Source organism: Leuconostoc carnosum, assembly GCF_014207505.1.
Taxonomy (GTDB): Bacteria; Bacillota; Bacilli; order Lactobacillales; family Lactobacillaceae; genus Leuconostoc; species Leuconostoc carnosum.
The window spans coordinates 125066-182736 of sequence record NZ_JACHGL010000002.1; the positions used below are offsets into that span (position 1 = coordinate 125066).

General features: G+C 33.9%; 46 protein-coding genes and 1 pseudogene (1 of these 47 cut by a window edge). 42 read left to right on the top strand and 5 right to left on the bottom strand.

Translation table 11 applies throughout. The features are described from left to right. From HNQ98_RS02760 to HNQ98_RS02830, 15 genes are all read left to right on the top strand, one after another. Positions 1-4128, top strand: a 4128-nt coding sequence (locus HNQ98_RS02760; protein ID WP_184284926.1) for a glycoside hydrolase family 70 protein, incomplete at its 5' end; no start/stop codon positions are given. Positions 4129-4694: 566 nt separating this feature from the next. Beyond that, complete coding sequence (locus HNQ98_RS02765; protein WP_184284927.1) at positions 4695-5288, top strand: sugar transferase; 594 nt, start codon at positions 4695-4697, stop codon at positions 5286-5288. 53 nt (positions 5289-5341) lie between these two features. Beyond that, positions 5342-6457 (top strand): glycosyltransferase, encoded by a 1116-nt coding sequence (locus HNQ98_RS02770; protein WP_311770124.1) that lies wholly within the window; start codon positions 5342-5344, stop codon positions 6455-6457. Continuing rightward, positions 6426-7385, top strand: coding sequence for a stealth family protein (locus tag HNQ98_RS02775; protein WP_184284928.1), 960 nt, complete (start codon positions 6426-6428; stop codon positions 7383-7385). Before HNQ98_RS02770 ends, HNQ98_RS02775 begins: the two co-directional genes overlap by 32 nt. A 4-nt stretch (positions 7386-7389) precedes the next feature. Beyond that, positions 7390-8886 carry an ABC transporter ATP-binding protein gene (locus tag HNQ98_RS02780; RefSeq protein ID WP_184284929.1) on the top strand — a complete coding sequence of 499 codons (1497 nt, stop codon included), beginning with the start codon at positions 7390-7392 and terminating at the stop codon, positions 8884-8886. After that, positions 8883-9698 carry an ABC transporter permease gene (locus HNQ98_RS02785; RefSeq protein WP_184284930.1) on the top strand — a complete coding sequence of 272 codons (816 nt, stop codon included), beginning with the start codon at positions 8883-8885 and terminating at the stop codon, positions 9696-9698. The genes HNQ98_RS02780 and HNQ98_RS02785 overlap by 4 nt, the downstream gene beginning before the upstream one ends. Positions 9699-9721: 23 nt before the next feature. Continuing rightward, a complete protein-coding gene (locus tag HNQ98_RS09340) occupies positions 9722-12223 on the top strand; it encodes a glycosyltransferase (RefSeq protein ID WP_184284931.1) in 2502 nt (833 codons plus the stop codon). After that, positions 12220-14955, top strand: coding sequence for a CDP-glycerol glycerophosphotransferase family protein (locus HNQ98_RS02795; protein WP_184284932.1), 2736 nt, complete (start codon positions 12220-12222; stop codon positions 14953-14955). Before HNQ98_RS09340 ends, HNQ98_RS02795 begins: the two co-directional genes overlap by 4 nt. Positions 14956-14986: 31 nt before the next feature. Then, positions 14987-15877: a hypothetical protein gene (locus tag HNQ98_RS02800; RefSeq protein WP_184284933.1), complete on the top strand. Its 891-nt coding sequence runs from the start codon at positions 14987-14989 to the stop codon at positions 15875-15877. A gap of 90 nt (positions 15878-15967) precedes the next feature. Then, complete coding sequence (locus HNQ98_RS02805; RefSeq protein ID WP_184284934.1) at positions 15968-17815, top strand: DUF6270 domain-containing protein; 1848 nt, start codon at positions 15968-15970, stop codon at positions 17813-17815. A 28-nt stretch (positions 17816-17843) separates the two neighbouring features. Beyond that, a complete protein-coding gene (locus HNQ98_RS02810) occupies positions 17844-18230 on the top strand; it encodes a hypothetical protein (protein WP_019041637.1) in 387 nt (128 codons plus the stop codon). Between the two features lie 142 nt (positions 18231-18372). Next, entirely contained in the window at positions 18373-19518 is a 1146-nt protein-coding gene (locus HNQ98_RS02815; protein ID WP_376698389.1) for an SGNH/GDSL hydrolase family protein, read from the top strand. Positions 19519-19719: 201 nt separating this feature from the next. Then, positions 19720-20148, top strand: coding sequence for a glycerol-3-phosphate cytidylyltransferase (tagD, locus tag HNQ98_RS02820; RefSeq protein ID WP_014974067.1), 429 nt, complete (start codon positions 19720-19722; stop codon positions 20146-20148). A gap of 157 nt (positions 20149-20305) precedes the next feature. Next, on the top strand, positions 20306-23941 hold the full coding sequence (locus HNQ98_RS02825) for a CDP-glycerol glycerophosphotransferase family protein (RefSeq protein WP_184284935.1): 3636 nt from the start codon (positions 20306-20308) through the stop codon (positions 23939-23941). Positions 23942-23945: 4 nt separating this feature from the next. Continuing rightward, positions 23946-25718, top strand: coding sequence for a CDP-glycerol glycerophosphotransferase family protein (locus HNQ98_RS02830; RefSeq protein WP_184284936.1), 1773 nt, complete (start codon positions 23946-23948; stop codon positions 25716-25718). A 132-nt stretch (positions 25719-25850) separates the two neighbouring features. Here the strand turns inward: HNQ98_RS02830 and HNQ98_RS02835 are convergent. The 3 genes and pseudogenes from HNQ98_RS02835 to HNQ98_RS02845 form a co-directional block, all read right to left on the bottom strand. After that, positions 25851-26768, bottom strand: a pseudogene (locus HNQ98_RS02835) (IS30 family transposase). Between the two features lie 140 nt (positions 26769-26908). Then, positions 26909-27145: a helix-turn-helix domain-containing protein gene (locus HNQ98_RS09355; RefSeq protein WP_184284952.1), complete on the bottom strand. Its 237-nt coding sequence runs from the start codon at positions 27143-27145 to the stop codon at positions 26909-26911. Continuing rightward, positions 27124-27981, bottom strand: a complete 858-nt coding sequence (locus HNQ98_RS02845; RefSeq protein ID WP_184284937.1) for a hypothetical protein — start codon at positions 27979-27981, stop codon at positions 27124-27126. Before HNQ98_RS02845 ends, HNQ98_RS09355 begins: the two co-directional genes overlap by 22 nt. Positions 27982-28340: 359 nt before the next feature. On the opposite strand from HNQ98_RS02845, the gene HNQ98_RS02850 reads away from it, so the two are divergent. From HNQ98_RS02850 to HNQ98_RS02950, 21 genes are all read left to right on the top strand, one after another. Then, positions 28341-29108: a tyrosine-protein phosphatase gene (locus HNQ98_RS02850; protein ID WP_184284938.1), complete on the top strand. Its 768-nt coding sequence runs from the start codon at positions 28341-28343 to the stop codon at positions 29106-29108. Positions 29109-29132: 24 nt separating this feature from the next. Further along, entirely contained in the window at positions 29133-29909 is a 777-nt protein-coding gene (locus tag HNQ98_RS02855; protein WP_184284939.1) for a YveK family protein, read from the top strand. A gap of 14 nt (positions 29910-29923) precedes the next feature. Continuing rightward, positions 29924-30655 (top strand): CpsD/CapB family tyrosine-protein kinase, encoded by a 732-nt coding sequence (locus HNQ98_RS02860; RefSeq protein WP_184284940.1) that lies wholly within the window; start codon positions 29924-29926, stop codon positions 30653-30655. 30 nt (positions 30656-30685) lie between these two features. After that, positions 30686-31360: a sugar transferase gene (locus HNQ98_RS02865; RefSeq protein WP_184284941.1), complete on the top strand. Its 675-nt coding sequence runs from the start codon at positions 30686-30688 to the stop codon at positions 31358-31360. Positions 31361-31396: 36 nt separating this feature from the next. Next, entirely contained in the window at positions 31397-32836 is a 1440-nt protein-coding gene (locus HNQ98_RS02870) for a flippase (protein WP_184284942.1), read from the top strand. A 135-nt stretch (positions 32837-32971) separates the two neighbouring features. Beyond that, entirely contained in the window at positions 32972-34012 is a 1041-nt protein-coding gene (locus HNQ98_RS02875) for a glycosyltransferase (protein WP_184284943.1), read from the top strand. A gap of 23 nt (positions 34013-34035) precedes the next feature. Beyond that, a complete protein-coding gene (locus tag HNQ98_RS02880; RefSeq protein WP_150289079.1) occupies positions 34036-34959 on the top strand; it encodes a glycosyltransferase in 924 nt (307 codons plus the stop codon). A gap of 31 nt (positions 34960-34990) precedes the next feature. Then, positions 34991-36226: a hypothetical protein gene (locus HNQ98_RS02885; protein ID WP_184284944.1), complete on the top strand. Its 1236-nt coding sequence runs from the start codon at positions 34991-34993 to the stop codon at positions 36224-36226. 43 nt (positions 36227-36269) lie between these two features. Next, a complete protein-coding gene (locus tag HNQ98_RS02890) occupies positions 36270-37388 on the top strand; it encodes a glycosyltransferase (RefSeq protein ID WP_135198290.1) in 1119 nt (372 codons plus the stop codon). Further along, entirely contained in the window at positions 37385-38368 is a 984-nt protein-coding gene (locus HNQ98_RS02895) for a glycosyltransferase (protein ID WP_135198291.1), read from the top strand. The genes HNQ98_RS02890 and HNQ98_RS02895 overlap by 4 nt, the downstream gene beginning before the upstream one ends. Positions 38369-39073: 705 nt before the next feature. Next, complete coding sequence (gene rfbA, locus HNQ98_RS02900; protein WP_135198292.1) at positions 39074-39946, top strand: glucose-1-phosphate thymidylyltransferase RfbA; 873 nt, start codon at positions 39074-39076, stop codon at positions 39944-39946. Positions 39947-39959: 13 nt separating this feature from the next. After that, positions 39960-40556, top strand: a complete 597-nt coding sequence (locus HNQ98_RS02905) for a dTDP-4-dehydrorhamnose 3,5-epimerase family protein (protein ID WP_135198293.1) — start codon at positions 39960-39962, stop codon at positions 40554-40556. 10 nt (positions 40557-40566) lie between these two features. Beyond that, the gene (rfbB, locus tag HNQ98_RS02910; protein WP_135197269.1) at positions 40567-41604 is read left to right on the top strand and encodes a dTDP-glucose 4,6-dehydratase; all 1038 of its coding nucleotides are present in this window, start codon (positions 40567-40569) and stop codon (positions 41602-41604) included. Between the two features lie 38 nt (positions 41605-41642). Beyond that, positions 41643-42506: a dTDP-4-dehydrorhamnose reductase gene (gene rfbD, locus HNQ98_RS02915; RefSeq protein WP_135197270.1), complete on the top strand. Its 864-nt coding sequence runs from the start codon at positions 41643-41645 to the stop codon at positions 42504-42506. A 184-nt stretch (positions 42507-42690) separates the two neighbouring features. After that, positions 42691-43476, top strand: a complete 786-nt coding sequence (locus HNQ98_RS02920) for a hypothetical protein (protein ID WP_172601004.1) — start codon at positions 42691-42693, stop codon at positions 43474-43476. A gap of 174 nt (positions 43477-43650) precedes the next feature. Continuing rightward, the gene (locus HNQ98_RS02925) at positions 43651-44724 is read left to right on the top strand and encodes an AAA family ATPase (RefSeq protein ID WP_223822759.1); all 1074 of its coding nucleotides are present in this window, start codon (positions 43651-43653) and stop codon (positions 44722-44724) included. A 95-nt stretch (positions 44725-44819) separates the two neighbouring features. Next, positions 44820-45773, top strand: coding sequence for a 2-dehydropantoate 2-reductase (locus tag HNQ98_RS02930; RefSeq protein ID WP_041773144.1), 954 nt, complete (start codon positions 44820-44822; stop codon positions 45771-45773). 53 nt (positions 45774-45826) lie between these two features. Next, positions 45827-46354, top strand: a complete 528-nt coding sequence (gene msrA / locus HNQ98_RS02935; RefSeq protein WP_014974073.1) for a peptide-methionine (S)-S-oxide reductase MsrA — start codon at positions 45827-45829, stop codon at positions 46352-46354. Positions 46355-46526: 172 nt separating this feature from the next. Next, complete coding sequence (gene rnz, locus HNQ98_RS02940; RefSeq protein ID WP_014974074.1) at positions 46527-47492, top strand: ribonuclease Z; 966 nt, start codon at positions 46527-46529, stop codon at positions 47490-47492. 11 nt (positions 47493-47503) lie between these two features. After that, a complete protein-coding gene (recJ, locus tag HNQ98_RS02945) occupies positions 47504-49468 on the top strand; it encodes a single-stranded-DNA-specific exonuclease RecJ (protein ID WP_014974075.1) in 1965 nt (654 codons plus the stop codon). A 117-nt stretch (positions 49469-49585) separates the two neighbouring features. Next, on the top strand, positions 49586-50116 hold the full coding sequence (locus HNQ98_RS02950; protein WP_014974076.1) for an adenine phosphoribosyltransferase: 531 nt from the start codon (positions 49586-49588) through the stop codon (positions 50114-50116). Between the two features lie 99 nt (positions 50117-50215). Here HNQ98_RS02950 and HNQ98_RS02955 read toward each other — a convergent pair whose 3' ends face one another. Beyond that, positions 50216-50914 (bottom strand): class I SAM-dependent methyltransferase, encoded by a 699-nt coding sequence (locus tag HNQ98_RS02955; protein ID WP_014974077.1) that lies wholly within the window; start codon positions 50912-50914, stop codon positions 50216-50218. Further along, the gene (locus tag HNQ98_RS02960) at positions 50904-51476 is read right to left on the bottom strand and encodes a DsbA family protein (protein WP_014974078.1); all 573 of its coding nucleotides are present in this window, start codon (positions 51474-51476) and stop codon (positions 50904-50906) included. The genes HNQ98_RS02955 and HNQ98_RS02960 overlap by 11 nt, the downstream gene beginning before the upstream one ends. A 277-nt stretch (positions 51477-51753) precedes the next feature. Here HNQ98_RS02960 and HNQ98_RS02965 point away from each other — a divergent pair, with 277 nt between their 5' ends. From HNQ98_RS02965 to HNQ98_RS02990, 6 genes are all read left to right on the top strand, one after another. After that, complete coding sequence (locus HNQ98_RS02965) at positions 51754-52332, top strand: GTP pyrophosphokinase (protein WP_014974079.1); 579 nt, start codon at positions 51754-51756, stop codon at positions 52330-52332. Then, positions 52329-53126, top strand: coding sequence for an NAD kinase (locus HNQ98_RS02970; RefSeq protein ID WP_014974080.1), 798 nt, complete (start codon positions 52329-52331; stop codon positions 53124-53126). Before HNQ98_RS02965 ends, HNQ98_RS02970 begins: the two co-directional genes overlap by 4 nt. Positions 53127-53182: 56 nt before the next feature. Beyond that, on the top strand, positions 53183-54085 hold the full coding sequence (locus tag HNQ98_RS02975) for an RluA family pseudouridine synthase (protein WP_014974081.1): 903 nt from the start codon (positions 53183-53185) through the stop codon (positions 54083-54085). A 94-nt stretch (positions 54086-54179) separates the two neighbouring features. Beyond that, entirely contained in the window at positions 54180-55538 is a 1359-nt protein-coding gene (gene mgtE, locus HNQ98_RS02980; RefSeq protein ID WP_014974082.1) for a magnesium transporter, read from the top strand. Between the two features lie 38 nt (positions 55539-55576). Beyond that, positions 55577-56554 (top strand): LCP family protein, encoded by a 978-nt coding sequence (locus HNQ98_RS02985; protein WP_014974083.1) that lies wholly within the window; start codon positions 55577-55579, stop codon positions 56552-56554. A 150-nt stretch (positions 56555-56704) separates the two neighbouring features. Then, on the top strand, positions 56705-57671 hold the 5' portion of the coding sequence (locus tag HNQ98_RS02990) for an argininosuccinate synthase (protein WP_014974084.1). Its footprint extends 260 nt past the window's final position; the window shows 967 of its 1227 coding nt (coding positions 1-967); it begins with the start codon at positions 56705-56707; its stop codon lies off the right edge, out of view.

Here is a 57671-nt window from a genome sequence, read left to right on the forward strand (position 1 = left end):
ACAGTTGAAGCACCAGTAAAAGATACTACAACAGTACCAGCAACAGACAAAACAGTTGAAGCACCAGTAAAAGATACTACAACAGTACCAGCAACAGACAAAACAGTTGAAGCACCAGTAAAAGATACTACAACAGTACCAGCAACAGATAAAACAGTTGAAGCACCAGTAAAAGATACTACAATAGTACCAGCAACAGACAAAACAGTTGAAGCACCAGTAAAAGATACTACAACAGTACCAACAGCAACTAAAGCAGTTGACATGCAAGCAACAGCGACAGTTTACAAAACAACTGATACCATAACAACAGACAAAACAGTTGAAGCAACTTCAGAAACAGCAACAACGAATAAAAGTGATGCGCAAAAACTGAATCAAGTAGAAAGCATATCACCAAGTATCAAACAAATTGATGGAAAAACCTATTTTGTAGGTAATGATGGTCAAATTAAGAAGAATTTCACCGCTGTCATTGATGGCCAAGTACTTTATTTTGATAAGGCAACTGGTGAATTGATATCGAATGATCATCAATATGTTGAAGGTCTTACGAATATAGATAATAAGCATAACGCTGCATATTCATTATCATCTGATAGCTTCACAAATGTTGATGGTTACCTGACAGCTAGTAGTTGGTATCGACCTAAAGATATTCTAAAGTCAGGTACCACATGGACACCGTCAACAGTAACTGATTTTCGACCATTGTTAATGTCATGGTGGCCTGACAAAGATACACAAATTGCTTACCTCAAATATATGCAGTCACTTGGACTGCTAGAAGATGATGTGGTCATTTCAAATAATACGCCAACAAGTAATCTAACTAATAATGCGATGTCAGTCCAAAAAAATATTGAACAGAGAATTAGTTCGTCTGGTAATACTGATTGGCTAAAAACAGATATCAGTCAATGGATTAAGACACAACCAAACTGGAATATTACAAGTGAATCTAAATCAAATGATCATCTACAAGGGGGAGCGTTGTTATATGTTAACAGTGACAAAACACCAGATGCAAATTCAGGTGACCGATTATTAAATCGCACACCGATTAATCAAAAAGGTCAAATTACGGATTCTGGACAACAGGGTGGTTATGAGATGTTGTTAGCTAACGATGTGGATAATTCAAATCCAGTTGTGCAAGCTGAACAATTAAATTGGTTGTACTACATGATGAACATTGGAACTATCACACAAAATGATCCAAGTGCTAATTTTGATGGTTACCGAGTTGATGCTGTTGATAACGTGGATGCTGACTTATTACAAATTGCTAGCGATTACTTCAAAGCAGCTTATAAAATAGATCAAAGTGATAGTCAAGCTAATGCGCATCTCTCAATTTTAGAGGATTGGGAATCCAAAGATGCCGCTTATATCAAAGCGCATGGTAATAATCAATTGACAATGGACTTTCCAATACATCTTGGCTTGAAATATGCGTTAAATGTGCCAGTCAGCCAACGTAGTGGTTTAGAACAAACAATTACGAATAGCCTGGTGGATCGCACAGAAGATGCAACCGAAAATACGGCTCAACCAAATTACTCGTTTATCCGTGCACATGATAGTGAAGTACAAACAGTTATTGCACAAATTGTCAAAGATAAAATCAATCCGAATTCAGATGGTTTAACTGTTACACCTGATGAAATCGAAAAAGCTTTTGCAATATATAATGCAGATGAATTGAAAGCAGATAAAGAATATACTGCTTTCAATATACCTTCTTCTTATGCATTACTATTAACTAATAAGGATACAATTCCTCGTGTGTATTATGGTGATTTATATACTGATGATGGGCAATATATGGCTAAAAAATCACCATATTATGATGCCATTATTTCATTATTGCAGTCTCGTGTAAAATATGTCTCTGGTGGTCAAAGTATGGGCATGTCTTATCTACATGATAATCAAGGTGTACTTACTTCGGTCCGTTATGGAACCGGTTCTATGAAATCAACAGATGCTGGGAATGATAAGACACGTACAGAAGGTATTGGTCTGGTTATTAGTAACAAGACTGATTTGAATCTAAATAACGATGAAAAAATTGTGTTGAATATGGGTGCTGCGCACAAAAATCAAGATTATCGCGCCTTGATGTTAAGTACTAAAAATGGATTGAAAATGTATACTGATGATGCTGGGGCACCAATTGTTCGCACAAATGATTTGGGACAATTGATTTTCAAATCAGATATGGTCTACGGTATCAATGATACGCAAGTTTCTGGTTATCTTGCTGCATGGGTACCTGTTGGTGCTAGCGATAATCAAGATGTGAGAACAGCAAGTAGTGCGGCTACTTCCACAGATGGTGCGACGTATCATTCTAATTCAGCGTTGGACTCTCAAGTCATCTATGAAGGATTTTCTAATTTTCAAGCCATGCCTACCAATACCGACGAGTATACTAACGTCAAAATAGTACAAAACGCGGCATTGTTTAAGAGCCTTGGTATCACAACTTTTGAATTAGCACCGCAATATCGTTCAAGTACAGACACAAGTTTCTTAGATTCAATTGTTCAAAATGGTTACGCTTTTAGCGATCGTTATGACATTGGTTACAATACACCCACGAAGTATGGTACAGTTGATCAATTAGTCAATACTTTGAGGGCCTTACATGCACAAGGAATTCAAGCCATTAACGATTGGGTACCTGACCAAATATATAATTTACCAGGGGAACAAATTGTGACAGCAGATCGTACAAATAGTTCTGGAAAAGATGATGCGGATTCCGTCATCAACCACACTTTATATGATTCATCAACAATCGGAGGTGGCCAATATCAAGCACAGTACGGTGGTGCATTCTTGGATCAATTGAAGGCAGACTACCCGACTTTGTTTGAAACAAAGCAAATTTCTACAGGTAAGCCAATGAATCCAAATGTTAAAATCACAGAGTGGTCAGCTAAGTACTTTAATGGATCCAATATTCAAGGTCGTGGTGCTTGGTATGTACTAAAAGATTGGGCAACGAATCAATATTTTAATGTGTCGAGTGATAACGATTTCTTACCCAAACAATTGTTAGGTGAAAAGACAAGCACTGGCTTTACAACTGATGATAATGGTAAAATATCATTTTATTCAACAAGTGGTTATCAAGCTAAGAATACCTTTATTCAAGATAATACAAATTGGTATTATTTCGACAACGATGGTTACATGGTTATGGGAGCGCAACAAATTAATGGTAAAAAGTATTACTTCTTACCTAATGGCGTTGAATTACAAGATGCTTACTTGTCTGATGGACAAAATCAGTATTATTACAACAAGACTGGTAAAGCAGTCTCAAATCAATACTATTTAGGACCTGATAATAATTGGCGTTATTTTTTTGCTGACGGGCACATGGCCCTAGGACTAACAATAATTACTGCAGATAATGGATCGACGTCTGAGCAATATTTTGATCAGAATGGCATTCAGGTTAAGGGAACTGAAATTAGAGATACTGCGGGCAATTTGCGATATTTCGATGGTCAGACAGGTGATCTATTGACTAATACCTGGCAGGAATTAGCAAATAAATCATGGATTTATTTGAATGATCAAGGAATTGCTGTGACTGGTCAACAAAACATCAACGGTCAAATTGTGTATTTCAATTATGATGGCATGCAAATTAAAAACGATTTCAAACGTTTGGATAATGGTGCATGGTTATACTTGAATGACCAAGGCGTTGCTGTGACAGGGGAACAGACAATTAATGGCAACCAAGTATACTTTAATCAGAATGGCGAACAAGTCAAAAATAACCAAGTTAAAAATAGTGATGGCACAATAAGCTATTATGCAGGTATTAATGGTGAAAAACTAACAAATGACTTTGGTGAATTACCAGATGGTTCTTGGTTATATTTGGATAATCAGGGTCATGCCGTAACAGGTGAACAAATAATTAATAATCAAGTACTTTACTTCAATGATAAAGGTATACAATTGAAGGGCGGTACGCATATTGATGAGGCAGGTCATATGCACTATTATGATGCTGATTCTGGCGAGAGAGTTTCGAACCAATTGGTACAAATTAATGGGCAAAAAGTTTACTTCGATAATGCAGGCAATGCTGTATATTGATCTGTTAGCAAGTGAATCATATGAGCATATAATAGGATTGAGAAGCACAAATATGTGCTTCTTTTTTGTAAGATTGATTTAATGGTTAAGTGGTTAGAAAATCGCTTTACTAATAATAAAAGGCATTAAAATTAGATTAGATGTTAAAAATTGATGTTGATGGATAAAGATAGTCTCTTGGAATTGTCTTGATGAGTGGTAACCATGAAAAAATTACTGGATGGCGACTAAAAGATCATTACGAAGAACATGGCAACGCATCCTTGATTTGTTTTTATAATTTGATGGAAGTTCTGTAGTTTATGATGTGTTTGTTAATCATTATAAAAGTGCGTATATTCACAATTTGACTCTGTAATAATTAATAAAAATATTAAATAATTATTTCTATTTAAAAGAAATATTAATGTAATGGAAAAGGCTTGTAATAAATGATAAGATTATAATAACTTTATATAGGAAGTACTTGCTGTTAATGACATAAAACATCTAGGGATAATGCTTGATTGATTTTGAATATATCATGAAGACATTACTTGTTTAGAGAGACAGTAAATGGGAAGAGAATGTATAAAGAACATATAAAAAAGTTGTTTGATTTTATGGGGGCGATAATTGCACTTATTGTGTTATCGCCACTTCTTTTTGTTGTCTATATAACACTGTATATTACAACAAAAGATAGTGTTATTTACCATCAACAGCGTGTGGGCCAGCATGGTGTTATTTTTGAAATTTATAAATTCAGAACACTACCTAAAGATACTCCAATTTTAGTTGGTGAGCAGCGTGTAAAAATTAGAAATCGCGTTTCGCGTTTTGCCCGATTTTTAAGAACAACGTCAATTGATGAATTACCGCAGTTGATTAATATCTTGAAGGGTGACATGAGTTTAATTGGTCCACGACCGGTTGTACCGCAAGAAACAGAATTAGTGCAATTAAGGCAAGCATCTGGGGCACTTAATGTGAAGCCAGGGCTCACCGGGCTTGCTCAAGTCAATGGACGTAAACAATTGAAGAATCTTCAAAAAGCTGATTATGATGCAATATATGCTAATCATGTGACATTACTGGGAGATATTACGATTATTTTACGTACGTTACCAATTATTATTGAAAGAGATGGTATAAGACGATTTTTCGAAAAAAAGCATTAATAATAACATCGACATCATCGTTTTTAGCGCAATTCAATCATCGTAATATCGAAATTTTGCAAAATATGGGCTATGAAGTTCATGTAGCCGCAAATTTTACACACTATGGGACGCTTTCTGGTTCGAGTAATCAAAAGTTCATTGACTGGCTATATAAAAAGCAAATAGTAGTACATGATATTAGCTTGAGACGTGGCTTTGGTAACTTATTAGATAATATCAATGCTGTGTGGGATATTAATCAATTAATGAAACAAGAGCATTTTACCTTTATTCATGTGCACACACCCATCGCCTCAGTGTTAGGTAGAATTCTAGCTTTCAAAAACAAAGTGCCTGTGATATATACTGCTCACGGATTTCATTTCTCAAAAACAAGTGCAAAAATTAATTGGCTTATTTTTCCAATTGAATGGTGCTTATCTTTTATCACAAAACAATTGATTGTTATTAATAAAGAAGATTATGCTTTAGCTGTACGGCACTTACATACAAAATATATTGATTATCAGGCAGGGGTTGGCATAAATTATAAATTACTACAAGATTCAACGCTGACTGAACATATTAAAGCTAAAAATGATATCATCAGAAAATTCAACCTACCTGAACATGTACGTATCATTGTCTCAGTTGGTGAACTGTCTGCACGAAAAAATCACCGCATTGTCTTAGAGGCTTTGCAGAAATTAGGCAGAACCGATGTCCACTATATTATTGCTGGCAAGGGACGTTTGTTAGGATATTTGCAGGAACTGTCGGTAGAACTTAATATTGCGGATCAAATTCACTTTTTGAATTATACAACGGCCATTCGAAATATCAATCTGGCTGCTGATGTCGCGGTACTGCCTTCACTACGTGAAGGTTTGTCACGAGCTGGGTTAGAATCAATTCGTGATGGTGCCTATCTATTAGGTGCTGACATTCGTGGCATTAAAGATTACATTTTAAATGATGAGATTGGACAAACCTTTAATCCGCGTGATAGCGAAGTATTAGCAAGATTACTATCGCAAACGGTTGATAACAAACGTGTCCAGCTCGGTCAACAAAGTATTAATCAACTGATGATTTTTGATCGAAAAAATATTGATCAACAAATGTATGCAGTTTATCAAAAGATAGGGATGGAAAATGCCGATAGATTTCGTGATACTTTGGGTTGATGGTAATGATCCAAAATGGCAAGTTAAAAAGAACCAGTACCGCTCAGATGATGATAACTTGAATAGTGTCGAAAGATACCGTGATTATGGCATGTTGAAATATTGGTTTCGAATGGTTGAGGTAAATGCACCATGGGTTAATAAAATTCATCTCGTCACTGATCATCAAGTACCGACATGGCTTGACACCAATCATCCAAAAATACATATTGTCAATCATGAAGATTTTATGCCTCTTGACGCACTACCCACATTTAACTCAAACGCAATACAGATGTATATTCATAAAATTGAAGGTTTAGCAGAAAACTTTGTACTATTTGATGATGATATGTTTATTGTGAAACCAATAGTTGAAACTGATTTTTTTGATAAAAGTGGTGTGCCAAAAGACATTTTTGGGTTCAATATTATTAATCCTGTTGATGATTTTGCACATGTTTTTATCAATAATTTAAGTATTATTAATGCCGAATACAATAAGAAAGATATTATTAAAAAACAATTTTTTAAGGTGTTCAATTGGCGCTATGGTATGATAAATCTAGTTAATTTATATTTGTTACCTTTGCCGACCTTTACACGTTTTTTTGATACCCATATTCCTTATGCTTATCAAAAAGCTCAATATATTCAAGTGATGGAAAAACATGCTGTTCGTCAGCAGCAAACAGGACATCACAGATTTCGAGAGATAACAGACATTAGTCATTGGCTGGTAAGATATGATAGATTAGTTCGGGGAAACTTTGTGCCAATGCGTAAAAGCGTTGGGCAATTGCAATATTTAGGTGAACAATTGAAGAAGCACGTTAAATTGGTAACGATTTCTGATCGGCAAATGAGTCAAAAACAATTTGATCAAGAGACTCATCAATTAAAACAAGCTTTTGAGAAGGTATATAAAAAATCTAGTTTTGAGAAATGAAATTATGAGTACAGAAAACATAAAAATTAGTGTCAAAAATATAACTAAACGTTTTGAATTAATGAAAACGCGTTCTGAAAAAATATTAAATATTTTAAGCTTCTCTAGTAAAAAAGATAGAAATTTTTGGGCCCTAAAAGGCGTTTCTTTTGATGTCTTTGCTGGAGAAGCTATTGGTGTTGTTGGTTTAAATGGTTCTGGAAAATCAACCCTATTAAACATTGTGAGTGAGATCTACCCACCAACTACTGGGGAATTGACCATTAATGGTGATACATCAATTATTAGTATTGGTGCAGGGTTGAAGCCAGCACTAACTGGACGTGACAATATTCAATTGAAATTACTTATGTCTGGGCTAACAAAAAAAGAAATTAAAACTGTTTCACCAGACATTATCGCCTTTTCTGAATTAGGTGATTTCATTGATCAACCAGTAAAAAATTATTCATCAGGTATGAAAGCCAAGTTAGGGTTTTCAATTATGGCGCACACTAACCCTGATATTATGATTATTGATGAGGCGCTTTCAGTTGGTGATTCTACTTTTGCCAGTAAAAGTTTCGACAAAATTCGTGAGTTTAAAGCACAAGGAAAAACAATTTTCTTTGTGAGTCACTCAGCAGGTCAAGTTAAGCAAATTGCTGATCGTGTCATTTGGATGCATTTTGGTGAAATGCGCGAGATGGGGGAAACCACTGAAGTGATGCCACATTATGAACAGTGGCAAAAAGACTTTAATAAGAAAAGTAAACCAGAGCGTGAACAGTATATCTCTGATATGAAGCACGAGCAGCGTACTTTTTCGGCTGTCGATATTGCAGTGCAACAATTGGCGCTAGATATTCCAGAAAGTAGTGCTTCTAGAGTTGATCGAGAGAAGCGTAAAACATTAGAAACGCAAAAAGACAAATTAGTCAAACAAGCGACAAAGCAAACGCAGAAGCAAATTCAAAATACTAAGTTTGGTTTCATTAATTGGGTTGTGGTTATTTTACTTGTTAACTTAATAGCGTTTACTAGTAAGACAGCATTAGCCGACTCGCAAACGAAACGCGATGAAACGGCTAAAAAAGTAGAGCAAAGTAAGCGTAGTAGTCAAAAAAAGCAGCCGCAAAAGAAAGCATCCAAAGTCAAGAAAAGTACTTCAAAAGTTAGTACTTCGGCAACGTCATCTGTTGCTGTAGACAGCACACCTGTTAATGAGCCGGCTATAGCTGATAGTGACGGTAATGGCATTCCAGATGATCAAGAAACAGATACAACGGTCAATGACGGTGCTGCTGAAAGTGTCGCACCTGATATAACATATTCTGCACCAGCAGATGTGGTACCGAGTCAACCAGCTGTCCAGCAACCTATACTACCATCAAGCTCAAGCTCCGCTAATACTGGGGAGGCAGCAAAGAGTTCAAATAGTGCGACGGAAGCCACAACTAGTAGTGAATCATCTGCTGAATCTGGTACTGCATCAACTAGTCAAAACGGGGGAACACAATGATTAATGCGTTTAAAATTATTTGGGAGCAAATCATATATTTTCCATTAATCATCAGAATGGTTAAATACGGTGACCAAAGTACGTATCAAAATTTCTTTTTAGGACAAGCATGGAAAATTTTTAATCCGATATTGCAGGTTAGTGTTTATTTTGTTATTTTTGGATTTGGTTTAGGGCAAAGTCGTACAGTTCACAGTAACCCAGCTGAATACTTGTCTTGGATGCTTTTAGGAATGGCTATCTGGCGTTTTATGAATGAAGCCATTATGGGTGGTTCACAATCAATTAAACATCAAATCGGTATGGTGTCTAAAATGAAATTTCCACTTTCAATATTACCAGCTATATCAATTGCTTCAGCAATATGGACATTTTTGGCGTTGTTTATATTAGGAACAGCGACTATGTTATCAGGAGGGATTGGTGTTTCTCAGGAATGGCCGTGGGCAATCTATTACTTGTTTGCTACCATAGCATTTAGTTACAGTTTCTCTCTATTTAATTCTACAATTGTTATTTTAATTCCAGATTATATCAGTATTTTAAGAGTTGTGATGATGATGACAATGTGGATTGGTGGTGTCATTATTAAAATTGGTACATTTAATAATGTTATTGGTGATATCTTAAGGTTATTACCATTTAATTATGTTGTGGATGGTATTAGAGATGCATGGCTTCGTTCAGATACTCAGTTTGAAGCAACGTTTCTACCAGCAACTTTGATTTTTTGGTCCTTGACGATTATTTTTTTGTTAGTAGGTAGTTTTTTACACAATAAATTCAAGAAAAGTTTTATTGAGTATTTATAATTTAGAGTTGGAGAGAATATAAAGTGTTAAAGTTAAAAAAACCTCAGAGAAACACAAGTGTTGCAGTTTTTAATAGCATTTTTATTGGCGATAATGTCTTACTCACGATAAATCAAAAAATTGATAGATTTATTATAGAAGTTAAGTCAGATACAATCAATATACCTTTTAGTCTAGTTGATAATCGTTATAATTTAGATTTTTCAGATGTTATTGATAGTATTAAAAGACAAGGTAAACATAAAATTTATGCTCTAATTAATGATAAAAAAGCAGCAATCAGTTATCATAAGGGCACCACGATTGATAGACAAAAAAGATATACACCTCTATTATCTAGTGAAGTTGGCTACAAGTCAGCATTTTTTTATAATGATGTGGGAGAATTTAGATTAGCTAAATTTAGTAGTGAAAACTGGTTTGCTGTTGAAGCTGATGATCTGTCAGATATTGAAATTTTGAATGTTTCATTTGATAAGTTTGTTGACGAAAAATATCTTCACTTGAAAGGTGAGTTAGAATATCTCAAGAATATTAAAAGCCTTTATTTGATATCAAATAAGGAGAAAATCTTTCTGAATTTCGGTATTAAAAGTAGCAGTTTAATTATTGATATGTCGAAATTAACCAATATACTAAAGCATGGCTTGGACACGATAATTTATCGCTTAGTGAGCTTATCTATAATCGAGGGAAAAGAAAAAGTTCAGTCGGTTTATATGTCCAGAGAAAAAATGAACTTGCTTGAACAATCAGAACAAAAAGCTACCAATATTTTTAAAGGACAATTATATATCGATCGGTTAGTTTTTTTTAAGATAACCAGAATGCTAAATAAAGACTTAGAGATTCAAGATAAAGTTCAGATAAAAAATAATGAACTTTATATTCCTTTACATGAACCAGACTTATCCAAGATTACACAGGTTATGCTTAGAATCCAAAAAAATAATAAAGATCTGCCAATACAATTTAGAGTAGAAAATGGTAATCTTGTTATTCAGGAATCTCAATTTGCCCCTTTAAATCACGGTTATATTATAGAATTAATTGTTATAGATAATGAGGATAGCGAATATCATTTAGTAGACGAATCACAAAAAAAATTAGCTAATATTTATAGACATTTTGTCTTAGATGCGCATAAAAATTTAAAAACATATGCATATTTTAGTATAAATGGTCGTCTAAACTTCTATCAAACATTTGTACCAATTGAAATACTTAAGGCTGAGAACACTTTAACCATTGATGCACGATTAGAAAATGAAGCTATTAAATTCGCAAGTGATCAACGATATGATGCTATTGTTAAAACAAGTTATAAAACCTTTGAACCAATTGTTATTTCTGAAGAAAATGGCAGTTCGATTATTGATTTGAACCAGATTAATATTGAAAAAGGAAAAATATACGAAATCCTTCTGAAACCAGAAGGTAATTTTGATTTTTCATATGTCAAAAGTTTAAAAACGCTATCCAACGATAGTTCATTAGTTAGTTTTAATGATACGTCATTGACATTCACATCAACATTTGAACTCAAGTTAAGTGTCATTGTGACATTTTATAATACTGAAAAATATTTGAATAAACTTTTTTCATCACTATATAAACAGGGATTACATATTTCTGAATTTGAGGTTTTAGCTATTAATGACAGCTCATCTGATAATTCTTTGAAAATCGCAGAGAAATTTGCCAAGAAATACAGTAACTTCAAAATTATTACACATCAAATAAATAAAGGATTGGGAGAGGCTCGAAATACTGGGATTGATGCTGCTAGAGGTAAATATATGGCTTTTGTTGATGGAGATGACTTCATTGCTGAAGGTGCGTATAAAAAAATGTTAAAAATTATTGAATGTACTAAGTCACAAGTTATTACTGGTGGAGTTAAGCGATGGCGTAATAATAGACCAGAAATATCTTGGATGTATCGTAAGATTTTTATAAAAAACATTAAAAAAACTACATTATATAATAATCCAGAGCTAGTATATGATTTATCAGCATGGAATAAAATATATAATAGAAAGTGGTTTGTAAGGGAAGGCTTTAGATATCCAACCATGCTTTATGAAGATGTTCCAGTAACATTGCCAGTGTTTCAAAAAGCACAAAGTATCGATATATTTGCTGAAACAATGTATTATTGGTTTATTCGAGATCAAGTAGGGGATAAGTCAATCACTAACAAACGTACTGAATTATCAAATTTTGTAGATAGAATGAGGGCTATTCGTGCAGGTGTATCAGCATTATCGCAAAATCCTTTGGCGTTGGGTGAATATGAAAATAAAGTACTAAAGTTAGATATTCCTATTTATCTCCGCCATTTTAGAGAAGTCGATGATGTTTATTTGAGTGTGTTAACTGATGAAATATCGTGGATATTATCGAACTTTAGTAGAGAGGCGTTATCAGAACTTTCTAATCGAGAAATGGCGAGATTGAGATGTGTTGGAAGTGGTGATTTTGAACAACTCTTAACATATTATGAGGAGGAGGAATTAGCATGAACTTAGAGAGCCAGATTTCTGGAAATTTAACAGTTTCTGATATTACAAAGCGAAATAATAATTGGTCATTAAAAATCAAAAACAATTTAAAGTTAGATGGGAATATATTTGATTTAAATACGATTGAAAACTTCACTTTGAGACTTTTGGGGCAGGATGCAATTAACGATGGTGAAATTGACTACGAAGAAGACCATTTATTACTAGATATCGATTTAACAAAGATTGCGTCACAGAATATTAAAAATGATATTATTCCGGTGATTGGGGAAATTGTAACCAGTCAAGGAATCTTCACTGTTGAAGTATTAGCATGGAATGGTACTGTCATTCGTGAAGTACTTGAAGAAAATAGTATTCAGCGATATGGTATTGGTAGAACTGAGAATAACCTTTTTATTGCGTGGGCGTATGATAAAACATTAATGATAGAAAATATAGATATTGTAGATTACCAAATGTTTGTATCATTAAATAAACCGGTCAATACGTTGATAACATTGGTTCAATCAGGTAGTGAGATAGAAATAAAACCATCAGCTAATCAGTTAGTGTTTGATCTTGAACCCATTGATTTTAACAAGACACAAACATTGACATTTAATAGTGAGTCTGTTCTGACTTTTAATCTTGAAAACAAGAATCAAATTTTCGATATTAAAGGGCGCGCAGTGACTTTTAATTATGATAGTTTGGGTAGACCACAAATTGATATAGATTACAGACCAATACTGATTTCAAATTTAGAAAAGATTGATAATGAACTGCTAATTGATTTTTCAGTACCTGCATCATTTATGCAGCTTGATGATGACATAGTTTCAGATGACTTGATAAATATAGTAATCAGTCAAAAAGAAGACAAATTTGGCATGATGTCAGTCAATAAAATCAGTCAAAATGAACATACTATAAATTATCATGCCCGAATATCTATGGATAACATGCCATTTGGTATTTACGATCTAAAAATGGTTATTTTAAATCATAAATACAGTATCATGCGATCAGGTGTTTTAAGATTAGGAAATATCAGGAATACATTTTCTGATATTTCCTTTGAGCATGATGTCAAAATTATTGAAGATAGTTTGAGAAAAAACCATCCTATACTTATTGAACATACGACGCAATTACCTCAAATAAATGATTGGCAAAAAAATATTAGACATACTGCTCAAAAGAGATGGGCACAAGATTATACACATTATAGAGAATCATTACCGGTAGTACAAAACACGATTTTATATGAATCTTTTTTTGGTGCTGGATTAGTAGACAATCCTTACGCTATTTTTAGATATATATTACAAAATGACGAACATAATAAATATACGCATATTATTATTGTTAATAATATAAATTCACAACATCTTGATCGATTTAGAGAACTCGAAAATGTAATATTTGTGAAGTACAACTCACCCGAGTATAAGCGCTGGTTAGCAGTGTCAGAATTTTTAATATTCAATACATCAACGGCGCACTATTTTGCTGCGCGTGACGAGCAAAAAGTTTGGCAAACGTGGCATGGTGTTCCCTTAAAAGCATTGGGACGTGACATGAAGCAGACTCGCGGGGCAAATCGTAATGTTATTAGAAGTTTTTCACAAGCTACACTGATGACAAATCCAAACATGTATACACAAGAGAGAGTTGTGGATACATTGGATATTGGTGATATTCACAAAGCACAAAAAATATTAGCAAGTTATCCAAGGTTGGAACGTGTTCAAAATGCAAAGAGCGAGAATTACCGTGAGAATGTTTTAGCAAATACCCTTAAAATTGATCCAACGAAAAAAATTGTGCTTTACGCGCCGACATGGCGTGGTGAAAATGGTAATTATAAAGATGTTGCGGCAGATTATTTAAAACAAATCGAAATTTTTAAGAAATATCTGCCGAATGATTACCAATTGTTATTAAAGCCGCATATTAACGCCATGAAATTTATTAAACGAGCACCAGTTGAAATTGTTCCCAGTGACTTAGAGGTTAATGAAGTGTTATCTGTGACTGATGTGCTCATTTCAGATTATTCAAGTATTATTTTTGATTTTTACTTTACAGGGCGTCCAACTATAAATTGGATGTATGATAAAGAAACATATGCTAAAAATGCAGGTTTTTATCCTGAAATATTCTCAGAATTAGTATGGGCAACAGACGATGAAAACCAATTAGCGTGGATGTTAAGCAATCTAAACGAATATCCTAAAGAAAACACGCCATTTATTGAATTTTATGAGGATGATTTGAAAAAAACTGTTAGTGCATTTTTAAATGATACAACAGAAATTGCTGAAGATATAAAAGCAACTGATTTATACATTATATATGCAGAAGATTTTAAAAAAGAACCGCAAAACATTATAAATCGTATTAAGCAACTTCAAAATGGTGACAAGGTTATTTCATTACTACATATTGGTAATTATAGTAAGCAAGACAATTGGATGTTTAATTTATTGCCAAATGATGTCCGTAACTTCTATCGTGTGGGTGAACCGGATATTACTATGGCAGAATATGTATCTGTGCAAAAAATGGTAAATGATTTTTTACTGAATGAATTTGATAATCAGAGACTCGTTGAATTCTTTTGTCGTGAATTAAAAAGAGAAGTTGGAGACATTTTTGTTAAGAAAATTCATGCTATGAATGCGGTTAAAGAAAATGATTACATAAGTAGAATCTTCTTAAATCTAACAGATAATCGAAAAAAGTAATAACACCTAATTAAGTGAGGAAAAGAGTCTTATGACTGATAATAAACTTCTAAACACAATTATTGGTATACGAGCTGTGCAGTATAACTCTGATATTGATTATATACATCAAATCGCAAAAAAAATATTTCCAGAATTCCCTATTTATATTATTGTGGATTGTACTAATGGTAAAGATCTTGATGAATTTCCAGATTATATGAATGTGATAGAAATGAATGATAATCTATTAGAATTAATGGGACTTTATTATAAAGAAAAAAAAATAGGTTGGGTGGCCGGAGATTATGCGTATTATGCATGTTTGAAGTATGGTTGGGATTATATGTGGCTTCTGGAACCTGACTTATTTATTGGACAAGATGCTTTTGAAATGCTAAATAGTGTACAAAATATGAATATAGACCTTATTGGAACTAACATTGGTATCCGTAGCACTAATTGGCCATGGACAAACAGATTACGAGCAACGACCAGTTTTCACACAGTATCAGGAGTTTTTTTTCCAATCACTAGAGTTTCCAGAAGATTAGCATTGGAATCTTTGAAAATACGCCAAGAAATATCAACCAAAATTAAAGATAGTGAATTACGTAGAGAAGTCCCCAATGATGAATCGGTGATAGCAACAACGTGTAATTGGAAAAGATACAGTAGTATTGATTTACGAGAAAAATATCCAAAACTTTTTACAAATTTTGGTTGGCGAAAGCGCTTTGATAAATCATTACTACAATCAGGTGTAGTACATCCGGCCCATGATACACCAATTTTTATTGAAAAAGTTATTAAAGAGATGAATTTAGTTTTTCAATCATCTCCTGTATATAGCAGTTTTATGCAAACTAGTTTAAAAAACAAAAATAATATATTATCTGCTGTATTCAACTTGAATACTAATAATAATTTATCCGATAAATAGATTAATAAAGATATATGTGTGTAATCAAATTATTCTATTTTGGAAGTATTTGATTAATTTTAATGATAGGGGGTAATTAAGGTAGATATTATGTTATTAAAGATAAGCAAAGAGAATAATACAAAGATATTGATTACTGGTGACGTTTTATCAGAAGATATTTATGTTACTCAAAAATTAACTGGGAAAAGGTTATATAATGAAGCACCTGAGTATTTGCCTATCAAGTTAATTAACCAAAAAAAGGGATATGTAACCATTCCTATTCGAGAAAGGAAATATGGAAATGTTTTTGAAATAAAAGGTATTTCTGATAATATTCAGATAGATTTTGATAAAAATTTGAATAAAGTTGGAAGTTTTCAATTTAAATTTAATCAAGAGATTATATTAGAGCGATTTAAAATGAAGCAAATTGCTTCAAATCGTTTTTATATTGAGGGCGGTTCTGGAGAAAAGTTAACTCTCTATGCTAGAAGGAGAATTTTTCCTAATAATGGCGATGAATATGCAGTTGAAGAATGTGAAATTCAAACAGAGGATCGTTATGTCCAGATATCTTTTATAGATCTTTCAGAAAGAATGTCGTTGACTGATAGAGATATTGTTGACTTCTTTATCAAGACACCATCTGGGAAATATATTAATATTTATACTGATAGTTTAGAGAATGAATGGAAAAGCGCAGGAAGTAATTTAAAATATATTCTATATAAAACAAAAATCAATACCTTTGCATTACGAGTGGCAACAAATGTTAGACGCTATATATCTGATGCATTTTTCGATATTGAAGATGATAGCATAGTAATCCAATTATCAAGCCCCGTTAGAGATTTAGATGTTCAAATTGAAAATGTGAGATTTGTAGAGTTTAACAAAAGTGGAACTCGAGAACAACATGGTAGTTCTCTTCAGTATCAAATGCATGAAAATACCATTAAATTAGACTTGAATCATTTCGTTGGTGAATTATCAAGAGGCCGTTGCAAATACAATGGGTATTTAACTTTTTATGAAAGTAATGCTGTTATTCGTAGTGTTCTAAAATTACCTCAAGTAGCATCTATTCATTCTTCAACAAAAAACATGACCCTAAAAGTTACACAAAATGATTTGGGCGAAGCAATCTTTAATTTCCTACTTGTAATTAATCCAGAACCAGTACGAATTGCTGTACTTGGATCTAGTCATACTAGGCCTATGTTCACGTCAAGCTCATATTATAATCCAGACTATAAAAGATATTTTTCTGTTGTTTATACCCAATTTCATAGCTCTATTAGATCGTTAGTGAGTAATCAACCAATAAATTTCGAAGAAAAAATGTATCCTAATCGACCGCAGACCTCATTGAAGTATGTTAGGACTGATTTGGAAAAAACTTTTTGGCAAGATTTAAAAAAAGAAAATGCAGATTATTTTTTGTTGGATATATATATTGATGTACAAATGGGAGTTTTTGAATTTGGAGATGGTAGAATTATTTCTTATAATTCTTATCAGGCGGAATCTGACTTTGTTGTGAATAATGCAAATCTGGGAGTTAAATTAAGTACAATTCAAAATGATTCAAAGTACTTTGAAAAGTTTTCAGCAGCGGTTAAAATTTTTAAGCAAAAAATATTATCGATCTTTAAAGAAGATCAGATTATAATACATTTGTTTGATATGAATTTTGAGTATAAAAGCAAGGGCGGATTAGTTAGTGAATATTCTCAAAAAAAGCACACTATTTCGAGACTGAATTATGATGCAACAAGACTTCAACAAGTTTTAACAGAATGTTTTTCTAGGGCAAGAATATTAGACACTCGAAATGGTCCGTGGATTGGTGATGAAAATATGCCTTTGGGAAATATGCCACATCATTATGAGAGCAAATACTATAAGAATATGTTTACCTTATTTTTGAAAGTAATTGCTGGCGAAAAATAAATTGGTTGTAAGGAAAGGAAGTATTATTTTGAAAAATATTATGTTGGCAATGTTTTATATTATCATAGGAATAGTGTTAAGCCTTGTTTTCTATTTTGTTGTAGATAATAAAGCTAATAAAAATCAGTTATTACAGAACGGAAAATATAAAGTTATTAATGAAAAATCTCAGACATGGTTTGGAAAGGAGGTTAGTGTAGAGAATAATACAATGACTTCGGATAAAAATGGAAAATGGCACATCATTGTAAATATGAACGATAAGGCTGAGCATGAAGGTAAGGTGGTATTTCAAAGATTTGGGAATGCCAAGACTAATGTATATAATGTTAAATACAACGATAAAAAATTATATTTTTATAATATTGTAGATGGAAAATCGACCGCCAAATCAATTGTATTACAAGAAAAGTAACTTACTATTTTTATATCTTTTGTGTTGAACACCTAAAATATTGGTACTTCATGAAGACAACCAGACAAAGTCAACATAATTTATTTTGAGGATAAAACACGCATTTTTTTAAAATCTATTTAATTGGAAAATCTCAGTCAAAATTGTTTCCTCAAATCTAAATGATTGGACAAATAAATGCGTTGTCGTCTTTGGTGACAGTATTATTGCCGGGCAAGAAAAAATTCGTGAACAAACACCATTTCGTGATATTGTTTACGCTAAATTAGCTGCCTATAAACTTAATACGAAAAAATTTGATAATTTTTCGGAAACAGGTACTGGTCAATTTAAAGGACAGCATAATTTAGACAAAGCAACGGGATGGATACATGATTTTAAGGGTGTTATTTCACATTATCAACAAGATATATCGTTAGCAAATATTGGTATAATTGCGTACGGGAATAATGACTGGAAACAATTATCTTCGAATGGTATGAGTCACTCAATCAAGGATGTAAAGATAGAATTGATTAAGAATATTCAATCAAGTACACCAATTAATCCAAAAATACAATTAATTGGTGTACTTGAGACTGTGGCTTTTCGTGAGGGAAGGTCGGCTTGGTATTTAAATGGGCCGAATGGTTTTTCCTATGAAGATATGGTTTCAACATACATGAGTGTTTATCAACAGTTGAATGTACAAATATTTGATTTACGTGATTATTATCTTGGTAATGGTTGTGATGAATATGTTGATGGCCGAGATCATTTCACTAAGAAAATGCATGAAAAAATTGCGTGGGCAATGTCTGATTTTGTACTGAATGGGTATAATCCTAGTTTATGTAAACGAGGAGAAAAAAACTATATTGTATCAACTGATTTATATAGTGACAATTTCACATCTGAGATTAATCTTCTCAAAGGAGGAGCAATTAGTCGCATTCAAAAATCAGGTAAACAGGTAATCGTTCTGATAGATAGCCCTAATAAGCAATTAGTTGCAGATGCGTTGCCTGATAACGTTGAGGTCATTAATTTATCAGATTTTTATCTGAAATATTATTCTCAGTATTTAGGCTATAAAGGTAAGAATGTAAGCATTTCTGATTTTCTTAGGATAGAAGATGTTGACGGACAAAAAATATACAAACTTTATACTATGAATGCACAGTGGGTTGAATTTACACACCGGTATTGGTTAATTAATTATTGGATTAGCCATATAGTATCAACAAATGATACTATTATGTCTATTACTAGTGATACTGATATTATTTTGAGTAAATATATTTTTTAAAAAAGGATATTTAATTTTATTGATCGCAGGGATGCTGATAAAGATTTTAAAAGAATAGAGAATGTTTTTAAAGATGGTCTTTATAAACGAGAACTATATAGTAATGATGAGCTAGTTATTGACAATCTTATTTCTGTAACAACTGACTCACCATTCTATAAATTACTCAGTGATAATTAAGCTTTTGAAAAGAGAGGAATTATGAAAAGAATAATAACGTACGGTACATTTGATATGCTTCATTATGGGCACATTAATTTATTAAAACGAGCTAAAGAAATGGGCGATTATTTGATTGTTGCCTTATCAACAGATGAATTCAACTGGGACTCTAAACAAAAGAAAACTTATTTTTCGTATGAAAAACGTAAACAATTACTTGAAGCAATTCGTTTTGTTGACTTGGTCATTCCCGAAGAATCTTGGGATCAAAAAACAAAAGATGTGAAATTATATCAAGCGGATAAATTCGTAATGGGTGATGATTGGCGTGGGCAATTTGATTTTATTCAAGAAGAAACAGATACAGAAGTTGTATATTTAGAACGAACACCCGAAATTTCAACGACACAAATTAAAAAAGATTTAAATGCTAAAAACTTGGCGACCAAGCACGAATCCAAAATTTGACAACATAATAATGACTGCATGGTTGTGAGGACAAGATGGTATCGTTTGTTACAGCTGTGGTCATTTTTTTGTATGTTAATTATTTTTATCTTTTTTGGCTACTAGGAACTTGTTGTAAAATTATTGTCGTAATTCTCAAATATTAAGGTGAATTTATATGAATAAACAAAGCTTAAAAAAAGTAGCGAAAATTGCGAGAAGGTCGTTACCACGCTATTATAGTGAAAATAAAAAAGCTAGGTTATATTATGTTAAACATTGGCAATCTGCAAAAATAAAAGAAAAGACTATTTTATATGAAGTTCGAGATGGTCAATCTATGACAGACTCGCCGCTAGCGCTATTTCTTTACATAGTAGCACAACCAGAATTTAAAGATTGGCAGCACGTGTGGGTTGTCAGATCAGAATCTGTTAAAAATGAGTTGCTAGTGAACATACCAGAAAAATTTCATGATCTAATAACGTACGTTGTTCGTGATAGTATGGATTATTCAAAATGGTTATTGGCGGCAAAATATCTGATAACCAACTCAACTTTCAATTTTTTTTGGCATAAGCGACCAGGACAAATATATATTAATACGTGGCATGGGACACCATTGAAATATATGGGATATGATATTCCTGGAAATAAAACATCTTTAAAAAACGTACAACGTAATTTATTGATGACGGATTTTTTGATTTCACCCAATAAACATACGACACATATATTTTTTGATAGATATAAATTAAATGGGCTATATGAAGGCCAGATTCTTGAATCGGGGTATCCTCGTAATGATGTATTACAAAAAAGAGATGCAACTATTAAAGACCAGCTAATTGAGGCAGGGTTAGTGCTGTTAAATAAACCTATTGTTCTATATACTCCAACTTGGAAGGGAACCTCAATTAATAACCCAGCTGGTAGTTTAGAGCAAATTTATTCGGAAGTGATGTATTTACAAAGTAATCATCCAGATTTACAGATATTATTGAAAGTTCACCCATACGCCTACCAACAAGCAAAATCATATGAAAAACTGCGTAAGGTGCTAATTCCAGATCAATTTGATCCAGGTCGTGTATTATCCATTACAGATATACTTATTACTGATTATTCTAGTATTTTTTTCGATTTTGAGATTACTGAACGACCAATCATTTTTTATACATGGGATAAAGAACAATATCAAAATTATCGTGGTATGTATTTTGAAGATGACGAATTACCAGGTCCAGTTCTAGATTCAATTAAAGATGTCAGTGACTATTTATCGCGTGTTAAAAATATAAAACAAACAAGTCAATATAGTGGCAGGAAACTGATGACTAGTCACGATGATGGACAAGTGACAAAACGAATTGTTAATCGTATTTTAAAAAAAATCAATGATGATAAAATTAGTGATATTACCACAGTAGAAAAGAAGAAAAAAATACTGATCTTTTCAGGTGGCATGGTAAATAATGGCATTTCGTCAAGTTTAATTAATTTGACGAAAAATATTGATTATGGAAAATACGATGTATCCATATTGACCTATGATAGTAATCAAACTGAAAAGGTTAACAATATTAACCGCCTTGATAACCATGTAAGATTGATTTATCGAATGGGTACACCAGCATTTACATTATTTGAGCAAGTATGTGATTTGATTATCACAAAATTTGGTATTAATTTTTGGACCAGCATATTTTATCCAAAGCGAGCCTACCAAAGAGAAGCACATCGTTTATTATCAGGATATCAATTTGATACAGCCATTGATTTTTCAGGTTATTCGTTCAATGGGGCCAAAATAATTGCAGAAGCGAACGCTAAAAATAAAATCATTTTTCAACATAATGATTTATGGTCAGATGCTCATAAAGTTGTTAATGGTATCAAACCAAACTTTGATTCACTTATGGCACTGTTTTCGCTTTACTTTAAATTTAATAAAATCATCAGTGTGTCAGAGCCTTTATCAGAAATAAACGCAAAAAAACTGAATAAATATATCAAAGATGAGCAAGTGAGTTACCTAGAAAACACTTTAAACTTGGAGTGCAAGAGTGACATTAAGCGGGCTGATGATCAGAATATTATTATTAGTGATATTGATCGCATAGCTCGTGTGAACAATAAAGCATTGGAAGCATATCAATCAATCAAAGATATAACAAATAATCATAGCGTAGTTTATCAAACGCATGGAACAGAATTCCGAGCTGTATCAAGAGTACAATATCTTAATTCCACATTTTTTAGAATCACAGAGGATGGATTGCCTAGTATGTGGTTAAATGCTGATAATGTTGAGATAGATACACAAGAATATATTTTATCTGAGGAAGATTGGCAGCAAGTTGGTTGGCTGAAAAAAAATGATCGATATATTCGGACAGCGCCATTTGGTATCAATGAAGATGTTAAAATTATCGGTCGAGGTTGGTTAATTGAATATACCTTTGTTAATGTTACAAAGAAGGTGAATACTACTGATGGACTATATTTAAGAATAAAATTACCCAAAATGAAACAGCAAGGTTATATTAAAGCAAGTAGTTTACAATTACTAGCCCAATCAAATATGACAGTTATTCAGAAAATTTGGAATAGATTATTTAATAAGCAAATTGAATTCTCATTTGTCCCAATTAATCAGGCAATTATTGTAACAGAAAATGCTACAACTTATGTTCAACCACAAGGACTAATGAAACGCTTTGATAAAATTAATAAAAAAGTCCGCATGTTACCAATGCAAATGGCTAATGCTAAAGCAACAACAAAATTAGGCGATTTTTATCGTATTGGTGAAAGTGACAATATGGTTTGGGTTGCTGATAAAGATGTGAGATTGTTCAATGCAAAGATTTCTTTTTCTGGCTATAGTACTACCATTAGTGAAATAAGTAATTCTGAAAATGGCAAGTTGGATATGTCGGAGACCAGTTACTTTACAACGGAGAATTTCGGAGAAGAAATAGAAAAAAGACAACTTATTGCACGATTTAAAAATTCAAGTGGTTCATGGCAATTTTTGTGTAATCAGGATCATACACTTCGAATTGTTCCTCAAGAACAAGAAAATCAAGTGACAAGAAAAGCTATGAATATGCTAGAAGACAGTAGCCTTACTGAGAAACAAATTCTAAAAAAACATTCAATTGTATATTCAAATATTGATCTTGTAGAGGTTAGCAAACCAAAAAAATATGGTTCGTTTATATCTCATCGGCAGCACAATGTACTCGAAACTATTGATGAAACAGAAGACTGGGTTAAGTTTAATAATATTGTTCAATCTCAGGCGTTTATATTTTCAACAATGGGTCGGTTTTCTCCTGAAAAAAACCAAATCATGTTGATTAAAGCTTTTTTGAAAATCATGACTGAAATCAGCACAAGTTCGTATCTTGTCTTTCTGGGTGAAGGTAAGATGAAAAAAGATGTTGAACAATTAGTTGAAATTTATGGCATCCGAGATAATGTTTTGTTTTTAGGTCAGGTAGAAAACGCTCAAAATATTATAAAACGTACAGATGCTTTTGTTTTACCGTCAGCGTTTGAAGGGCAGCCAATGGTATTACTTGAGGTAATGTCGATGAAAGTACCAATTATTGCATCAAATATTAAAGCAAACTTTGGCGTACTAGGTGATCAAAAATATGGTATGTTAATAAATGATTTCTCAGTAGATGGCCTAGCAGAATCTATGATGAATAGCATGCTATATCAATATATATTTGATGAGTTTGATCCAGAGTCGTATAATGAACAAGTTATGAAGCGATTTGATTCACTAATTGGAGAGTAATATTATGGTAGTTGAACAGCTTGATAAGAAACATCAGAAGTTGAAAGCTGCGCATTTTCAATCTAAACGCATACAAATCATAAATGTTTTTAAAAGCATCGATACTCGAGAAAATACCTCAGCGTTATCGACAGGCATATTAGATGAACATACACATGTATTGAGCATGTCAGAAAATGCTAGAATTATTAATTTTTGGAATGAACGCAATACCTCTGAATTTTTTATAAAGGTACAAATTGATACCAATATCACGCCATATATTGTAGAGTGGCAATTGACGCCTAATAATGATAACTTGATGGGGATAGTAGTTACTACAAAAGGTATGGCAGAAAAAGGAAAGAAAACTGAAATTTTAGTTTCTTTTTCACTGGATCAAATAAAAAGTGTTGCACAGTACTGGCATTTAATGCTAACGGTGCGTGATCATCAAGATCAAAAACATATTATTATCACTAAAAGTAACTGGAAAACTAAAATCAAATTATTACCAGACGGTTATAGGCATTCTAAAAAATATAAAGATGAAGTCATTTATCCCACGATTCAATCAAATATGCATTTTGTCATCGAGGCACGGCAAATAACAAAGTATGAACAGTTTAAGTATATTAGAAGGTCTTGGCTAGCCTATTCTCTTGTTTTAATATTTTTACCATTAATTAGATATTTAAATATTTGGGTTTTTTTTGAAAAGAATGCGACATCGGCTCATGAAAATGCGTGGTTAACATTTAAAAGGATGCGGGAAATGTACCCGCAGCGATTGATATATTACGCAATAACTTGTGATACAAAAAATAAATTAAATATAACAGACAAGAATATTATTATATTAGGTACGTGGAAATATTATTTTATTATTTATCTAACAAAGTTATTGCTTTCTTCAGAGACGAGATACCATGTTTTAGGGGATTCGCAATTTCATCGATCGATGCTTGTGAATAAAATGTCAAAAAAAGTTCATATTTTTTTACAACATGGTATGAATGGTATTAAAGATGTCCCAATGTTTCATTATGGACACGGACAAATTGACTTTTTGATTGCAGCTAGTAATTGGGAAAAAGAATTGATTGTAAAAGAGTGGCATTACCCTGATAATCGTGTATTTGTTACAGGTCTTCCTAGATGGGACGAACTAGTACCTGAAATGTTGTCACGCAACGTTATTACATTTATGCCAACATGGCAGCCAGATATTACAAATTTAACACAAAATATGTTTGAAAATACTGCCCTTTATAAGACATATAAGACTTTATTCGAAAGCAGTCAGTTTGTTAATTATATGAGTCAAAATAATATTGATGCTCATCTGATATTGCATCCTAAATTTTTACGCTATTCTCAATCATTTAAAAAACTAAAATATGTAACAATTAATGTGAGTAGTGATATCACGACTTTAATTTCAAAATCACAAATATTAGTAACTGATTATTCCAGTACAGCTTGGGATTCATTGTATCTAGGACGTAAAGTGATATTTTTACGCTATGCTGACCTACATAATAATAATGGATTAAATGTCAACATGATTGGAACTGTAGTGAACGATTCAGCTAGCCTTATTGCGACTCTGATAGAAAGTAATGATCATACTCATAACCAATTAGAATCATATTTTGAACCAAAGAGTCCAAATAATACACAACGAGTAATTGAAAAATTGATGATAAATCAAAAGAAATTTAAGATACATTCTTTCACGTATCTTAACAGAAAGTTGTTGGAAATAATCAAAAGATTAGTTAGCCTAATACTTTGAAAAATCGCGGTTTATTTACATATTAGTATATGTGATTAAAAAAAGAGTTTCTATTTTTTAGCTTAAGCTAAAAAATAGAAACTCTTTTTTTATAGAAGGACAATTTTTTTTACTTATGGTAGATTGCAAGAATTAACCGATCACCACGAATTGCTGAAAAACATTTCGTGGTGATTGCCAGTTACGTGTTTTCATTGGTCGTGCATTGATCCAATGATTAATTTGATCTAATTCCTTGGCGCTAACGGTTTCAATTTTGCGCTCTTTTGGTATGAAATGTCGGACATACCGGTTTAATATCTCATTACTCCCATGCTTTTCTGGTAAATATGGGTGCGCAAAATAGATTGGAACGCCTAATTTTTGCTCAATTTCGTTATATTTTGTAAATTCTCGTCCACTATCAACTGTGATTGACTGGGCATTTTTATCCTGTTTAAGAACTTAATTAAGGCTGGTGTTAATGCTTGACTATTAGGCCCATTCATTACGGACAATATGTTGTGTCGGCTCAGTTTTTCTGTAATTGCAACTAAGACATCACCACGTTTTTTACTGGACTGCATCATATCAACTTCAAAGTGACCAAAATCTTATCTTGATTGAACATTTTTGGTCTCGATTCAATAGAACGACCATGCACAAACAGTTGACGTCTGCTATGATATCGATGCTTTTGACGAATACTTTTGTCAGGTAAATCAGCCATTGCTAGTTTGAGTAAACTAGCAGTAAGCCAATTATAAATGGTTTTGAAAGGTCTCTTGATCACGTGAGGATCAGTTTCTGGTCACCATTTCAAGACACCTATGCGAGTCATTAAGAAAGACAGTAATAGCTGGTGTTAGCGTATGCTAACGACCGCGTAAATGACGTTTATTTAGTGCCAATTCGTGGGCAGTATCAGCTTTTATAGGGTGCAACTTGATGGATTTCAATAGAGACGGTCGAGAGTGAATGATTGATGAAATGCGCAATGGCATTAACAGAATAATTTAGTTCCAGCAATGTTTGAATGACGGTGTGTTCTTGAGATGATAAACTAGGCATAGGTTGTAGTTCCTTTATGGTTGTTTTAGACAATTACCGTTAAAGGCGTTGCGACTTTTTTTATTTAAGCGTTCGGTTTAATTTTATAATCTACCATATATAAGAAGATTGTCCTTTATTTTAGTTGTTTTAGTATTAAATTATTTTTTACAATTATTGCGAAATTCAGAAGGGGTTTGCCCAACGATCAACTTAAAGGTACTGACAAAGTAGCTTTGACTATTGAATCCAACTAAGTTAGCGATATCCTGTAAAGTTAGTTGTGTTGTAAATAACAAATTTTTAGAAATGAGAATTTTTTTGTGACGTATGTATTGGTTGATAGTTAAGTTATATTTGGATTTAAATGCTGGATTTAGTGTATGTATAAGTTTAATGAAATGTCCATTAAACTCAAAGAATGCGTGATATTACGATCGATGTAATTTTTAATTTTTTCTGATATTGGTTGACCAGGGTTACTTTTTTCATCTAGAAGCAAGTTGAAAAACATACATAATATTTGATCCAACAATGTAATATTAATTTTTTCTACCTTAACTTGATCAATGATATTATAAATTTTGTTTTTCATAGAATAGATATCTTTGATAGGATAACCATAATTAATTAGTAATGTTGATAATAGCGCAACATATTCAATCAAAATATTTGTAGCAAATTTACCATTTAATTCAGAGACTAAAAACTGATTTTTTAATAATTTTGTCTTCCAAAACAAAAATTGCTGCTTATCATGGCGTAAGATTAAACTTGAAATTTTTATATTTAAGTCATTAAGAGATAGCGGGTTATCATTTATGGCGTAGCCTTCATTAGGCTCTATAGACTGTGAATTAAGGCTACTAATATAAAGTTCATCACTAGGCGCGATACTATCTGTACAGAGTTCATAAATTAATTGACAAATAATTTTTAAACGATTAAGCATTAATAGTCGGTTAATATCATTTTGCAAGTAGTTAGCCAAAGTGAAATTGGGAACTAACATAATTAGTTTGTCTTCATTCACTAAGATATTAATAGTAAAAAAATAAGTTGAATTAATCAGGCTGTAGGTGTATTTTTGTGCTTTTTTGGCGAAGTTCTTTGCTTCTGAAAAATCAAAATCAAAATTTTCGTAAATAATTCTTTTCTTGTTTGCATTTATATCAAAAAAATAAGCATTTAAATTAAAAATTTTGGTTAAATATACTACTATATTATTTTCCATAATTATACTTTTATCTCGATATTCTCAATTTTATTATAGTCCCACTTAATAATATGTAAAATATATAGTAAAAACAAGCACTGGCACTGATTATTAAATATTAGCACTCATTGTGTAATGACAAAGTTTTAGTATATTGGTAAATTTACCAAGAACAGATTATTTTATTCATTGATAAAATAATCTGTTACTTCATAGAAATATATAGTATTACTTTTTTAAAACATAATAATTTTAGAATGTATTACATACAAAAGTTTCACGTTAATTAGGTGATTACTATTGATTAGTTTCTATGATGAATCCAGAAATTAATATCACTAAAAAGAATAAATCAAATAGGGGAGGAGAGAACCGAGATGATTGATTTACATAGTCATTTGTTGCCTAATATTGATGATGGTTCGAAGTCAATTAGAGCTTCGTTGAGGTTAGCACAAGATGCTGTAGATAATGGTGTGGAAGCTGCATTGATGACACCTCATCATAGAAATGGGCAATATGTTAATCATAAAGCTGATGTGGTGAGGTCCACTGAAGAATTTCAAAATCAGTTAGATCATGAAAATATACCGCTACATGTTTTTCCTTCACAGGAAGTACGTATTAATGGTGAGTTACTAAATGATCTCGATAATGATGATATCTTATTCGCTGATGAGGGAAACCGATACCTGTTACTTGAGTTTCCCGATGATGATGTGCCAACTTACAGTAACGAAATGATCTTTAATATCATGCAACGTGGGATTAGTGTGCAAATTGCTCATCCAGAACGTAATACAAAAATCATGGCAGATCCAGATATTTTATATCAGTTAATTGAGAAGGGTGCTGTTGCTCAAGTTACTGCCAGTTCGTATGTAGGCAATTTTGGTAAAAAAGTCCAAAAATTTTCAGAATCTATCGTGGTACATAACCTGGGTCATGTCTTTGTATCTGATGCACATGACTTGCCCAATCGTAATTATGAAATGCGTGAGGCACTTGATAAGTTAGAAAAAGACCTAGGAACACCTTATAAAAAATTATTTGAAACAAATGCTGCAGCAATTCTGGACGGTAACGATGTCGAAGCGATGATACCAGAACCAATTGTTAAGCGTCGTTTTTTTAACGGTTTCTAAACTAAATAAAGGATTTAAAAAATAATGAATAACGTGATTGAGTTACGTCAGCTATGGGATATTATCCGTAAGCATTTTTTCGCAATTGTCTTCATGGCAATTATTGGGGCCGCTATTGGCTATGGTGTGGCGCGTTTCATCATTACACCAACATATAGTGCTTCAACAAGCATGTTGGTTAATCGTTCGACAGATAATACGCAAGCAGCTGCTAACTTATCAGATCAACAAGCTGATGTGCAGATTATTAATACCTATAAAAACTTGGTGATTTCAAGCAATGTGATGGGAGATGTCTCAAAAAGTTTAAGGAATCCAAACTCATCCGATCAAAAAAAGTACGATTTAACAATTGATCAATTAAAAAAAATGGTTAGTATCTCCAATGAACAAAGTTCTCAAGTATTTTCTATTAACGTAAAATCTGATGATCCAAGGGAGGCAGCCAGAGTTGCCAACATGGTATCTGATTCATTCAAAAGAAAAATCAGTGATTTTATGAAGGTTAATAATGTCTCAATTATTGATGTAGCTAAAATTCCAAAGCAACCTGTAGGTCCTAATAAAAAATTATATACATTAATTAGTACTGTTATATTTATTAGTATCATTTCATTGATTTTGTTGGTAAAGGAATTGTCTGATACTGCTGTTAGGTCACCGGAAGATGTTTCAGATTTATTAGAAATTACGAACTTAGGTACAATTGGCTATATTAAGCCAGCCTATTATGTCGATATTGTTTCTAGCAAAAAAGAAAAGAAGTCACGTTCACGTCTTAACCGTAATACTAAGCGTTAATAGGAGATAATATTATGAAATTTTTAAGAAAAAAAAGTATTAGGCATGATAACCTTTCAAATGAAACGATGTTAAAGGGAGCACGTCTAATTGCTGAAATAGAGCCTAAAAATCCTGTAACAGAGCAATTTCGAACAATACGAACAAATATTGATTTTGCATCAGTAACAAAAGGAAAAGTAACTACTTTATTGATTTCTTCGGCATTACCTTCCGAAGGAAAATCTACTATTACCGCAAATTTAGGTGTTGTTTATGCACAACAAGGGAAAAAAGTTTTAATTGTGAATGCTGATTTACGACGACCAACTGTGGCCACTACTTTTGGCATTACTAATAATTATGGATTAACAAATTATTTAGTTGATGTAGGTAGCGCTATTGACAAAACGATTCAACATACTAGTATAAAAAACTTGGATACTATTATTTCAAGACCGATACCACCTAATCCATCAGAATTATTAGGATCTAGTCGTATGACCGAATTAATTCAAACCTTGAAATTACAGTATGATATTATTCTTTTTGATGTACCACCATTTCTTATAGTTACAGATGCTCAAGTTTTACTAGATAAAATGGATGGTGTCGTCCTAACTATTGATGGAGGTAAAACGACTAAAAATGATTTACAACGTACTTCAGAAATTTTGAAAATTGCAAAAGCACCAGTTATTGGATTTATATATAATGATCGAAATAATAGAAATTCAGATCACAGTCATTATGGCTATGGTTATTAGTTTATGGTTTAGAATAGTTGAGATGGTAAAATGAAATTAAAACATAAAACTGATTCTACAAATATACGTAATGTTCAAATAATAGTTCGTAGAAAGCAATCTTACCTTATTTTAAAGAGAATAGTAGATTATATCGGTAGTGTTAGTGGTATTATATTGCTTTTTCCATTGTGTATAATTATTGCTATTTTTATTAAATTTGAGGATGGTGGCCCAGTTCTGTTTAAGCAGGAGCGAGTTGGACATAATGGGGCTAATTTTTATATCTATAAATTTAGATCTATGTGCCTAGATGCAGAAAAACTAAAGTTAGGTATATTAGAACAAAATGAAGTTAAAGGCGCTATGTTTAAAATAAAAAATGATCCTCGAATAACACATGTTGGGAAGTTCATTAGAAAACATTCGTTAGATGAATTACCGCAGCTAGTTAATGTGCTGTTAGGAGATATGAGTTTGGTCGGTCCGCGTCCGCCTTTGGTAGAAGAAGTGTTAAAATATAATGACTATCAGAAGCAACGTTTATTGGTTCGTCCAGGCTTGTCGGGATTATGGCAGATTAGTGGGCGGAACAACTTATCTTTTGATCAAATGGTTGAATTAGATCTTGAATATATTCAAAGACGTAATATGTGGTTAGACCTAACTATTATATTTAAGACTATGTATACCGTGATTAGTATAAAAAAAAATGGGGCGTGCTGATTATAATTTAAAATCAGAGTGGTTAAATACAAAGTCATGAAATTATTAAGAAACTTTTTGTACAATTCAGCTTATCAATTATTAGTTTTATTTTTGCCATTTATTACTATGCCGTATATTTCAAGAGTTTTAGGACCACGAGGAATAGGAATTAATAGTTATACTTATTCCATTGTGATGTTTTTTACCTTGTTTGGCTCGTTAGGCTTATCGATTTATGGCGCAAGAGAGATAGCAACTGTACAGGATAACATCAAAGATAGATCTGCTATCTTCTGGAATGTATTTCTTTTGAAATGTGTAACAGTAGTAATAGCGTGGGTTTTGTTCATGCTATTCATTCCCACAATTGATCATCATTATAACATCTATTACTATGCGCAATCTATATTGTTTCTAACAACAATGCTCGATGTTTCTTGGTACTTTGCGGGAATGGAGCAATTTAAAACTATTGTCATACGGAATACGTTATTAAAACTAGTGACAGTGGGGCTCGTATTTATATATGTTAAAAATGTAAATGATTTAGTATTATATATTATTTTTATAAACATAGGAAACCTAATTGCCAACGTATCTATGGTTTTTGGCTTAAAAGATCAGATACAAAAGCCAGTATATTCAAAAATATTCAATAGTTATTTTTTTATACCGCTATTACCTGCTCTGGCTTTATTCTTACCTAATATAGCGGCTAATGTCTATTTGTTATTGAATAAAGTAATGATTGGTCAGTTAGATTCAGTAATTTCGGCAGGCTTTTACCAACAATCAGATTCGATTATTAAAATAGTTGTTGCCATTATAACCTCGTTAGGTACTGTTTTAATGCCGAGAGTTTCTAGTTTATACTCTGAAAAAAAATTTAGAGAAATCAAAAAGTATGTTTATAAGTCTATGAATTTTTCTTTAGCATTAAGTTTTCCATTGATGCTGGGAATTATAGGTATCTCCTCATATTTTGTTCCATGGTTTTTTGGGCCTGGATATGAAAGTGTCGTTGTTCTAATAAGAGTAGAATCTATAACTTTAGTTTTAATTGCAATCAGCAATGTTTTGGGGATGCAATTTTTAGTTCCAACGAGACGTACACGTGATTTCACAATATCAATTACCACTGGAGCTATAGTCAATATTGCCCTTAATCCATTTTTAATAATGAGATTTGGTGCTCTGGGTGCTATGGTTGCAACCGTAGTTGCTGAATTAGTTGTGGTAATAGTTCAGATGTATTTATTACGCAACGCTTTTAATTTTCTAAAGCTTTTTTCTGGCGTATGGAAATATTTTATATGTGCCTTAATTATGGCACTCGCAATAATATTTATAAATCATCATCTTGAACTTGAAAGTAAGTGGATCATTATATTATGCGACGTAGTGATAGGTATATTTACTTATGTTATGAGTAATATTTTGTTTAGAACAGATATTGTTATGGAATTGAATCATTTTAGGAAACATAAATTTTAAGAAATATACAGTATTCATGAGGTTATTAACAGTAAAGGGTGTCAGGTACAGTTTAATATCTGGTCATCTACGTATTGTAAAACATATAGGAGCAAAATTATTATCAAAAAGAAATTATTATTTATTGTAGAAGCAATGGGCGGTGGTGTCTTTACGTATATTTATAATTTGTCCAATGAATTGAGTTTTAAGTATGATATTTATATCGCATACAGCACTCGTCCACAAACACCTACTAATTTTAAAAGTTTTTTTAACCAAAATATACAGCTTATTGAAGTTCATGATTTCAAAAGAGAAATAAATTTTGTTTCAGATTTAAAAAGTGCAATTGAGTTACGCAAAATTGTGAATAAAATTAATCCAGATATTATTCACTTACACTCATCAAAGGCCGGTGCCATAGGTAGGATAATTTTTAACAATAGGAAAATACCTCTATTTTACACACCACATGGCTATAGTTTTTTAATGAATGGTAATTATCTAAAAAACAAGTTTTATATGTTGGTTGAATTGAATTTATCTAAATTAAGATGTACAACTATTTCCTGTAGTTTGGGGGAGCATGAAGAAACTTTGAAGATGACGCATAATGCAAGGGTTGTTAATAATGGTATTAATATTAGTGAAATAGAAAGTATTTTAGCGAAAACATCTTTGAATACAAAGAAAAGTATTACACGTCAAGTATTTACATTGGGTAGGATAACTGAGCAAAAAAATCCATATTTATTTAATCAAATAGCAGAAGCTATGCCTAATATTAAGTTCCTTTGGATCGGTGATGGTGAGCTAAGAGACATGTTAACAGCTGAAAATATTGAAATAAAAGGCTGGTTAAGTAGAGAAGATGCATTGGTTACTGCGAGCAAAGCAGATGTTTTTCTGCTAACTTCTAAATGGGAGGGATTACCCATATCGTTACTAGAGGCTATGTACTTAAAAAAAACGTGTGTAGTTAGTAATGTGATTGGTAATAAAGATGTTATTGAGGACAAGTATAATGGTTTTATATGCAATAATATTACAGACTATATTACTGCGATTTCTTCCAATCAAAAATTGCTAGGTCAGAAAGCCCATGAAACTATACTTAGTAAATATAACATGCATCTTATGGGTGAAGAATATAACAAAATTTATTCTGAAGGTATGAACAAATATAAAAAGTGAACTTGATTTTGGAGATGAGATGAATGTTTAGATATGCTACAGTGATAGTAACTTATAATCGGGTTAGTAAATTAAAAAAAGAGATTCAAAGTTTGATAGAACAAAAAATACTTCCAGAGAAAATTATTATCATAGATAATTGTTCAAATGATGGCACTAAAACATATCTTGAATCGCTGTTAAATTCAGATATGAGAGAGATGCTGATTTATAAACGACTTGATGATAATTTTGGTGGATCTCGGGGCTTCTACGAAGGTATTAAAGAAGCTATGCAATTAGAAAATATTGATTGGATCGCCCTAGGAGATGACGATATTAACTATGATGTGCATTTCTTTGAGAATATTTCGTTAAAGAGTAAAGCAAATGGGCGTATTTGTTGCTTTACTGGTAAGGTATTGTACCCGAATGAAGATTTACAATTAGCGCATCGCAGACGTATTATTGATTTTTTGTCGTTAAAGCAACAAAATGTCGAAGCAGAGGAATACAGTAATGATTTTTTGATAGATATTTTTTCTTTTGTTGGTGTCGTTATTAACAAAAAAATTATTAGCAAAGCAGGTTTGCCAGAAAAAGATTATTTTATTTGGTGTGATGATACAGAGTATTCGCTTAGGGTTAGACAATATACACAAATTTTAAACGTGTGCAATGCCAGTGTTTTTCATGATACTATTAATAATGAAAATAGTCGATTTGAACCAAGTTGGAAAATGTATTATGGAAAACGTAATACGATATTAATGAATAAGAAGCATTCAAAAAATCCAGTGTACTATAAAATATTGATTCCTTTTTTTTATACAAAAGATATTTGTTCCTTATTTATTAAATTTAGGTACTATCATCCATTCATCAAAAAAATGATGTTCATTTACTATAATGCTTATAAAGATGGTATAAGGGGTATCAAAGGAAAAAATAAACAATTTCTACCATGAGTATATCAATTGGATAGTTTGAGGTGAAAAAATGAAGTATTTACCATTAAGAATAGTAGAAAGCTTACTTTCTATATTTTTAATAATAGGATGTGCCAGTATTTATGTTCACGGTGATGAAATTATTAAATCAGCTATTAATATCGGTGTTTTTTTACTAATTATTTTATTATCCTGTATATCATTTTATTTACTGTCTGTTGAACATAAATTGACTTATAAATGGCTTGTTTTGTGGTTTAGTTATTTTATATTTTTTTTAATTCCATTCACTCTTTTGAATAACTTAAATTATCCTATGGGAAATTTTTTTGTTTTACAATTTTCTTTGTTACCGGGATTGGTGTTTTATTTTCAGTTTTGTCGCACAGTTGGGAATCCATGGGCATTGATGTTAAAGATAGATAAGTTTATTAATGTAGTAGCCATAATATCTCTTATCTTTTGGATATTATTTTCTATATTACATATATCATTACCAACGGGGACGATTGTTATTGATTGGGGACCAAGGAGATTAATACCGTCTTTTTATGGCATATATTTTGAAACGCAGCCTGTGAATTTTTATGGTCTTTCTATCATTCGAAATACAGCTTTTTTTACCGAAGGTCCAATGTATGCTTTCATATTATCAATTAGTTTGATTTCAAGAATTTTTTTATTCAATAAAAGTATTAAAAGTAGTTTCCTAATCATACTTACTATGCTTACCACGGTTACGAGTACCTCACTTGTTGTTATAGGATTGACATTGTTTTTTAAATATTTAAAGGATGGTAAGCGACCATCTGTAAACACATTCAAAAAAATTTTGCTACCGTTTGTTAGTATTATATTATTGATTTTTGTTGCTTTCATATTAGAACAAAAAACTAAGGGTGGAGAATCGTTTGGTATTAGAATGGATGATATCCATGCAGCTTTTCTAACTTGGAAATCACATCCTTTTGTTGGAAATGGTATTGGTAATTTTCAAAGCTTAATAAATAATATGAATTCATTTAGGATACAGTTTAAGTCACCAATTGAAATTGGGTTTAGTAGTGGATTATTTCAAGTATTTGCTTTGGGAGGAATATTTCTCACAATCATATATATATATCCGTTTGTTGCTTTTTCAGTGCGGCAATACAAGCAAATAGGAATTTTCTCTATTGCATTCCCTATTATATTACTGATTATTTTTACTTTTTCTATTATTAGTTATGAATGGCTATTTCTTATAATATTGGCAATGCTTTATACTAATTCATTAAGAAATTAAATTCATCAATAACTCTTTTTGTATTTAAAAAGGTGATGACGACATGAAACAAAATAAAAACAAAGTTATATTACATTTTATATCAGGAATAAAGTCAGGAGGGGTAGAACAATTTTTAATTAATTACTCACCTTACTTAATAGAAAACGGATTCGTTGTCTATGTAGCTTATCAACATGAAGCACATGCCAAATCATTAGTTAAATTAGAAAATGCAGGATGTATATGCATTAGGCTTGCTAATAAAAGAAAACATCCTATTAAAAATTTAATTGATAGCATTAAATTAATCAAAAAGATTAATCCAGATATTGTAGAGTGTCACCAAGATTTAGCAAATTTTTTCCCGTTAATAGCTGCTAGATTTTCAGGTTCTAAGGTTCGTATCGCACATATTCACAGTAGTAACACAGATGTAAATATGCCAAAATTAATTCTGCGTTTTATGAAGTACCTAATAAAAGTTAATGCAACTCAACGTGTTGCATGTAGTACCAATGCTGGTAACTTTGTCTATGGAAATCTATCTTTTAATGTTATTCCCAATGCTATCAATATGATTGAATATAGATTCAATCATATTGATAGACAAAAATACAGAGCAATGTTAAAACTAACAGATACTTTTGTTATTGGACATGTTGGAAGATTAACTCGAGCTAAGAATCACATCAGGCTGTTTAGTATTTTTCAAGAGATCAAAAAGCATCATGAAAATGCTAAATTATTATTAATCGGTGGTGGTGAATTAGAGCAAGAATTAAAACATGCTGCAAAAGTTATGAATTTATCAAATTATATTATTTTTTTAGGAGAAACAAATAATGTAGAAAAATACTATTCGGTCATGGATATTATGATTCTTCCGTCTCTATACGAAGGAGGACCTATTGCAGCGATTGAAGGGCAAGCAAATGGACTTTCAATGGTTTTGAGTAACAAGGTAGATCCTAGTGTTGAAATTTTGAAAAGCACTAAATTACTATCTTTGCAAGCAACTAATCAAGAGTGGTTTTATGAAATTGAAAAATTGAGAATGGTATCTAGAGATAGAATGAATGATAATCTACAGATGCAAAATACTGACTTCAATATTGAGCATGGTAAGGTAAATCTATTTAGATTTTATCTATTCTTATTGGCTGAGGAGGAAAAAGTATGAGCATTGGCAAAGTTTCCGTAGTTATGGCCACTTATAATGGTGAGAAGTATATATTTAATCAGCTAGAATCACTGAGAATGCAGAATTATTCAATTGATGAAGTGATTATTTGCGATGATTGTTCAACTGATAAAACTCTTGGGATCATACAGAAATATATTTTAACCAATAGTCTTACAACTTGGTCAGTGGAACAAAATACTAAAAACTTAGGATGGAAACAAACATTTTGGAATTTATTGCATGAGGCGCATTATGATTTTATATTTTTAAGTGACCAGGATGATATTTGGAATATAAATAAAATTAACCTACTTAGGTCTATAATGTTTAAGAATCAGGAGATACAGTTATTAGCCAGTGCTTTTACTCCGTTTTATAAAAACAATATTAATTTATTGTTGAATGAGGGCAGTGATAGTAATAATGATATCAGAATTGATAAATTGGCATTTGTTGATAATTTTTTGAAAGTTACCCGTCCAGGGTGCAGCTTTGTAATCAGAAAGACACTTGTATCAGATGCAGATAGTTATTGGTCCAAAAACCAGCCACATGACTTTGTTTTATGGAACACAGCATTACTAAATGGTGGTGCTTATTTACTTAATCAATCTTTGATTTACTGGCGAGTACATCATACTAGTGCTGATTTTTCGCGAAAATATTCTGTAAGAGAAATGATACTAAACCCAGTTAATGTTCATCACACTGCTCTTATCAAAAAAAAGCAATATATTGATTTTAATCTCAGCTTTTTAAGTGAATGTATTCAAAATAGAAACAATAAATATTTTAGTATTGTTTCTACCAAATATAATTTTTTGACTTTGAGAAAAAAATATCTTGTTGAACACAGTTTCTTTTTATTTTTTAGATCTTTTCTAAAATACAATAAGAATTATCATTTGAAAATGTGCCTTGGTGATATTTATTTTATTTTTGGATCAAAAATTTTTGGATCAGAGGATATTTCTTAGAATAAATTCGTTATCTTGAATACTTAATATTATTAATGATAGATGTCATCAATGTAAACTATATTTCGCTTTTTTAATTCAGTGATTACTTAAATTATATAAAATAAACACAAATAGTGCCGGTTCATAGAAATGTTTTCTTACATAATTTTATCTAGTCACAATGGTGATGGAATTGATTTATGATAGTGAATGATTTGGGAGTCAATATTAGCATTGATATTAATTGGTATTAAAAATTATTGCATTTTTAAAATTTTAAATATCTTGAATGAATTGAAATTCTTTTAGAAACCATCAATTTGAATTAGGGATGAAGCAACCAATATATAGTTGAGAATTAATCCTGTGTTTTATCAGATTTGATTTTTCTAATACGGTAAACTGTTAAATCAGTCTTGTGTAACAGTTTAGTGATAGTTAGAAATATAAACATTTATGATGATCTTTGAGACTGTTTCACCAACTGCTCTGAAGCGTTCACGATTATAGAATAACCTTCGAAGGGGGTGCTTCAACAGGAAAAGTGGTTGCTGGGTTAGGACGTGTTGTTAATCAACATATGAATACCCAGAGATAGTTCAATTAACGACCACTATATGATCAGTTTCTATTGATTTTTAAAAGGTGAAGATGATGAAAAATTAGTATACTAACCTGATTTGTGTTATGAAAAAATATGTTGTATAAATTTAAGGAGACAAGATGAAAGGCATTATCCTCGCTGGGGGTTCCGGTACGAGACTTTATCCAATTACTAAGGCGACAAGTAAGCAACTTGTGCCAATCTATGATAAGCCAATGATTTACTATCCCTTGTCAGTATTGATGTTAGCTGGTATTAAAGATATTTTGCTCATTTCTACACCTGAGTATGTTGGACAGTTTGAAGAACTACTAGGTGATGGTCATGAACTTGGATTAACTATTGAATATGCTGTTCAAGAGGAACCACGAGGGTTGGCTGATGCATTTATTGTTGGTGCTGCCTTCATTGGTAATGATACAGTTGCTTTGGTATTAGGTGATAACGTATTTTATGGTGCAGGCTTATCTGAAAAGCTACAAAAAGCTGCAGAAAAAACTGCTGGTGCCACAGTTTTTGGTTATCAAGTTAAAGATCCTGAACGCTTTGGCGTGATCGGATTTGATAATGAAGGTAAAGCATTATCGATTGTTGAAAAGCCAACAAAGCCACAATCGAATTATGCTGTCACTGGTTTATATTTCTATGATAATGATGTTGTAGAAATTGCGGCCAACGTTAAGCCATCCGCACGTGGTGAAATTGAAATTTCTGATATTAACCAAGCCTATTTGGATCGTGGTGATTTAGATGTGCAGGTAATGGGACGCGGTTATGCTTGGCTTGATACAGGAACACATGACTCATTGCTAGAAGCATCATCTTTTATTGCAACGATTCAGAAACAGCAAAATCTTAAAGTTGCTTCTCTTGAGGAAATTGCATATCGCATGGGTTATATTGACATGACTCAATTAGAAAAACTAGCCCAACCATTAAAAAAGAATGATTACGGTCAATACTTACTGCGAATTGTTGCTGAAGAAGGCTAAGGGAGAAGATAATATGACTGAAGATTTTTTTGAAAAAGAACTAGCTGCACGTCAAATTACTGCTATTCCTGGGATGATTGAATTTGATATCTCCGTGCACGGCGATAATCGTGGCTGGTTTAAGGAAAATTTCCAAAAGGAAAAGATGTTACCATTAGGCTTTCCAGAATCGTTCTTTAAAGATGATAGCTTACAAAACAATGTGTCATTATCGCGCCAAGGTGTTTTACGTGGATTACATGCAGAGCCATGGGATAAATATATTTCTGTTGCTGATAATGGTCGTGTGCTAGGTTCTTGGGTTGATTTACGTGAAGGTAATTCGTTCGGTCATGTGTACCAGACCCTTATTGATGCTAGTAAGGGTATCTATATTCCACGTGGTGTAGCTAATGGTTTTCAAGTATTGAGTGAAACAGTTTCCTATTCATATTTGGTAAATGATTACTGGGCATTAGAACTCAAGCCAAAGTACGCTTTTGTCAATTACGCTGATCCTGCTTTAGGTATTACATGGGAAGATGTCGAAAATGCGGAAGTCAGTCAAGCAGACAAAAACCATCCGTTGCTTAAAGACGTTGTACCCTTAAAGAAAGAACAATTGGAATAGGAGAACAGCTATGACTGAATATAAGAATATCTTAGTAACTGGTGGTGCTGGTTTTATTGGTGCTAATTTTGTACGTTATATTGTTGAAGAACATCCTGATGTTTTTGTTACTGTATTAGACAAGTTAACTTATGCGGGTAATAAGGAGAATCTAGCTGGTTTACCTGAGGATCGTGTGAAGTTAGTGGTTGGCGATATTGCTGATGCACCATTAGTTGATAAGTTAGTTGCCGAAACAGATGCTGTGATTCATTATGCTGCTGAAAGCCATAATGATAACTCATTGAAAGATCCGTCACCATTTGTTCAAACGAATATTATTGGCACTTACACATTAATTGAAGCTGCACGTAAGTACAATAAGCGTTTCCATCATGTATCGACTGATGAAGTTTATGGTGATTTACCATTACGTGAAGATTTACCAGGACATGGTGAAGGTGCGGGCGAAAAGTTCACGCCGGAATCACAATATCGTCCTTCAAGCCCTTATTCATCAACTAAAGCAGGCTCTGATTTATTGGTTCGTGCTTGGGTACGATCATTTGGGTTGCAAGCAACAATTTCTAACACATCAAATAATTATGGTCCTTACCAACACATTGAAAAATTCATTCCACGACAAGTGACAAATATTATTTCTGGGATCAAACCAAAGCTATATGGCGCAGGTAAAAATGTACGTGATTGGATTCACACTTATGACCATGCGACCGCTGTCTGGGCAATTTTGACAAAAGGAAAAATTGGCGAAACTTATTTAGTTGGTGCCGATGGCGAAAAAGATAATATTTCTGTACTACATGCCATTTTGAAGGATATGGGTAAGTCTGAAGATGATTTTGAGTTTGTTCAAGATCGTTCAGGTCATGATTTACGTTATGCTATTGATGCCACAAAGATTCGTGAAGAATTAGGTTGGGCGCCAAAGTACACAGATTTTGAGTCTGGCTTGGCTGATACAATTCAGTGGTATAAAGATCACCAATCATGGTGGCAAGCCGAAAAAGATGAAGTTGAAGCGAAATACGCACAAAATAATCAATAATAATAGTCAGCGTAAGCTGGCTTTTTTAGGAGAGAGATATGAAATATTTAATTACTGGTGCTAATGGACAGCTCGGTCAAGAATTACAAAAATTACTGCGTGAACGTGAGCTAGATTTTGTGGCCTTTGATTCAAAGCAATTAGACATCACAGACCGTGAGGCCGTTTTGGCAGCGTTTAAAAAAGTTCAACCAGATGTTGTTTTACATGCTGCTGCGTACACTAAGGTTGATTTGGCAGAAGACGAAGGTCATGAGTTAAATTGGCAAGTTAATGTCAATGGGACCAAAAATATCGCTGATGCCGCTGAATTACATGATGCCAAGCTAGTGGCAGTATCAACGGACTATGTATTTGATGGCACCAATGGTGAAGACTATCTTGAAACTGACCCTGTGAATCCTAAGAATGCCTATGGGCGTGCGAAGTTAGCTGGCGAATTAGCTGTTACTGAAAGTCATGCCAATGCGTATATTGTACGTACGAGTTGGGTATTTGGTGAATTTGGCAACAATTTTGTTTACACGATGCAACGTTTGGCAGCTACACATCCAAAACTGACAGTTGTCAATGATCAATTAGGGCGACCAACTTGGGCGCGAACTTTAGCTGAATTTATGCTGCATTTGGTTAATGTAGAAGCGGCTTATGGTACTTATCACTTGTCTAATGGTGGTACGGCCACATGGTTTGACTTTGCACGTGAGATTTTAAAAGATACGGATGTTGAAGTGGCTCCAGTGACTAGTGCAGAATTCCCGCAAAAAGCCTATCGGCCCAAGCATTCGGTGATGAGCCTTGATAAAGCCAAGGCGACAGGATTTGAAATTTTGAATTGGCGTGAGGCTTTGGGGATGTTTTTGAAGGATTCGGAACCTATATCCTTAAATTCAATATGCTAGTGCAGCCACAATGTAACTAAATGTTTATCAATACAGTATAATCAAGTTAAAAAATCTTTTAGGAGATTTTTTTTATTTTTCTCAAAAGGAACTAAAATGAAAGATATGAAAGCGTTTTCAATAAAATTGTGATATAATTATAGATGTAATGAAAGCCAAAACAGTAAGAACAATGGAGGAACTTATGAAAAGTGTCTATTTAGAAGAATTCATGAAGAACGTTACTCAAAAGAGTAAGCACATTGAACGGACTGTCAGTATCTATTTCAGATCTAGTGACAATTTTGCTGAAAACAAGTCACGTTGGAATCAAATTCAGAAAAAAATTAGTCCTGACGTCAATGAGCAATCATTTGAAGATGCCATGGCAAAGTACCGATTGACTGAATTGAGACAAGTGACTTCAGCTATTTTCGTTATAGGTGAGGATGTACTTGTTTATACTAGTCCACATCTTGAAATTGATAATGATGAAGTTACTGTGGGTAGCACGCCACAACTTGAACGGTTAGAAGCTTTAAGTGTTAAGTTCCCAACTAGTTTAGTTTTGGATGTTGATTATGAATCTATTACTGTCTTTTTCGTCGATGATCGTGGTATCGAAGACATCACCGAAGAATTTGGCGACTTGACATTACAGAGTTATCTTGGCAGTGAATTCCGTATTGGTAAAAGTAATCATGTATCTGTCGGTAATAAAGCTGTTGCCGTTCATGGACACAATCCAGCAAAAGAAATTAAAAAGAATGATCAAATCAGATTTTATCAAGGCGCTTCACCAGATATTGTACGATTTATCGATGATAACTATAAAGGGATACCAGTTATTTTAGGTGGCGCTTCTCAGAATATTAGTACATTTTCCGATGCAGTGGGAAAAAACTTACTACAGAAGTTAAACGATAAAAAAATTGATGGTCATTTTAATGCCAAAAATGAAATTTATGAAGCTTATCAAAATCTTTTTTGAAATGCAAAAATATGATGAATAAATAGAAGATAGCGACTATATTGGTCGTTATCTTTTTTAAGCCATGAGTGCTTACAGAGAAAATAATAACTCAAATATAGTATCGGGCGTATAATAGTCAGTAGAATATTGAAAATAAGAAGTTGAGCTACAGTCACGGAAATGAAAGGTGCGATGTTAAAGACAGCCAATTTACGTACAATTGCCGATAATGTCGATCAAGTGGCAATTAGACAATATCTGATTAGTCGTGGTATTTTATCTCTCCGTGAGCAAGAATTACAGGGTATTATCAGATTAGTCAGTTATTTTTCAGGTGAGCAAGTTGATTTAAATCACGTTTATATCGGTTATAGTATGCCGGAAATTAGTAAGGAATTTGACTTACTGCTTTTTGATAAATCACATCATATTATTAATATTGAATTAAAAAGTGATGTCAACTATGCAGAAGAAAAAGTGAAAAAGCAACTGATTAACAATAAATATTACTTAGCTGCTGTTGCAACATCGGTTAAATTATTTACTTATAATTCTGATTCAGATAGATTGTATACATTGAATCATCAAAATGAATTAACATCTTTTAGCATGTTGTCGATGGCTAGTTTTTTGAATTCAGAGTTTTACAAGCGTATGATAGCTTTTAAAAGTGTTGATTTAGGAGATTTAGATCAGCTTTTTAATGCCAAATCGTATCTTGTGTCACCATTTCAGCAAACATTTGAATTTCTAAAAGGAAACTACACGCTGACACATCATCAAAGATTACTGCAAGATGAGATGTTAGCCACGCAAAACAGCGGTATTTATGCGGTGAGGACACCAGCGGGTATTGGGAAACCATTAATGCTGTATGATACTTTTAAGCAAGTTAGAAAGGTTAATGCTACGTTACTTGTACACGTTGGCAAGCTGAATGCGACTCAGGAAGGTTTAAGACGTCACCAAGGTTGGCAAATTTTACCGATCCGGCAGTTCATTAAAAAATTGAAAGCAGCAAAACTACAAGCATTCGACTATATTTTTGTTGATGAAGCACAGAAATTATCTGTCAAAAATGTCAACACAATGTGTCGGTATTTTGCAAAAAATACTGCAATCGTTTTCTTAATTGGTGACCCAAATCAAAAGTCCAAAACGTCAGATAATAACCACTATTATTTTTCAACTATTATGCCAGCCTTTGGCAATGAAAATATTAAAGCATTAAAGCTGACTCATTCTGCTTTTGACACTAAAAAATAATAATGGTCAGTGTTTAAACACCTTTATAAAAATATGATAAGCTAGAAAAAAGGACTATGGAGGAGACGTACCTTACGGTACGTAACGTATTAACTATGAAAATAGCAATTGCAGGTTTCGGGGCACTAGGTGCACGTTTGGGTGTCAAGTTACAAAGTGCAGGGCATGAGGTGATCGGTATTGATGGTTGGGCAGCACACATTGCAGCTATTAATACAGATGGTTTGACAGTTGTTCATGAGGACAATGCACCCAAAAAATATTATCTGCCTGTTATGACACCAAAAGAGGTCGACGGTGAATTTGATTTAATTATTTTACTCACTAAAACGCCACAGTTAAATCGTATGTTAACTGACATTCAACCAATCATCACACCAAAAACAAAACTACTTGTACTTTCAAATGGATTAGGTAATATTGAAATCATGGCACAGCATGTGGCACGTGACCAAATTTTGGCCGGTGTGACGTTGTGGACATCTACATTAGTCAAGCCCGGTGAAATTCACACAACAGGTAGTGGTTCGATTAAACTACAAGCGATTGGTGAATCTGATATCACGCCTATTGTAGATGCGATGAACGAAGCTCACTTAAATGTGGCAACAACAAATGACGTGTTAACTGCTATTTGGCATAAAGCAGGCATTAATTCAGTGCTCAACCCATTGTCGGTGTTACTAAATGCAAGTCTTGCTGAGTTTGGTACTGCTAGTAATGCCATGGACATGGCTTTAAACATTCTCGAAGAGATTCGAGAGGTAGGTGCGACACGTGGTATTAAAGTTGATATTAACGCCATTATTGCCGACCTAATCAAACTCATACGTCCTGAAAATGCCGGTAACCATTATCCATCAATGTATCAAGATATTAAAAACGGTAAATATACGGAGATTGATTTCTTGAACGGTTATTTTGCTAAAGTAGGACGTCAAGAGAATGTACCAACACCGTTCAATACTTTGGTCACACGCATGATACATGCCAAAGAGGATATTGAACGCGTGAAGCTGGCTAAACAACAAGAGACTTTTGAAATTTAATATTCACTATAGTAAAATAAGTGAAATAAGGTGTTTTTCCTTGGAGGAAAATAATGACAAAAAGAATTGAAACTGCGGTGTTTGCTGGTGGCTGTTTCTGGTGCATGGTGGCACCATTTGATAGCTTGCCAGGCATTGTGAAAGTGCGTTCTGGCTACACTGGTGGGCATACAGAGAACCCAACATATGAAACAGTCAGTTCACATACTACTGGACATACCGAAGCAGTTAAGATTTGGTTTGATCCTGAGGTGCTTAGTTATGCAGATCTTGTCGAGATTTATTGGGAACAGACTGATCCCACTGATGCCATGGGTCAATTCCAAGATCGTGGTGATAACTATCGGCCTGTTATTTTTGTAGCTGATGAGGAACAACGTCAGATTGCGAAAAAATCAAAGACTAATCTGGTGGCTTCAGGTCGGTTTAATCAACCAATCGTGACCACAATTGAAGCAGTTAAGCCGTTTTATGAGGCGGAAGAATACCATCAAGATTTTTACAAGAAAGAACCTACGCGTGAAGCCTTAGAGATGGAACAACGCTTAGCGTTTAAGCAAGCAAATTGGACAAAAAAATAAGCAGCGTGAGCTGTTTTTTTAATTTGTATTGGGATTGTGACTATATCATGTGTTGTAATATGGTAAAATAGTTAAGTTATGGGCAACAAATTGTTGTCGAATTCATGAGGAGAAATGTATTTACTATCCTGGCTATTAACAAGCCGGATTTTAGCTAAATGCTTTAAATAACATGCAACTTGAATTCTTAGGTACTGGTTCTGGTCAACCATCAAAATTTAGAAATGTTACCAGTATCGCTCTACGCTTACTAGATGAGCGTAATGCGGTATGGTTATTTGATGTCGGTGAAGCAACACAACATCAAATTTTAAAAACAACTTTGCGACCCCGTAAGGTTGAAAAAATTTTTATATCACACTTACATGGTGATCACATTTTTGGCTTACCAGGTTTTTTGAGCTCACGATCATTTCAAGGTGCTAATAAAAATGAACCACTAACTATATATGGACCAAAAGGTGTTGAAGAGTTTGTTGAAACATCATTACGTGTATCTGAGACAAGACTGTCTTATCCGGTCGTCTATGTTGAAATACAAGAAGGTGTCATTTTTGAAGATAGTACCTTTAAAGTTATTGCTGCAAAAATGCGACATCGTATTACTTCTTGGGGATTTCGCGTTGAAGAAAAAGATCATCCAGGAGAGTTGTTAGTTGAGAAACTACGTGACTTGAATGTCCCATCTGGACCTGTTTTTGGGCAACTAAAGGCAGGAAAGCGCGTGACATTGTCAGATGGACGGACGTTGGATGGCGCTGACTTCATTGGTGAGGCGCAAAAAGGTCGAGTAGTTACATTCATTCTTGACACGCGACCTAACGATAACATTGCCACATTAGCTTATCAGGCAGATGTTTTAGTACACGAAAGTACTTATGGTGCGAGTGAAGAAGAAGCGAAAATGGCTAAGGCGCATGCGCATTCGACCAGTGTCAATGCTGCAAATGTTGCACGACGCGCACATGTGGATAAATTAATTTTAACTCATTTATCTGCACGTTACATTGGGCCTATGGTCAAGTCACTGATTTCCGATGTCCGCCGTATTTTCCCAAATACCATGGTAGCTAGAGATCTTGATATTGTGGATATTCCACTCAGAAAAGTATCAGAAAAGGGCACAAAAAAGAAATAAAGAAGGTTCCAATGAGTCAAAAAAATTGGCATATACTACCACAACCATCTGAAAAATCCGTTAAGCAACTGACAACACAATTAAATATTGATCATTTAACTGCGACGATTGTCGCACAAAAAGGTTACACAACACCAGAGACGGCGTTTCAGTATTTACAACCAAGTATTGAACAGCTTCATGATCCTATGGCACTACATGACATGGATAAAGCTTTTGAACGCTTAACTGAGGCAGCATTTGGTGGTGAAAAGATTGTTGTTTATGGTGATTATGATTTAGATGGGGTCACAAGCACAGCAGTTATGGTGGAAGCGCTTGAAGTATTAGGCGCCGATGTCACAGCTTATATTCCCAATCGCTTCACTGACGGTTATGGCCCCAACATTGATGTTTATAAGCGGTTGATTGCTGACGGTGCGCAAGTGATTGTGACAGTCGACAATGGTATGAGCGGGCATGAAGCCGTTGCTTATGCCATGAGTCAGGGTGTTGATGTGATTATTACTGATCATCATGAAATGGCACCTACATTACCTGAAGCTTACGCAGTAATACATCCAAGGCACCCCGAAGGTCACTATCCATTTCATGATTTATCAGGTGTAGGCATGGCCTTCAAGGTCGCACAAGCTTTACTGACGGATGGGCAGGCGATTAGTGATCGTTCCGATCTACCAACGGAAATGCTTGATTTAGTAGCTTTAGGTGAAATTGCCGATATGGTTTCATTAACTGATGAAAATCGGACACTTGTTTCCTGGGGATTAAAGCAACTAAGTACCAGTCCACGACCAGGATTATCTGCATTGCTCAAAAATGCTGGTCAAGCAGCCAATGAACCTATTATTTCAGAAACTGTTTCCTTTAAAATCGCGCCACGCTTAAATGCTGTGGGACGTTTAGGGGATGCTAAATTAGCCCTTGATTTACTTTTGAGTCAAGATCCTGATGAAGCAGCGGAATTGGCATCACAAATTGAAGCTATTAATGCGCAACGTCAAGAAATTGTGGAAGAAGTATTTGGTGCGGCTAAACAAATGGCTTTATCTGAAGCACACCAAAACGACGAGGTTTTGATTATATCAGGGATTGATTGGCATCAAGGTGTTTTAGGTATTGTTGCCAGTCGGTTAGTTGAATTATTACACAAGCCAGCCATTGTTTTAAGTTTGGTTGTTGGTAATTATAAAGGGTCTGGTCGTAGTTATGGTGATTTTGATCTTTATGCATTGATGAGTCAGTATCGTGACTTATATGATACCTTTGGTGGGCATGCGAATGCTTTGGGATTATCGATTTCAGAAGATAATTTAGTGATATTGCGTCTGCGAATCGCTACATTATCAGCACTTAACATTCGAGAAAAGCCTGTGACAATTAATTTGACACTACCCGCAAGTGATATGACAACATCGCTTTATGATGGTTTAACACTCTTGGAGCCATTTGGAACCGATAACCCACAGCCGGTTTTTGAGGTTAAGCAAGCACCAATTACCAAGGTGATCACAATGGGGAAATCTAAACAGCATATTAAGCTGACGTTGAACAACCAAGTGGACGCTGTAGGCTTTAACCATCCTGACTGGGCTGCGAGCATGCTGAATCAAAAAAGCATGTCCTTTGTTGCGACGATGGGGTTGAACTATTTTCGTGGCAAGAAACAGCTACAATTACTATTAACGGATGTTGATTTGCCAGTAATTGTTGAAAATGATGCACATAAACAATTTTTTTCGCAAGTATACAAGTTTATTTACACACACCAAGACTTGAATTTTGCGCAAAACTTGGATAAAATAGCAAAGCAACTATATATCAACAAAACTGACCTCAATATTATGGTGCAAGTCTTTATCGAACTTGGTTTTGTGCAAGTGATTAATAGTGGGTTTGTCAAAATTATTCCTAACGCACCACAAAGAGACTTAACAGAGTCAACGACTTATCAAAAGTTTTTGGCGAAACGTTAATGATTAAATAGAAAGCATGAGTGACGTTAGCAGTTTTTGGTCTTGATAATCTTTAATATCAATTATTTGTTTGGTGACCAATAATCTAGCAACAAGACGTACACTTTGAGAAAGAAAATGACAGTAGATTTACACAATTATGTAGCAACGGTAGAAAATTTTCCGGAAATCGGTGTAGATTTTCGTGACATATCACCCTTAATGGGTGACGGTTTGGCATATAAGCAAGCTATTGATTCAATTGCTGACTTTGCTAAGAATTTAGACGTTGATTTAGTTGCTGGTCCAGAATCACGTGGCTTTATCGTGGGCTCACCTTTAGCTTATGCCTTGAATATTGGTTTTATTCCAGCTAGAAAAGGTGGTAAATTGCCTCGTGAAGCTGAACGTGCTTCTTATACATTGGAGTACGGTGGTGAAAATATTCTCGAAATTCATAAGGATGCAATCAAGCCAGGACAGCGTGTATTAATTGTTGATGATTTGCTAGCCACAGGTGGAACTATCAATGCCACACGTGAAATTATTGAAAAACTCGGTGGTGTCGTAGCTGGTGTCGCATTTATTATTGAATTAGAAGCTTTGCATGGTCGTGACAAGATTATGCAGGCGGGGGATGTACCTTTCCTTACTTTGATGACATATTGATAGTTAAAAAATGCAGACCGATTCTGATATTCTCATGAGCTTTAATCATCATGAGAGTATCAGAATCGGTCTGCATTTTTAATTTGATTGACTGAAATATTATTTCACCAGAAATACATGGTCTTTTATAACATCAAAGCTTGTATGATGTTGATTAAGTTCAGGCTTAAGTGTTAGGTCAGCCATTTGCCAAAATTTTTGTGAATTAGTAGCTAAATAAGGTTCCCCAATAACGATAAAATCACCTTGGAAGTTTTGTTGTCGGAGTCCAGACAAGACGCTCACATCACTTTCATCAGTGTCTGGTGCCCAACTCATAATGAGAACTTCAAATGGTAGGGTTTGTATCGCCATTGTAGCTGACATTGATTTCACGTCTGTCCAGGGTTGTGGTATTTGAATATCCTGGCCTTGCCAATCAAAGTTATCTGTTACCACGACTTGATCACCGAGTTTTCGCAGTTGGCTTGTAATCACACCATTCCCAGCCATGATTTCTAGCACTCGGCGGCCAGCAATGAAAGTATGCAAATCTTGTAGCCATTGTTGATTAGGCACGTGCCATATACCAAATGTTGTGATGATTTCTTGGCGCAAATTCGCTAATAGATCATCTAACGGCATAAGACTAGGGTAATTCAAAATCTGTTTTTGCGTAAACGATAAATTTGGTAAAGGTTTATCAGGTAGGGCGTGATTTTCCAATTGTTTAATGGTATTAACGGCCGCCATGATTTTTGTCATTACCCAGGGTTGGTCATTAAATTGTTGGGCGTACTGTTGTAGTTCAACCAACATCACTGGTTACAACGTATGTATTCAAGGCGGCATTTAAGTTATCAATAGACACATTTGTCAATAATTGTGTCTCATTCTGTGATGAGTCATCGATTGCAACTGCTGTTGTACAGTTTGGTAACAAGCGTTCTGCTAATTTTTGATCTTGATTAACGGCTTGGGCAATTTCTGTTGACAGACGATTATGTAAGAAATCATTAATATCTAAATCGACTTTTTTGGCGATAAGGGTAACTAATTCATTGGAATATGTTTTATGCTCTACGGTAAGTGAGCGTTGCAAGTCAATCAAAAAATGACGTGCTTTTTTGTTACCTTCAACTTGTGCTGCTTTAAAATCTAATACCACTTGGTAGATGACTTGCGACAAATCCACAGGGGTTGTTTGTGAATCTAAATCATTATCGTCTGCCGTCACACTGTCAGCAATTTGTTTGCTCAAAACAGGTATAAAGCGCAAGTGAGCCGGTGAATTCAACCGACAGCTTAGTTCTTGTAGATGTTCTTCGGTACTTAAGCACTCTGCTGACAATGGGTTAGCAAAGTGATATATATTAATCATAATCCTATTTTCCTCCGTGGTATACCTATGTTTATTTTTCTTATTTGATATCCGAAAATTATTCTACCTGCAATAGACTGGCTTGTCGACTGATATGCTCAAAAGAAAACAAAATCTGTGTTAAAATAATAGGGTAAGTGCAATTATTAGCGTGTTGTCAAGTTTGATTATTAGAATAATGAATGACGACATATTATATGCACGAGTATTAATGAGATTATTGTATTTTAAAGTAATATTTATTAAGTTATGATGATATTAAGAAAGAGGTGTCGGCATGGATTGGGATCAATTCTATGTTCCGTACCAGCAAACGGTAACAGAATTAAAAGTTAAATTGCGTGGTTTACGCAATCAATATGAAAAAGATGGCAAAAATTCACCAATTGAATTTGTAACAGGACGTGTGAAATCTCAAGCCTCAATTGAAGAAAAAATTGTTCGTCGTCATTTGGATGAAGCACGACTATCACTAGATTTACAGGACATAGCTGGCGTACGCATTATGACTAAATATGTTGAAGAAATCTATACGGTGGTTGAATTACTGCGTGGCCGAACAGATTTTCAGATTTTAGAAGAACGTGATTACGTGATGAATGCTAAACCTTCTGGTTATCGTTCTTACCATATGGTTATCGAATATCCTGTACAAATGTATAGTGGTGAAAAGAAAGTGCTTGCAGAAATTCAAGTGCGCACTGTTGCAATGAACGTATGGGCAACAATTGAACATGATTTGCGTTACAAGCATGGTGATGAATTACCAAAACAGATAGCAGAACAATTGACTGTGCTAGCAGACAGAAACTTTGAATGGGATCAAAGAGTGAGTGAGATTCGGGCAGCAGAATGAAAGTAGCAATATTTAACAATGACGTTGAAAATTCACAAGCCACAACAAAGCAACTAACGTCAGCCTTGAAAAAGCATGATATTGAAATTAACAATGATACGCCGGATGTTGTCGTCACTGTCGGTGGCGACGGCACGCTTTTGGGCGCTTTTCAAGCTTATGTGGATCAAATTGATCATGTACGTTTTGTTGGTCTTCATACTGGGCATTTGGGTTTTTATACAGATTGGCTAAGCGCTGAGCTGGATCAACTAGTAGAGAGTTTAATTCATGATAACGGTCAAAAAGTGACCTACCCCTTATTAGATATGACGGTGCTTTATGATAGTGGCGAGCAGTACCATTTTTTGGCGCTTAATGAAGCCGCTATTAAGCAACCTATGGGGACATTGGTTGCTGATATTTATCTTGGTGGTAAATTGTTTGAACGTTTTCGTGGTGATGGGATTGCTGTTGCGACGCCAACAGGGTCCACTGCTTATAGTAAGTCAAATGGTGGTGCGGTTTTACATCCACAATTACCAGCAATTCAAATGTCAGAAATTGCTTCAATCAATAATCGTGTTTTCCGAACTTTGGGTTCACCGTTAATTGTACCGGCCGGACAAGAAATTATTATGAAACCAAAAAGTAATCGCTTTTTGGTGATGTATGATCAATCAGATATTAAAGGACATGAAATTACAGAATTGCGTTTTAAAGTAGCGGCGCAACAAGTCCATTTTGCAGCTTATCGACACGTTGATTTTTGGCAACGTGTTCATAATGCTTTTATTAGTGACATTGAATCTTAGATTTAAATTAATGAGAGGAAATGTATAGACAAGTATTGTTTATACATGACAGACACATGGAATTTACATGGACATATACTGGTAGTCAACAACGCAAAGTGCGTACATTTTTACAGGCACATGGGGTTTCACACCGCATGTTTAGTCAAATGAAACATAACGGTGGTGCTATTTTAAAAAATGGTAAGCCCGTTTATACATCAGATTACCTAGATGATGGGGACAATGTGACGATTGTCATGCCAACCGAAGAAAGTAACGATCTCGTGGTGCCGGATTATAAGCCATTAGATATTATTTTTGAAAATGAGCATTGGTTGGTTGTTGATAAACCTTATGGGATTACTACCGTTCCAGGTCATGCTGACCGTTTACATACGCTTGTGAATCAAGTGAAGGGGCACCTAGAACAAAATAATGCATCGGATTTGGTACCGCATGTTGTCACGCGCTTAGATCGTGATACATCTGGTATTGTTTTGTTAGCTAAGCATCGTTTTGCTCATGCAGTTATGGATCAACAACTGCAAGAACATACAGTTGAAAAATTTTATCTTGCTTATCCTAGTGGCATTTTATCTGAAGATCATGGTGATATTAATGCGCCAATTGGTCGTGTTGATGGCGATTTTATCAAGCGTGAAGTGCGTGAAGATGGCAAACCTTCACGGACAGAATATTGGGTCGAGCGTCGCTATGATGAAAATGGTGAGCAACCAATGACACGTGTTAAAGTGCAACTGCACACAGGTCGAACGCACCAAATTCGCGTGCATTTTAAAAATATTGGGCATCCGCTAGTAGGGGATGACTTATATGGTGGACCATTGTGGTATGGGTTACGTAGACAGGCATTACATGCTTATCATATGAAATTTTATGACCCATTTATTGAAGCGTATCGAGAATTTAATACAAAGTTGCCAGAGGATTTGAAGGGCTTACGTGATTTAGAATAATATTGCAGCGTGAGATAAATCCGGTTGATTTTGATGGCAACGCTCTAGGAAACGTATTTTTAGTCATACTAAAAAACGAAACAGAGGAGAAATAATGGCAGAAAAAGTCGATCAATTAACGGAAACGGTACAACTTTTATCTGACTTACTGCAGTCCGGGCAAGACAGTGAATTTATTGAAAGCTTTGAATCTTTACATGATTTTGAAATGGCGCAAGTGTATGCAGAATTGCCTCAACAATTTCGTGATGTCGCATGGCGTCTGCTATCTGACGATATATTAGCCACTGTCTTTGATAATATTGATGTTGATGATGTGGATATTGTACCACTCTTACAAGAAATGCCACCCCAACGTGGTGCACGTGTTTTAGATGCGATGTACACCGATAACGAAGCTGATTTATTGCAAAAAATGCCAGCAAGATTAGTGGCAACTTACTTGAGCTTAATGTCCAAAGTCAGTGCAGAAGAAGTGCGCCAGTTAATTAACTATGATCATCAAACGGCTGGTTCCTTGATGTCAACTGAGTACATTGCCGTAGAGGGTGATTTGCGAGTTGATGAGGCCATGCATTTGGTCAAAAAGCAGGCTCTAGAAGCCGAATTAATCAGCTATGTTTATGTATTGGATCATCAAAAATTGATTGGTGTGATTTCATTACGTGATTTATTGACTAATCCAGATGATTTATCTGTAGCAGATATCACAAATGAGCGTATCATTAGTGTAAAAGCTGGTGATGATCAAGAAGATGTTGCACAAATTGTTGCTGACTATAATTTCCTCTCTATTCCAGTTACTGATGACAATGATCGATTACTTGGTGTCATTACAGTCGATGATATTGTTGATGTTATTGGTGAAGAGGCGATTGAAGATTATTCTGGTTTAGCTGCTGTTAACGTTAGTCAGATTAACGATTCACCTTGGCATTCAGCTGTTAAACGAATTCCGTGGCTGATTGCTTTGTTGGTTTTGGGGATGGCTACGGCAACGCTAATCAGTTCTTATGATGATCTCGTTCGCCGCGCAGCTATTTTAGCAGCCTTTATCTCATTAATTACCGGAACTGCTGGAAATGCCGGGACACAGGCTCTGGCCTTGGCAGTACGACGTATTGCTGTTGGAAACGATGATTCTGGTTGGAAAAACTTTCTTAGTGAGTTTATCGCTGGATTAATTGTTGGTATTGCAACGGGTGTTTCAGTATTTAGTATTGTGGCTATCTGGAAACAAAATGTTGTGCTAGGTCTAGCCGTAGGCATTGCCATGACAATTGCTATTATTGTGGCGAACTTAGCTGGGTATCTCATTCCAGTATTGATTGATAAATTAGGTTTTGATCCGGCTGTGGCCAGTGGCCCATTTATCACTACTTTATCAGATTTAACGTCGGTATTGATTTATTTTAATGTTGCACAATTATTTATTTCACACTTCATTAGTTGATGAGTGTTGGCATATTGCAGACTAGGAGAGTAAAGATTATGGTAACAAGAAAAGAAACGCGTCAAGCTAGAAATAAACCTAAAAAGTCACACAAAGTTAGAACAACAATTTTGGTGATTATTGGATTACTGATATTAGCAGGTGTTGGAACAGGCGCATTTGCTTATTATAAAATGAATCGTACAATTACAAAGATACAAAATCCTTCTAAATTAACCAAAAAAGCTGATGAAATTACAGCGGCCAAAAAACCCGTTTCTTACTTATTGTTAGGAACAGATACTGGGGAATTAGGTCGAGATTACAAAGGTAGAACAGATAGCTTAATTGTCATGACGGTAAATCCCAAGAATAAAACTACAACAATGACTTCTATTGCTAGAGATACATTGGTCACTGTGGGTGGACAACAAATGAAGATCAACGCAGCATATGCTTATGGGAATGCTGATTCAGCTCAAGAAGCTGTTGAAAATCTACTTAATATTAAAATTAACGGTGGCTATGTTCTAATTAATATGGGTGGTCTAGTGAAGATGGTAGATGCAGTTGGCGGTGTTGATGTGAAATCACCATTGACATTTACAACTGAAGGTGACGATACGCAGGCCGATTCTAAAAGCCAATATTCATTCAATGAAGGACAAACTTACCATATGGATGGGAATGAAGCATTAGCCTTTTCACGTATGCGTCATAGTGATCCAAATGGCGATTACGGTCGTCAAATGCGTCAACAATTAATTATTCAAGCTGTTTTGAAAAACTCAGCCAATATCGGTACCGTGTTTAATGATTCATTATTGAATACTTTGTCAAATAATGTACAAACTGATATATCAACCGCTTCAATGAGAAATTTGGCATTGAGTTATCGTTCAGCGTTTGGTAATATTCAACAAGACCAAATGCGTGGGACAACACAAAGTATGGGAAACTTAGGTTCGGTTGAAGTTATGAGTCCATCAGAAATCGCACGTGTGCACAACATCATTTCAAAACAAATGTCGGAATAAATATTTCAAGTTAATTAAGTACTTTTTGCAAAAATATACAAAAAAATAAGGGATATACAGTTATAAACTGTATATAGTCATAAAAAAGTTGAATAAATAACCATTAGGGGGTAATATAAATACATCGAATGAATACAGAGGACAAAAACTATGGCAGAAAAATTAGTATTAGCATATTCAGGTGGTTTAGACACATCAGTAGCAATTCCTTGGTTGAAAGAAAAGGGGTATGATGTTATTGCTGTTGTCTTAGATGTTGGACAACATGGTAAGGACTTGAATGCCATTCAAGCAAAGGCTCTCACTGTGGGTGCGGTCGAATCTATTGTGATTGATGCAAAATCAGAGTTTGCCGAACAGTATGTGGCACCAGTGATTAAAGCAAATATGCTTTATGAAGGTGAATACCCAATGGTGTCCGCATTATCCCGGCCATTGATTATTAAAAAATTAGTTGATATTGCTCATGAAAATGAAGCTGGTGCTATTGCTCATGGTTCAACTGGTCATGGTAATGATCAAGTCCGCTTTGAAGCAGCAATTCACGCACTTGATCCAGAAATGAAGATTGAAGCACCAATTCGTGATTTCCAGTGGTCACGTGAAGAGGAAATTGAATATGCACACGCACATGATGTGCCAGTGCCAATCGGATTGGAATCACCTTATTCAATCGATGAAAATCTATGGGGCCGTGCTAATGAAGCTGGAATTTTGGAAAATCCTTGGAACCAAGCACCCGAAGATGCGTATGCATTAACAGCAGCCATCGAAGATGCACCAAATACACCAGAGTTTATTGATATTACTTTTGAAGCTGGCGTACCTGTAGCATTAAATGGTGAAACTTTAAATCTTGCTGATTTGATTATTCAATTGAATGAACTAGCTGGTGCCCATGGTATTGGTCGAATTGACCATATCGAAAATCGTTTGGTTGGTATTAAGTCACGTGAAATTTATGAGGCACCAGCTGCTGCTGTCTTGATGACGGCGCACAAGGATTTGGAAGATTTGACACTTGAACGTGATGTTGCTCATTTCAAGCCTATTGTTGAACAACAGTTAGCTAACCTTGTTTATGAGGCAAAATGGGTATCACCATTGTTTGACAGCT

Coding starts and splice junctions, on each gene's coding strand:
- HNQ98_RS02765 (WP_184284927.1), top strand. CDS start 4,695: ATGTATAAAGAACATATAAAAAAGTTGTTTGATTTTATGGGGGCGATA.
- HNQ98_RS02775 (WP_184284928.1), top strand. CDS start 6,426: ATGCCGATAGATTTCGTGATACTTTGGGTTGATGGTAATGATCCAAAA.
- HNQ98_RS02780 (WP_184284929.1), top strand. CDS start 7,390: ATGAGTACAGAAAACATAAAAATTAGTGTCAAAAATATAACTAAACGT.
- HNQ98_RS02785 (WP_184284930.1), top strand. CDS start 8,883: ATGATTAATGCGTTTAAAATTATTTGGGAGCAAATCATATATTTTCCA.
- HNQ98_RS02795 (WP_184284932.1), top strand. CDS start 12,220: ATGAACTTAGAGAGCCAGATTTCTGGAAATTTAACAGTTTCTGATATT.
- HNQ98_RS02800 (WP_184284933.1), top strand. CDS start 14,987: ATGACTGATAATAAACTTCTAAACACAATTATTGGTATACGAGCTGTG.
- HNQ98_RS02805 (WP_184284934.1), top strand. CDS start 15,968: ATGTTATTAAAGATAAGCAAAGAGAATAATACAAAGATATTGATTACT.
- tagD (WP_014974067.1), top strand. CDS start 19,720: ATGAAAAGAATAATAACGTACGGTACATTTGATATGCTTCATTATGGG.
- HNQ98_RS02825 (WP_184284935.1), top strand. CDS start 20,306: ATGAATAAACAAAGCTTAAAAAAAGTAGCGAAAATTGCGAGAAGGTCG.
- HNQ98_RS02830 (WP_184284936.1), top strand. CDS start 23,946: ATGGTAGTTGAACAGCTTGATAAGAAACATCAGAAGTTGAAAGCTGCG.
- HNQ98_RS02845 (WP_184284937.1), bottom strand. CDS start 27,981: ATGGAAAATAATATAGTAGTATATTTAACCAAAATTTTTAATTTAAAT.
- HNQ98_RS02850 (WP_184284938.1), top strand. CDS start 28,341: ATGATTGATTTACATAGTCATTTGTTGCCTAATATTGATGATGGTTCG.
- HNQ98_RS02855 (WP_184284939.1), top strand. CDS start 29,133: ATGAATAACGTGATTGAGTTACGTCAGCTATGGGATATTATCCGTAAG.
- HNQ98_RS02860 (WP_184284940.1), top strand. CDS start 29,924: ATGAAATTTTTAAGAAAAAAAAGTATTAGGCATGATAACCTTTCAAAT.
- HNQ98_RS02865 (WP_184284941.1), top strand. CDS start 30,686: ATGAAATTAAAACATAAAACTGATTCTACAAATATACGTAATGTTCAA.
- HNQ98_RS02870 (WP_184284942.1), top strand. CDS start 31,397: ATGAAATTATTAAGAAACTTTTTGTACAATTCAGCTTATCAATTATTA.
- HNQ98_RS02875 (WP_184284943.1), top strand. CDS start 32,972: ATGGGCGGTGGTGTCTTTACGTATATTTATAATTTGTCCAATGAATTG.
- HNQ98_RS02880 (WP_150289079.1), top strand. CDS start 34,036: ATGTTTAGATATGCTACAGTGATAGTAACTTATAATCGGGTTAGTAAA.
- HNQ98_RS02885 (WP_184284944.1), top strand. CDS start 34,991: ATGAAGTATTTACCATTAAGAATAGTAGAAAGCTTACTTTCTATATTT.
- HNQ98_RS02890 (WP_135198290.1), top strand. CDS start 36,270: ATGAAACAAAATAAAAACAAAGTTATATTACATTTTATATCAGGAATA.
- HNQ98_RS02895 (WP_135198291.1), top strand. CDS start 37,385: ATGAGCATTGGCAAAGTTTCCGTAGTTATGGCCACTTATAATGGTGAG.
- rfbA (WP_135198292.1), top strand. CDS start 39,074: ATGAAAGGCATTATCCTCGCTGGGGGTTCCGGTACGAGACTTTATCCA.
- HNQ98_RS02905 (WP_135198293.1), top strand. CDS start 39,960: ATGACTGAAGATTTTTTTGAAAAAGAACTAGCTGCACGTCAAATTACT.
- rfbB (WP_135197269.1), top strand. CDS start 40,567: ATGACTGAATATAAGAATATCTTAGTAACTGGTGGTGCTGGTTTTATT.
- rfbD (WP_135197270.1), top strand. CDS start 41,643: ATGAAATATTTAATTACTGGTGCTAATGGACAGCTCGGTCAAGAATTA.
- HNQ98_RS02920 (WP_172601004.1), top strand. CDS start 42,691: ATGAAAAGTGTCTATTTAGAAGAATTCATGAAGAACGTTACTCAAAAG.
- HNQ98_RS02925 (WP_223822759.1), top strand. CDS start 43,651: ATGTTAAAGACAGCCAATTTACGTACAATTGCCGATAATGTCGATCAA.
- HNQ98_RS02930 (WP_041773144.1), top strand. CDS start 44,820: ATGAAAATAGCAATTGCAGGTTTCGGGGCACTAGGTGCACGTTTGGGT.
- msrA (WP_014974073.1), top strand. CDS start 45,827: ATGACAAAAAGAATTGAAACTGCGGTGTTTGCTGGTGGCTGTTTCTGG.
- rnz (WP_014974074.1), top strand. CDS start 46,527: ATGCAACTTGAATTCTTAGGTACTGGTTCTGGTCAACCATCAAAATTT.
- recJ (WP_014974075.1), top strand. CDS start 47,504: ATGAGTCAAAAAAATTGGCATATACTACCACAACCATCTGAAAAATCC.
- HNQ98_RS02950 (WP_014974076.1), top strand. CDS start 49,586: ATGACAGTAGATTTACACAATTATGTAGCAACGGTAGAAAATTTTCCG.
- HNQ98_RS02955 (WP_014974077.1), bottom strand. CDS start 50,914: ATGTTGGTTGAACTACAACAGTACGCCCAACAATTTAATGACCAACCC.
- HNQ98_RS02960 (WP_014974078.1), bottom strand. CDS start 51,476: ATGATTAATATATATCACTTTGCTAACCCATTGTCAGCAGAGTGCTTA.
- HNQ98_RS02965 (WP_014974079.1), top strand. CDS start 51,754: ATGGATTGGGATCAATTCTATGTTCCGTACCAGCAAACGGTAACAGAA.
- HNQ98_RS02970 (WP_014974080.1), top strand. CDS start 52,329: ATGAAAGTAGCAATATTTAACAATGACGTTGAAAATTCACAAGCCACA.
- HNQ98_RS02975 (WP_014974081.1), top strand. CDS start 53,183: ATGGAATTTACATGGACATATACTGGTAGTCAACAACGCAAAGTGCGT.
- mgtE (WP_014974082.1), top strand. CDS start 54,180: ATGGCAGAAAAAGTCGATCAATTAACGGAAACGGTACAACTTTTATCT.
- HNQ98_RS02985 (WP_014974083.1), top strand. CDS start 55,577: ATGGTAACAAGAAAAGAAACGCGTCAAGCTAGAAATAAACCTAAAAAG.